Raw genomic sequence first — 54,650 nt, 5'->3', positions numbered from 1 at the left:
TCCGAGAGGGCGGGATGCCGTTCGAGATGAGGGTCAAGACGCCGGCGCCCGACGAGGAGACGGCGAGTTAGCCGGCAGGTCGGCATGTCAATCCTGGTCTAACAGAGCCTTTTTTAATCCCCGTCCCAGAAAAATCATTATGCATAAGAAGTCATAATTATCATTTTGTAAACAATTCTATGTAATTAACGCCATACGGCATACTTACGGTTAGAATACCACGAGGCCTAACTACACACCTTTAAGCCGGTCCCGAGAGACCGGGAAGGAGAACTATGGCGAACAACCATATTGCGGGCGCTGCCGCCCGCACCATCGCGCCCAGCGAACTGTGCCAGCGCATGCTGGCCAAAACTAGCAAGGGTGCTTGCGGTCCCTGCATCCTGTACCTTGAGGATGGGACCATTTTTTATGGCCGTGCATGTGGTGCCGAGGGCACCGCGACCGGCGAAGTCTGCTTCAATACCTCACTCGAGGGTTACTTTGAGGTTATGACCGACCCGAGCTATGCTGGCCAGATCGTTACCATGACCTATCCGCAGATTGGCAACTATGGCATCGACGAGACCGATGTCCAGTCCGCCTTCCCCGGCGATGACGTACGCCCTGCGAGTGCTCCCGCCATGCGCGGCATGATCGTGCGCGACATGTGTGCCACGCCTTCTAACTGGCGCTCGGCCGTCAGCGTGCCAGAGTACCTGCGCGCACACGGCATCGTCGCTATCGAGGGCGTCGACACCCGAGCCCTGGTGCGCCACCTGCGCGACAATGGCTCCAAGATGGGCATTATCTCGACCGAGGTCCTCGACATCGACGAGCTTGCCGAGCGCTTGGCCTCTGCTCCCACGCTGGTGGGGGAGAACCTGGTCAAGACCGTGAGCTGCCCTGCGCCCCATCCGTTCGCCGGAAGCGATCTGCCTGCCGAGCATGGCTTTGCGCTTGCGGCCCCCGCTCCCGCCCGCCACAACGTGGTCGCGTACGACTGCGGTGTCAAGCGTGGCATCCTGGAGGGTCTGGTCCGTGCTGGCTGCGCCCTCACCGTCGTGCCATGGGATACACCCGCGCGTCAGGTACTCGACATGAATCCCGATGGCGTCTTTTTGTCCAACGGTCCCGGCGACCCCGATGCCGTGGTAGAGACCTACGAGCAGGTGCAGCAGCTGATCGGCAAGGTGCCCGTCTTTGGCATTTGCTTAGGTCACCAGATGATCAGCTTGGCATGCGGTGCCCAGATGGAAAAGCTCAAATTCGGTCACCGTGGCGGTAACCAGCCGGTTATGAATCTGGTCAGCCGCCGCGTGGAAATTACCGCGCAAAACCATGGCTTTGGCCTGCTGTTCCCCAGCTTGGGCAAGCTTGTCCCCGAACTTTCGGGCGGCGAGACCGAGCATGCGGCCGACGGCGATCTGCGCGTCTGGGTGCGCCGTGGTATCGCGCCCGTCGTGATGAACGAGCGCTTTGGCCGCATTCGCCTGACGCACGTGAACCTCAACGACGGCACCGCCGAGGGCATTCAGCTGCTCGACGCCCCGTGCTTCTCGGTCCAGTACCACCCCGAGGCCTCGCCCGGCCCCACCGATGCCCACTATCTCTTTACCGCCTTTACGCGACTCATGGACGGCGAGGAGAACTACCTGGACATCGACACCGCGAAGGACCGCCTGCAGGGCTGGAACTTTGCCGACAATGGTTCCGCCACGACCGAGACCGAGGAGAACTAACATGCCTAAGCGTACTGACATCAAGCGTATCCTCGTCATTGGTTCGGGTCCCATCGTCATTGGCCAGGCCTGCGAGTTCGATTACTCCGGCGCCCAGGCCTGCAAGGTGCTCAAGGAGGATGGCTTTGAGGTCATCCTGGTCAACTCCAACCCGGCGACCATCATGACCGACCCGGGCCTGGCCGACCGCACCTATGTCGAGCCCATCACCGCCGAATTTATCGAGCGCGTGATCAAGAAGGAGCGCCCGGACGCGCTGCTGCCCACGCTGGGCGGCCAGACCGGTCTGAACGCCGCCGTCGAGCTGGCAAAGGACGGCACGCTCGACCAGTACGGCGTCGAGATGATCGGCTGCGACCTTGCCGCCATCGAGCGCGGCGAGGACCGCAAGCTCTTTAACGAGGCCATGGCCGAGATCGGCCTGGAGGTCGCGCGCTCGGGCTATGCCTACAGCGTGGCCGACGCCGAGGCCATCGCCGAGCGCGTGGGATATCCCTGCGTGCTGCGCCCGAGCTTTACCCTGGGCGGCGCCGGCGGCGGCATCGCGCACACCCACGAGGAGCTCGTCTCCATCGTGAGCCAGGGCCTTGAGCTTTCGCCCGCCCACGAGGTACTGGTCGAGGAGTCCATCGAGGGTTGGAAAGAGTACGAGATGGAGGTCATGCGCGACCACGCCGGCAACGGCATCATCGTGTGCTCCATCGAGAACCTCGACCCCATGGGCGTGCATACCGGCGACTCCATCACCGTGGCGCCGGCGCAGACCCTCTCCGACCTTGAGTATCAGCGCATGCGTGTCGCCTCGCTCGCCATTCTGGAGAAGATCGGCGTCGAGACCGGTGGCTCCAACGTGCAGTTTGCCGTGAACCCGCAGACCGGTCGCCTGATCGTCATCGAGATGAACCCGCGCGTGAGCCGTTCGTCCGCACTGGCCTCCAAGGCCACGGGCTTCCCCATCGCCAAGGTCGCCGCTCGCCTGGCCGTGGGCTACACGCTCGACGAGATCGTCAACGACATCACCAAAGCCACGCCTGCCTGCTTTGAGCCCACGATCGACTACTGTGTGGTCAAGGTGCCGCGCTTTGCCTTTGAGAAGTTCAAGGGTACCGACCCCACGCTCACAACGCGCATGAAAGCCGTGGGCGAGATCATGGCGATCGGCCGCACCTTTGAGGAGGCCTTTGGCAAGGCCATGCGCTCGCTGGAGGACGGACATCAGGGCATTTGCGCTGGTGGCAAGGAAGGTGCCGATAAGCTGAGCGACGACGAGCTCGCTCAGGCCGTGGGCACCCCGACTGAGCACCGCATCTTCTTTGTGGTCGAGGCCCTGCGTCGTGGCTGGGATGTCGCGCGCATCCATGCCATCTGCGGCATCGATCCGTGGTATCTCAACCGTATCAACGATATGGTGCAGGTCCAGGAGAGCATTCGCGGCCTGCGCGTGGAGGACATCGACGCCGACGCGATGCGCCTGCTCAAGCAGTATGGCACGAGCGATGCCGAGATTGCCGCGCTGACCGGCTCGGACGAGCGCTTTGTTCGCGCTTACCGTAAGGGTCTGGGCGTGGTTCCCAGCATGAAGACGGTCGACACCTGCGCTGCTGAGTTCTCGAGTGCCACGGAGTATCACTACAAGACCTACGAAAACATCTACCGCACGAGCCCGGTCGCCAAGAAGTACGTTGCCCCCGACGAGACCACGCCGGCAGATAAGCCCAAGGCGATGATTCTGGGTGCCGGCCCCAACCGTATCGGCCAGGGTATCGAGTTTGACTACTGCTGCGTGCACGCAAGCTATGCGCTGGCGGCCCGTGGCTTCGAGACCATCATGGTCAACTGCAATCCCGAGACCGTCTCGACCGACTACGACACGTCCGATCGTCTGTACTTTGAGCCGCTCACCTACGAGGACGTCATGGACGTTATCGATGTTGAGCGCCCCGACGGCGTCGTGGTGACGCTCGGCGGCCAGACCCCGCTTAAGCTGGCGCGCATGCTCGAGGAGAGCGGCGTGAACATCATGGGTACTAAGCCCGATGCCATCGATTTTGCCGAGGACCGCGAGCGCTTTGCCGCCCTGCTCGACAAGCTGGGTATTATGTACCCGCCGGCGGGTCAGGCCACCTCGTTTGAGGAGGCCGAGGCCGTGGCCGCGCATATCGGCTACCCGCTGCTGGTTCGTCCGAGCTATGTGTTGGGCGGCCGCGGCATGATGATCGCCTACGATGCCAAGCATCTGCACGATTACATGGCCGAGGCTGCCCGCATTAGCCCCGACTACCCGGTGTACCTCGACCGCTTCCTGGAGGGCGCGATCGAGTCCGATGTCGATGCCCTGTGTGACGGCGAGGAGGTCTACATCGGCGGTATTCTGGAGCATATCGAGGAGGCCGGTATCCACTCCGGTGACTCCGCGACTTGCATTCCGCCGTTTAGCTTTAGCGAGAGTCTGCAGGCGAAGCTCCGCGAGACCACGCGCCGCATCGCGATGGCGCTGGGGGTTCGCGGCCTGGTCAATGTGCAGTATGCCATCAAGGGCGAGACCGTCTACGTGATCGAGGCCAACCCGCGTGCCAGCCGTACCGTGCCGTTTATCTCCAAGGCCACCGGCGTGCCGCTGGCCAAGTGCGCGGCGCGCATCATGGCGGGCGATTCCATCGCGAGCCTGGGCCTGCCGAGCGACGAGCGCCAGCTGGACTGCTTCTGCATGAAGGAAGCCGTTATGCCCTGGGGTCGTTTCCCGGGAGCCGACGTTATCCTGGGGCCCGAGATGAAGTCGACGGGCGAGGTCATGGGTGTAGCCAAGAGCTATCCCGAGGCATACGCCAAGACACAGCTGGCGATTGACTACAAACTGCCCGATCCGAGCGCTGGCAAGGTGTTCATTAGCGTGTGCGATCGCGACAAGCGCCATATCCTTTCGGTTGCCCGTATCCTGCGCTATCTGGGCTTTGACATCTGCTCTACCGAGGGTACGGCGCGCGTGCTGCGTGGAGGCAATGTGACGTGCGAGGTCGTGGAAAAGATCAGCGGCCCGCACGACGGCGAGCGCCCCAACATCGGTGACCTTATCGCCGATGGCAAGATCGCGGTGATCATCAATACGCCGTACGGCCCGGGCTCGCGCGGCGACGGCTATCTGTTGCGCACCGAGGCGGTGCGCCGCGGCGTGACCTGCGTGACGGCGATGTCTGCCGCCAACACCTACGTGAGTGCTATCGAGGCGGTGCGCGAGGACCAGCAGGGCCACGGCAGCGCCAACGACATGGGCATGGACGTCATCGCCCTGCAGGACCTGCCGCAGTACACGGTGTAATGTGACCTGGTCGGGGGGGGGGGGGGGGGGGGGGGGGGGGGGGGGGGGGGGGGGGGGGGGGGGGGGGGGGGGGGGGGGGGGGGGCGCGGGCCGCGCCGCCCCCCCCCCCCCCCCCCCCCCCCCCCCGGCCTGCGGTGACTTTGCTGCACCGTGTGCTGTCGAAGGGACTTTGCGCGATGACTAGGGCTAAATGAAAAGTGAGTGTGGGCGCCGCCGTTCATTCGAACGGCGGCGCCCACGTTAATATTTCAGCCAACGTACGTCATGGCAATCCCCGGTAGGTCCCCGGGTGCCCCGCGGCGGGCTGGGTTATTTAGCTGAGCGACTTTGCGTAGCAACCGGAGTGAAGATGAAAACACCGGGCCGCCGCAGAGCACCAACAGACCGCAGGGACGGGAGCAGCTATACTACTCTCAGTAGTTAAGGGTCGCGGATTGGCCGCGTCACCGCTCTCAACAGGAGGTCTTTGTTTATGGCAGATCAAAAGCCGGTTGTCGGGATCATCATGGGTTCCAAGTCCGATCTGGGCGTTATGGAAGGCTGCACCGCCGAGCTCGAGGCGCTCGGTGTGCCCTATGAGCTCGTGATTGCCAGCGCGCACCGTACGCCAGCGAAGGTCCACGAGTGGGCTTCGACTGCCGCCGACCGTGGCATCAAGGTGATTATCGCCGCAGCCGGCAAGGCCGCGCATCTGGGCGGTGTCGTGGCTGCCTTTACGCCGCTGCCGGTTATCGGCGTGCCTATGAAGACGAGTGATCTGGGTGGCATGGATTCGCTGCTGTCGATGGTGCAGATGCCTTCGGGCGTGCCTGTGGCATGCGTTGCCATCAACGGCGCCAAGAACGCCGCCATCTACGCCACGCAGATTCTGGGTGCTTGCGATCCCGAGTATCGCGCAATTATCGAGAAGATGAAGCAGGAGATGGCTGACGCTTAAGCGGCTTGCCGTTCCGTTGTAATCATAGGGAGAGTCATGTCCGACTATCAGGGAAAACGTTTCTCGGCTTCTCAGATCCCCGATCCATCCAAGTCGGGATCGGCCCGCTCCATGCAGCAGGGTCGGGCATCCTCTCCTCAACAGGCTCGTGCGCCGCGCCCCGTAACGCCGACGTCCCATCGCCGTCAGGATACGCCGGCTGCGTTTCGCCCCTCGTCATATGGCACGGCAAAGAAGCAGGCCCGGTCGACGAGGCAACCGAGCGGCGCTCCGTCCAGCTACACCGAGCCGCCGCGTAAGAAACGCCGCTCCATCATCCCCATTCTGCTCATCATCGTGGGCATCGGTCTGATCGTTGCCGCCGCCGCCATCTTTATCAATGCTCAGATTGGCTATAAGCAGGCAAGCGATTCGTACCAAAAGATCGAGAAGCAGTACGTGAGCGATAAGGATGCGAGCGGCGTGCCGATTGTCGATTTTGACGCTCTTGCTAAGGCAAATCCCGAGATCGTGGGATGGATTTATGTGCCGGATACCAACATCAACTATCCCGTGGTGCAGGCCAAGGACAACTCTAAATACCTCAACACGCTGTTTGACGGTACGTCCAATGCGTCGGGTGCGATTTTCTTGGACTTCGAAGATGTCGCGCCGGGCATGGTGGACCAGCAGACGACAATCTACGGCCACCATATGAACGACGGATCGATGTTTAATGTGATCTCGGACACCACCGACCAGGCGACGTTCGATAGCATCGAGTACGTGTACTACATCACGCGCGATGGCACGTATAAGCTGAGACCGCTGGCTACCAAGGTGGTTGAGGATACGTACTCCAAGGCGCGCGCGACCAACTTTGAGGGCGACGACGGGCTGACAAATTATCTGTCCGAGATGCTCGACGGTGCCTCTGCCGTGGCGAGCGATGCCACCGATCGTGCCGCTTCGGCAACCAAGGTCGTAACACTTGTGACCTGCCGCTCACTGTCATTTAGCAATACGCGCGCAGTCATGGTACTCACGCCGGTCGAGGAATAAGCGGTTCGAGAGTAGCTAATTTGGGACGGGGCTCTTTTAGCTACCCCAGTCACCTAACCCAGCAAAATCATTCTGCATACCCGGGGTAGCTAAAAGAGCCCCGTCCCAAATTAGCTACTCGACGACGGAAAAAAGGGGAAGCGATGCTTGAAAGCGGCAAATTGATGCCTTCGGTCGATGTCTGGCTGCGCGAGGCCAAGGCCGACGTCTCGGCACCGGCGTGCGGTATGTACCTGACGCATAACGGCGTGGTGCGCGCAACGCCCAAGTCTGAGGCCCGTGGTGTCAAGACCGATGGCGTGGCGCCGGGTCATAAAGTAAGCGGCATGGTGTTTGGCTACGACGCCGACAAGGTACGGTCTGCCATCGAAGCGACGCGTGCGATGCCCGGCATCGGCTATGTGCGCGTATGGCTGGCGAGCGGTGAGCTTGCCGTGGGCGATGACATCATGCTTGTACTTATTGGAGGGGATATCCGCCCGCATGTGGTCGATGCGCTGCAGTCGCTCGTCGGCACCATCAAGAACGAGTGCGTGAGCGAGGTCGAGCGCGAGGCGTAAGGCCTCGTCGGCAATCCGAGTCTGTCTATAGCGAAAGCCCGCCGGCAGTTCATGTAGATCTGCCAGCGGGCTTTGATGTGTTGGAGCTATTTTGCTCTGGCGTTTGCTACACGCGTGTGGCGTCCTTGGGGCTCATGGTCATACTCTGAAAACGGTTCTCCATATATTCGTTATCGAAATGCTTGTCATAGAACTGTGCGACGGGAATATTTCGAACGGTTCCGTTGACGCGCTGATACCAATAGTCGAGCGATTGCAACGTCATGACGCCGTCGATCAACATGACGGCGGTCAGGATGACGGTAGCAGAGTAGCGGCGTTTCCATGGAATCATATTGATGAGCTTAAGCAGGCGCGGCAGCAAGACCTTGATCCAGATGAGGCCACCCAGGCCCCACATGCAGGCAAACGGCGTGCATGTGCGTCCCCCGGTCAATACCGCGATGGGATCGGGCATGCCGAATAGCCTAATGTGTGAATAGCTCCACGACACCACGCCAAATGAGGTCTGCATAAACCAGCCTACAAATACCTCGAAAGCGCCGCCGATCAGGGCACTTACCAGGAAAATGATCAGAGGATTCTTTTTATAGAAGCGGTTGAGCGCCATGGTCATGAGCACCGCGCCAAATCCGTAGATGGGGCTAAAGGGGCCAAATAGCATACCGGCACGGTCCTGATAGACGCCGGGATCGACGACGACCATATGCCAGACTTCCTCGAGAATGAGACCTAACACGCTGCAGACGAAGAATACCCAGAACAGGTTGAAGTAGTTGAGCTTGATGTAGCCCTCGCCGGTTTCGTCGCGGCCGAGCATCCCCTCGGCGGCGGCATCGCGGTCGAGCATCTCTTGCAAACGGCGCTGCAGTTCGCGCTCCTGGCGTAGCGTGGGGTCGACGGTGGCCGACAGCGCAATGAGGATGACAAGCTGGACGGCGGGGCGCAGCAGGAAGGGTCCGATACCCTGGAGCATCACGTCAACTAAAAGCTCCACGACGGTAAATGCGATGAGGACGTAAGACAGGCGGGCGGCATTGCGCCGCTGGTCCTTGATGAGGTCCAGGCCAAAGACGATCAAGATGATCGCGCTTGCCGCCGAGAGCATAATGCCGGCGACGATAAGGCCAACCGCGACCAGGGTGTTATCACCGAGCTTAGCGGCGACGTTGCCGTTAATGAGTGCGGTGATGACCTGCCACATAAAGACGGCGACTGACGGGAGCGTGCCCACGCCAGATAGGGTGCACAGGACTGCGTAGACCTTGATGATAAGGGGGATCTTCTTGGCCTCCGTGGTGCTGGGGACACTGGGGTCGAGTTGATTTCGATCCATACGCTACCTTTCTCGTCTTGTAGTAGCCTACAAGGATACGCCGACGACCAGCTAAAAGACAGGACGAACGTCCCAATTGCAACAATGTAGCCCCTAGCGCGGGCGAGACACGGCGCACGGGAAGTCTTCGAGGCCGTTGCCCCTGAGAGTGGACTACCCAATAAAATGTTTGGCCGCAAAACGGATTATAAGCTCGGTGGGCTTTTAAAAACCGCTGTTCATGCGCGGGAGTGCTTGTCTTGCCGTGCGTATAATAGGGCAGGTAACGCCAAATAACGAGGCTCTGAGGGGATGCCATGTCTCAAGAAACCATCCGCGCGGCCGAGCGTGCTACGGGACGGCTGACGACCATGTCGACGTATGATCCGGACTCCGACCAGCTGCATGAGGAATGCGGCATCTTTGGTGTGTGGGCACCCGATCGCGACGTGGCTCGACTGACGTACTTTGGTCTGCGTGCGCTGCAGCATCGCGGCCAGGAATCGGCGGGAATCGCCGTGGGCGATGGCGGCACGGTTATGGTTCGCAAAGACCTGGGACTGCTCGATCGCGTGTTCTCCAACGCCGACCTGTCGACGCTCTCCGGCCAGTTGGCTGTGGGCCACGTGCGCTATGGCACCGCCGGCGCCAAGAGCTGGGAAGCCTCGCAGCCGCATCTTTCCACCATCAACAGCGTCATCATCGCGCTTGCGCACAACGGCACCCTGGTTAACACTGACGAGCTGCGCCGCCAGCTGATCGAGCTCGGCGTGCCGTTCCTCTCCAATTCGGATTCCGAGGTCGCGACCAAGCTCATTGGCTACTTTACCCAGTGTACGGGCCACCTGCGCGAGGGCATTCGCAAGACCATGGAGCTCGTGCGCGGCGGCTACGCCATGACGCTCATCAACGAGCAGGCACTCTACGCTTTCCGCGACCCGCATGGCATTCGTCCGCTGGTGCTGGGCAAGCTCGTGGACGAGGGCCTGGACCAGGCCGACGCCGCATCTGTTTCGCAGCTACCGTCGCAAGACGACGCCGCGAGGGTCGACGCTGCCGCTCATGTCACGCGCGCTGGCGGCTGGGTCGTTGCCTCCGAGACATGTGCACTCGATATCGTGGGCGCCGAGTATGTCCGTGATGTCCGTCCCGGCGAGATCTTGCGCATCAGTGCCGAGGGCCTGGTATCCGAGCAGGGTGTGCCCGCTGCCAAAGAGCCCGCTAACTGCATCTTTGAGCAGGTCTACTTTGCCCGCCCCGACTCCATCATGAATGGCAAGAGCGTCTACGCCTGCCGTTACGACATGGGTCGTCAGCTGGCACACGAGGAGCCCGTCGATGCCGACCTGGTCATCGGCGTGCCCGACTCCGGTCTGCCGCCTGCGGAGGGTTATTCGCGCGAGAGCGGCATTCCCTTTGGCGAGGGCCTCATCAAGAATCGCTATGTGGGCCGTACGTTTATCGAGCCCACGCAGGAGCTGCGTGCCATGGGCGTGCGCATGAAGCTCAATCCACTGCGCGACAATATCGAGGGCAAGCGCCTGGTCGTCATCGACGACTCCATCGTTCGCGGCACCACCATGGTGCAACTCGTCAAGATGCTGCGCAACGCCGGCGCCAAGGAGATTCACATCCGCATCAACTCGCCCGAGGTCATCTGGCCGTGCTTCTACGGCATCGATACCGACGTGCAGTCGCAGCTCATCAGCGCTAACAAGACGGTCGATGAGATCTGCGAGTACATTGGCGCCGATTCGCTGGCCTTCCTTTCGGTCGAGGGCCTGCTGAAGGTCATGCCCAAGGGCGGCTACTGCGATGCGTGCTTTACCGGCCGTTATCCCGTGGCGATTCCCGAGAGCTTTGGCCGCGACAAGTTTATGGAGGGCTTTAAGCCCCGCAACCTGGATAAGCCGCTGCACTTTGGCGACGACGCCGTGGTCGAGAAATACGATGACCGCAGCTGGGAAGAGAAGCACGGCGAGGCCTAGAACCTGCCATTTAGGGACAGGTTTATTTTGGTAGGTTTTACCTGCTGTTTTGTTGATTTGGCGGCGCGCACCGCTGCGGTGTGCGCCTATATGAACGCAACTATGAGCACTGTTTGGCGTCTGTGTGTCAAACGGTAGTGGGAGAGGAAGGCTCAGATGAGCGACAGCAAGCATGTGACGTATGAGGATGCCGGCGTCGATACCGCCGAGGGCGGCCGCGCCGTCGACGCTATTAAGCAAATGGTTAAGGATACCAACCGTCCCGAGGTTATCGGCGGCATCGGTGGCTTTGGCGGTCTGTTCTCGGCCGCCGCGCTTAAGGATATGGAAGACCCGATCCTGATCAGCGGTACCGACGGCGTGGGCACCAAGCTCGTCCTCGCCCAGATCATGGACCGTCACGAGACGGTGGGCCAGGACCTGGTCGCCATGTGCGTCAACGACATTTTGGCTTCGGGCGCCGAGCCGCTGTTCTTCCTGGACTATGTTGCCATCGGCCACATCGAGGCCGAGCACATGGCAAAGATCATCAAGGGCGTGGCAGACGGCTGCAAGCTCGCGGGCTGCGCGCTCGTGGGCGGCGAGATGGCCGAGCACCCGGGCGTCATGGCTCCCGCCGACTACGACCTCGCCGGCTTTACCGTGGGTGTCGTCGACCGTCCCAAGATGCTCGACCCCGCCAACGTCCGCCCCGGCGACGTGATTCTGGGCCTTCCCTCCACCGGCGTGCACTCCAACGGCTACTCGCTCGTGCGTAAAGTCATCGGCGTTGACGGCATCAAGCCGGGTACGCCCGAGGCCGCCGCTAAGGCCGAGGAGCTGAGCCGTCCGCTCGAGGAGCTCGGCGGCGCATCACTGGCAGACGCTCTGCTGGCCCCCACGCGCATCTACGTCAAGCCGATTCTTGAGCTGCTCCGCGGCGGCGCTCCGGTGCACGCCATCGCCCATATCACCGGCGGTGGCATCACCGAGAACCTTAACCGTGCGTTGGCCGAGAACGTCGACGCCGTGGTCACCCGCAATGGCGCCGAGATGGGCTGGGACATTCCGCCCGTCATCACCTATGTTTCGCACCAGGCCGAGCTTACGCCCAACGAGGCATGCAAGACCTTCAACATGGGCGTCGGCCTGTGCCTGATTGTCGCTCCCGAAGATGAGGCCGCGGTAACCGATGCCCTGGTCGCGCTGGGCGAGAAGCCGTTCCGCGTGGGCGAATGCGTCGAGGGCTCCGGTAAGGTCGTGTACTCCGATGAGCGCTAACGAGCAGACGGCTGCCGCCGAGGGCCTGGGTTTTGCGCCCTATACCCGTCCGACCGGCACCGATACCACCGAGCCGCTCAAGATCGGCGTGCTCATCAGCGGTTCGGGCACCAACCTACAGGCGTTGATCGACCTGATCGCCGCCGGCAAGCTCAATGCTTCGATCGAGCTCGTGGTGTCGAGCCGTCCTTCGGCCAAGGGCCTGCAGCGTGCAGAGCGTGCGGGTATCCAGACGCTGACGCTCTCCAAGGGTGTCTACGCCGACCCTATCGCCGCCGACGAGATTATTGCGCACGAGCTTCTCGAGCGCGGCTGCGAGTATGTGGTCATGGCTGGCTACATGCGAATGGTGCATACGCCGCTGCTGGCGGCGTTCCCCAACCGCGTTGTCAATCTGCATCCGGCGCTGCTGCCGAGCTTTACCGGTGCGCATGCGATCGACGATGCCTTTACGCGCGGCGTCAAGGTGACCGGTGTGACTGTGCATTTTGCCAACGAGATCTACGACAACGGTCCCATCATCGCCCAGCGCGCGCTGGCCGTTGAGGAAGGCTGGGACGTCGACACGCTCGAGGAGCACATCCATGCGATCGAGCACGTGCTGTATCCCGAGGTCGTGCAGATGCTCGCTGACGGCCGCGTCCACGTGTTGGAGAGCGGCAAGGTGGCAATTGATCCGGCGCGCCATCGTGCGTAAAAGGATTCGCTTGGTTTTCCTTGCAATGTAAACTATCAAAAAGCTGATTGGGGCATATGGAATCACATGTGCCCCAATCAGCTTAATACCTCTTTGATTTTGGGCTCTGGATAACGTGACGGGCACCATTCCCATTCCAAGAAATCCGATAGGGCCTCGTCCGTGTGTGGGCGGGGCCCTTTTGCGTGGCCTTTTATGTTTGCTATACTGCTAGCAAGTAGAGAGGAGCCGCTATGGGTGCAGCAACGGTGCAGCTCAACACACGAATCGATCCTATGCTCAAGGCTGGTGGCGATGCGGTCCTGACACGCAATGGATTGGGACCGAGCGATGCCGTTCGTGCGCTTTGGGCCTATCTTGTCGAGCATCAAGCGTTGCCGGGATTTATGGTGACGGATAAGCGCGAGGCACCCCGCGCGGAGAGCCTGGCTGAGCAGGGGTGTGGCCTAGCTTTTTCATCGCTGGGGCTAAGTGCTTCGGATTTTGCGCCAGTTGGATCATCTGCGGAAGACTGGGACGCCGTACGAGATGATATGTATGACACGATGATTGCCGATATTGAGGCGAATTGTCGATGATCGAGGCAAAGCGTCTCTTGGTAGATACGAACGTTTGGCTCGATTATTACCTGCAAGAGGGGGCGTTCGACGAAGCGAAGAGATTAGTTGAACTGGCCGAGGCGGGAAAGATTGACCTTCTGTACACGCCCACGACGGCAAAGGATGTGTTCTATATCCTGCCTCGGCGTCTGGCCCGGCGGAATGCGAATGGGATTAACGTGCCGTTTACCTCGGCGTCATGGGCCTGCATCGAGCACATGATGCAGGTGGCAACTGCCTCTCCGCTTTCGTTGGCAGAGTGCGAGATGGCGCGCATGCTTGGCAAGCGCATGCCGGATCTCGAAGACAACCTCATCATCGCTTCGGGCGAGACGGCAGATGTTGACTACGTGGTCACGAGCGACCGGCGCATGCTGGAGGCGATGCCCGAGGTGTGCTTGACGCCTGCCCGCGCACTCGAGATGATTGGGATCCTCGGCTAACCTTGCCTGTCTGGTTTCGCTATCATATGGGGCATTGTGAACCTCATGCAACTTTGGAGGATGGTATGGCGGATAACGCCGAGATGCTATTCGCGCCTGAGCTGGTGTTTTTTGATTGGGAGTGCGCGACGCCGGATGAGGTGTTTGCGCGGCTCGAGGGCGAGCTCGCTCCGCGCGGCTACATTGCGTCCGGTTGGCTCGATGCCGTCCGTACGCGCGAGGACATCTATCCCACAGGCCTCGCCATGCCGGCGGCCAATATTGCCATTCCGCATACCGATCCGGGGTTTGTGGCTAAGCCCTATATCGCGGTGGTGAAGCCCTCCGCGCCCGTGACGTTCAATGCTATGGCGGGCATGGGTGCCCCCGTGCCGGCGCAGATCATCATCAATCTGGGTATTGCCGAGCCGGGCGGCCAGGTCGAGGCCCTGCAAGCGCTTATGAATATCTTTATGGATGCCGACGCCGCAGCCGACGTGCTCGGTCAGACTTCGTCCCAGGGCATGGTCGACGCCATCCGCCGCCACTTCTAAGACTGGCATTTGGGGGCTGTCCCTAACTGCCGGCAGAAAAGGAGCGTCCCCAGCTGTCGGAGCTGTCCCCTTTGCACCAAAATGGTGCAGATTGACCTGTCTCCCATGCACCAGGCGTGCCGCGGGGCTGCGTTGTGACACAATGACGTTTGTTCGATTCGTGATGCGAAAGGCCAACTATGGCAAACAAGAAAAAGAACCCAGAGGCCGCACCGACGCCCGAGCAACGGTCCCGCGCTGCCTCCAGCTCTCGCAAGAAGCAGCGCAAGACCTATGTGTCCAAGACCGTCAAGATCGTTCTGGTGGTTATCGGCGTGCTGGCAATGCTGCTTTCCGTCTCGGCCATGGCGTGCTCCGGTTTGATGTCGCAGACCGAGAACAATAACTCGGGTTACAAACTGACCGGCGGCGTGGCTGCTACCGTCAACGGAACCAACCTCACCGAGGACACCGTAACCAAGCAGATCATGAGCATGCGCACGTCCTACGGATATACCAAGGACAAGGATTGGGCGCAGTATCTGGTCAATAACGACCTGACGCCCAAGAAGTACCGCAAACAGCTCATCGATTCCTATACGCAGCAGATTCTGCTCCAGCAGGCGCAGAAGGAGAACGGCGTGACGGTTTCGGACGAGGAAGTAGAGAAGGCTTGGAAGGACGCCTGCAAGAGCGCGGGGGGCGCCAAGACCTTTAAGGAGACCCTTAAGACCTACGGCTATACCGAGGACACCTACAAGGACTCGCTCAAGGAGAGCCTGGCGCAGCAGAAGCTTAAGGATGCCGTTGCTCCCACCAGCAAGCCCAAGGACAGCGAGATTGTCGATTACATTAACGAGAACCTGTCTAACTACAACGATGCCCGCCGCTCGTCGAACATCCTGATCAAGGTTGATTCCGACGCTTCCGACGAGGACAAGGCCGCCGCCAAGGCCAAGGCGCAGGAGTGCCTGGATAAGATCAACTCCGGCGAGCTGAGCTTTGAGGATGCCGTGAAGCAGTATTCCGACGACACCGGTTCCAAGGAGAAGAAGGGTGACGTGGGCTGGGATAAGCTCACCACCTTTGTCGACAGCTACCAGACGGCGCTCGAGGGCCTTAACAAGGGCGATGTGAGCGACGTGGTCGAGTCGACGTATGGCTACCACATCATCAAGTGCACCGACTACTTCCATGTCGATGGCCAGGTCGATGACATCAATCAGGTGCCCAAGGCTATTAAGAAGTACGTTTCCAATGTGGTGAAGACCCAGGCATCGGGCACGGCATACAACGAGTGGCTGGAGAAGTACACGAAGGATGCCGACATTACCGTCAACCCCATGCCCAAGGACGTGCCCTATAACGTGAGCCTGAAGGGCGTCACCAAGAGCTCGACCGACGATTCGTCGACGACTGAGTAATCAAGGGGCGGTGCTCGTGCGAGTGCCGCCCATGTTATTGAGGAGGATTTGCAGATGACCAACGAAGAGCTGCAGCAGGAAATGATTGCCGCCATGAAGGCCAAGGACAAGGTTCGCCTGTCTATCATTCGCCAGGTCAAGGCCGAGGTTAAGAACATCGAGGTCAACGAGCGCCGCGACGTGACCGAGGAAGACGTCAACAGCATGATCAAGCGTCTGATTAAGCAGACAAGCGAGACGTTGGAGATGTCCATCAAGGCCGGTACCGATCAAGATCGTACCGACAACCTGACCGAGCAGGTCAAGATTCTGGAGAGCCTGCTGCCCGCCCAGGTTTCGGGCGAGGAGCTCGAGGCTCTGATTGAGCAGGTCATCGCCGAGCTGGGCGCCACGTCCAAGAAGCAGATGGGCCAGGTTATGGGGGCGCTCGGCAAGGCCACCGGCGGCAACTTCGATAAGCCGGCCGCGGCAAAGATCGTCGGCGGCAAACTCGCGTAATTTGTTACGCGGTTTTACCAAACCGCGTAACGGCTCGACGCTGCAAACCCGTACACGCGGCAATCTGACGTTCAATTTCAAGGGCGCGACCATGAGGTCTGCGCCCTTTCATTTCACGTCACCTTGCTCGCGTGTACGGGTTTTCGCTGACTTATGCTCAACAAGGCGGTTGTATTATTTTCGGGTCTTGAGGGGTGTGGCCGTCATGGTCGCGCCCCTTTTTGGTGGGCTGGGTACTCATTTAAGTCTGTCCCCAATGAGTGGGTTAAAGGTTGCGGGTTCTTTACGGGAATGCAGTGTGGGCTGCGGAAACGTGGTTCTTTCCGTAAAATAGAGCAATTCGTGTAAGCGCAGGGAAGGGATATTCATGGCAGACATGATCGAGATCAAGCATCTCAACAAGTACTTTGGCGACCTGCATGTGCTCAAAGATATCAACCTCACCGTCAAGCGCGGCGAGAAGCTCGTAATGATCGGGCCTTCCGGCTCGGGCAAGTCCACGCTCATCCGTTGCGTCGATTATCTGGAGGAGCCCACGTCGGGCGAGGTCATCATCGACGGTACGCCGCTCACCAAGAAGAATCATCTGGAGATGGCTCGTAAGTACAGCTCCATGGTGTTTCAGCAGTTCAACCTATATCCCAACATGACGGTGCTGGGCAACCTGACACTCGCGCCCATCAAGCTGCAAAAGAAGAGTAAGGAGGAGGCGACCGAGATCGCCATCGCCGCGCTCAAGCGCGTCGGCATGGCGCATAAGGCCGGCGAGTACCCGCAGAACCTCTCGGGCGGTCAGCAGCAGCGCATCGCCATTGCCCGTGCCCTGTGCACCAAGCAGCCCATCATCCTGTTTGACGAGCCGACCTCGGCACTCGACCCCGAGATGGTCCAGGAAGTCCTGGACGTTATGATCGAGCTCGCGCAGGAGGATATCACCATGATCTGCGTGACGCACGAGATGGGCTTTGCGCGCCAGGTGGCCGACCGCGTCATCTTTATGGAGGACGGCCGCATCCTGGAGGAGGGCACACCCGAGCACTTCTTCGATAACCCCGAGAACCCGCGCTGCCGCGAGTTTCTGTCCAAGATTCTGCACTAGGCGCGGTGATGGACATGACGGATATGACGAGGGCGGCCGTGTCGCGCCGCCACTTTTTGCAGCTGGCGGGCGCCGGTATGCTCGCGCTGACGGGGACCGCGCTTACCGGTTGCGGCAACTCCACCGGCGGTGAGGACTCCGACAAGGGGTCTAAGCTTGCGGCCATCAAGTCGCGTGGCCATCTGAATGCCGGCGTTAAGAAGGACGTTCCTGGCTACGGCTATTACGACACCGCCAAGGGCCGCTTTGAGGGCATGGAGGTCGATTTGTGCTACCAGATCGCCGCTGCCGTCTTTGGCGTGAGCTACAAGGAGGCCCGTGCCCAGGAGCTTGTCGAGTTTACTGACGTAACGCCCAAGACGCGCGGCCCGCTGATCGATAACGGCCAGCTCGACGTGGTCGCGGCGACCTACACCATCACCGACGAGCGCAAGAAGAGCTGGGATTTCTCGACGCCGTACCGTACCGACTACGTGGGACTCATGGTCAAGAAGCGTTCGGGCTTTACCTCGATTGAGGACCTGGACGGCAAGGTCATTGGCGTGAGCCAGGGTGCCACCACGCAGGGCCTGATCGAGCAGATGATCAAGGACAACGGCTTTAGCTGCGAGCCCGAGTTTAGGGCCTTTAGCGGCTACCCCATTATCAAGAGTTCGCTCGATGCCGGCAATATCGACGTCTTTGCCATGGACCGCTCCACGCTGGCCGGTTACATGAACGAGACCGTTGAGCTGCTGCAACCCGAGGTCAAGTTTGGCGAGCAGGGCTACGGCGTGGCGACCAAGAAGGGCTGTGATCTTTCGGCCGTGGTCGATCAGGTGATATGCGATCGCCTGGCCGACGGCTGGCTCGACCAAGAGGTTAAGACCTGGGGTCTTGTATAGGCGCATCGTCCAAGGAAGGAATCAAATGCTCGAAGGATTGTTTGACGCCGACCGCTGGTCGACGACATTCCAAAACATGGGGCCCTTCTGGGAGGGCTTTGGCGTGACGCTGCAGGTGGTCGTTGCCGGTCTGCTGCTGTCGCTGGTGCTGGGCACGCTGCTGGGCGTGTTCTCTACCACTCGTTCTCGCGTTCTGCGCGCCATAAGCCGCGTGTACGTGGAGTTTTACCAGAACACCCCGCTGCCCGTGCAGGTGCTCTTTATGTACATGGCCGGTCCGCAGTTTTTGCAGGCCATAACCGGTGCCGACCAGCCGGTGCGTATCGCGCCGTTTGTGCTGGGCTTCTTGGGCGTGGGCCTGTATCACGCTGCCTACATTTCGGAGGTCATCCGCACCGGTATCGAGGCCGTTCCGCGTGGCCAGATGGAGGCGGCCCAGAGCCAGGGCTTCACCCGTGCGCAGGCATACTGCTACATCGTGCTGCCCCAGACGTTCAAGATCATTCTGCCGCCGTTGTGTAACCAGGCACTCAACCTGGTCAAAAACACGTCGGTGCTGGCGCTTGTGGCCGGCGGCGACCTTATGTACCGTTCCGACAACTTTGTGAGTCTGTACGGTTACCTGCAGGGATACATCGTCTGCTGCCTTATGTATTTCATCATCTGCTTTCCGCTCGCCATGCTGGTGCAGTGGCTCGAGCGCCGCTCCAAGGAGCGCCCGCGCGGCATGAGCCTGGCCGAGCTGGGGCTCGACAACGTAGAGGAGGCCTAGCGCATGGAAATCTTCAACGCGACCAACCTGCTCTACATTTGGGGCGGCTTTGTTAAGACGATCGAGATCTCGGCGCTGTCGATCTTTTTCTCGCTCATCTTTGGCACGGTGCTGGCGCTCGTTAAAAGCTACGCGCCCCGTCCATTCCGTATTTTGGTGAGCGCCTATATCGAGCTGTTCCGTTGCACGCCAAACTTGCTGTGGATCCTGTTTATCTACTTTACGGTGCAGGGTTTGGACATTGTGATTTCGACCATCGCCTTTACGCTGTTTACCAGCGCTGTTATGGCCGAGATTGTGCGCGGCGGCCTCAACTCGATTCCGCGCGGCCAGTTTGAGGCGGCGCAGAGCCAGGGCTTTGGCTTCTTTGCCACCATGCGCTACATCATTCTGCCGCAGACGTTTAAGACGATCATTCCGGCGCTGTTTAGCCAGTGCACGACCGTCATCAAGGACAGCTCGTATCTTTCGGGCATTAACGTGGCCGAGCTCATGTACACGGCAAACGTCGTGATGGCCCACGCGATCGACTTGTCGCAGGTGCTTATGCTCTACGGCCTGGTGTTTGCGATGTACTTTGTGCTCAACTTTGGTATCTCGCTGCTGGTGAGGGCATATCAGCGTCGCATTGTGGCCGCATAGTCCTGCTTCCCCAAGCACGGCACCTTGCCCCTCAATCGTCGCTTGCGTACATTTAGTACGCGGCGCTCCTCTTTCGGGGCAATCTGCCGCACTCGGGAAACCAGGACGAAGGTGGGGCAAAATGAATGTGACAAAGGGACTGTCCCTTTGTCACATAGAGAAAGGAATCGCGATGAGCGATCTGGAGAACAAGAAGAATCCTGTGGTCATTACCATCGCGCGCGACTTTGGCGCCGAGGGCCACGAGATTGGCCGAATGCTTGCCAACGAGTTGGGAATTCCGCTGTACGACAACGAGCTGCTGGTGCGTGCGTCGATGCGCGCGGGTGAGTCGCTCGATAAGATGGCCGCCTATGACGAGCGTCTGGCCGTGGAGAACATGGCGTTTCTGCCCGACCGCTACGATGCGCGTTCGTACTCGGACAAGTTGTTCCAAAAGATGAGCCAGGTGATTTTGGACCTGGGCGAGACCGAGAGTTGCATTATCGAGGGTCGCCTGTCCGATTACCTGCTGCGTAACAACCCTAATCACATTGCCGTGTTGGTGACCGCACCCTTTGAGGACCGCGTCGAGATCGTGCGCAAGAAGCGTGGGCTCAACAAAAAGAAGGGCGCCAAGCTGGTCAAGCAGCAGCAGAAGGCACGCGAGGCGTTCTATAAGCGCTACAGCGCCGGAAAGTGGAAGATGACGAGCGGCAAGGATATCGTCGTCAACCGCGCCAAGCTGGGCCGCGAGGGCTGCAAAGACGTCATAGCCGCTGCCTACCGCTACAAGATGGCTCAGCTCGAAGGCTAGCCGACCAAAAGCCATCACAAAGGGGACAGGCACCTTTGTGATGGCTTTTGTTTTAGGCGGAGGGGAAGGCCTTGGTGAGACCGGCGCGCGTCTGCGTGTCGGTCTTTTGGTAGATAGAGCTCAGGTGGCGCTGTACCATGCGCATCGAGATACCGAGCTCCTCGGCGACCTGCTTGAGCGGGCGTTCGTCTTGGGTTACAGCCATGAGCACGTCGACTTCGCGCGGGGTGAGAGCGTGGTTGGTGATGAAGGCCTGACGCTGCTCCTCGATGGTGGGGGCGGCGAGTGCTTCTTCTGCCAGCTGCTCGCGCTCGCGCTCCTGCCCGGTTTGGGGTAGACGGAACAGGCCGGCTGCCACGAATGCCGCGCAGGCGGCGACGAGCAAGACGAGTGCACCGATCATGATGAGGGCAACGTTGCCCGAGGTCACGAGGGCAAGCGAGATGCTCGATGTAGTGAACGCGCATACGTTGTTGGCCGCGCGACCCATGCCGGCCCATAAGGCGGGCGCGTGCATGCGCGGCGCTAGCTGTGTAAACGTGGCGGTGAAGAACGTGACGAAAAAGCCTGAACTCAGGTAAAAGACGATGAGGCCCAAGTTGGGGTCGGCGCCGGCTTCCACGGCCAAGATCGAAATGCTGGAAAGCACCGTGACGCCGAGCATGACGAGTCCCATATAGCGACGCTCGGCAAGGTCAAAGATGATGCCGGCAAGCAGACCGCTCGCTGCCAAAAAGAGGCGTGGCCAGGTTTGCACGGCAATGGTGCCGTGGGCGTTTGAGAACGTGACGACGTTGTCGAGGGTGGAGAACAAGCAGGCGAGAATCATGACGAGTGCGATGCTCCAGCACGCCTGTTTGGCGAGGGCGTGTGAGGGCTCGGCTAAGGGATTGATGGTGCGACTGGAGCCCTTGTCTGTCGCTTGGGGAGCGGCGCTGAGGGCGGAGATGACGATCGTCGCCGTGCCAAGAACGATGAGCTCCGCGATGCCGCCGCAGTCGAGCAGGTTGATCGCGAACTGCATCAGGATGCCTGCGGCATAGGCCGCTCCGGCACCGGTGGCGAGTTTTGGGTCATCTTGGAACGCCATCGAGAATGCGTGGTGCGCCGCGGCGCCCAGTAGGCCGAGTCCGAGGAATGCGAGACATCCCAGAATCTCGAGCGCAAGCGGGCTTGTGGGGGACTGGACCTGGGTCAATCCCAGGATGGCGATGGGAACAGCGGCGTTGGCGGCTGCCAGTGAGTGGCCTTTGCGCTGTGCGAGCCCGAGCAGCGGCGCGTACCCGATAAAGCCGAGCACGCTCGCACCCAGAATAAAGCCCTGTGCGATTACAACGCGTTCGGCATCGGCGAGCAGCCCGACGTTGACGTCGAAGCGAAACTCGGCGGCAAGGAAGGCGAAGGTGAAGAGCGCGAGTGCCAGAAGCGCGTTGATTTTAGGCTTGCTCAGGTTCAAGGACGGTCCTTTGGGTGGATGAATAATCGTGCCCTCGATTGTAGCGTTCCCGGGACGAGTGCGGCGATGGCGAAGTCATATTGAATTAAATCGCAGGTAGAGGCCTAGGTTCGCATCTACGAACCTAGGTATACGGAGTCATTTGACACATCTTGGTGCTACAGGACCACCACAAAGGGGACGGGCACCTTTGTGGCGGTATGTCCCTACGACCAAGGAGGGCGTTATGTGCGGAAGCCACTTTGATAAGCAAACCCAACGCGAGCGTACCTGCTCGCTGGTTCACGGTACCTGGCGTTGTGTGGGTGTGAGGATTGCGAGCGTCGGTGCGTGTGCGCTTATGGTTGGTCAGCTGCTGCTGCCGAGCGTGGCGCTGGCGACGGAATGTGCCGATCCTGTCGCTGCGGCGGACGAGGTGGCCGCAGCTCCGGTGACGCCGACGGTTACGGAGGATACGGCGGCTCCGGCGCTGGTACCGGTGGCCCCGGCTGCGCCGATGACTGACGCGGCTCCGGTGGCGCAATCCACGGCAGAACCTCAGCAGGCTCAGCAGGACGCATCAGCGGCAACGGCGAACGATGCGACACCCGCTGAACAAAACACTCCCAGCGACAACGCCGCCACTCCGGCAAGCGACGCCATCATGCCCTGTGGCGTGACCGATGTGACAGGCGAGGGCGGCGTTAGGGTCAATACGACCGTGGTTCCCCACTACACGGACTGCGTGCTTCCGAGCAATGTCACACTCGAAAAGGGCCAGTCGTATACTTATGATTTTCCCGATGTTGAGGGCGGCATGCCGGATGAGCCGCTCTGCGAACTTGTCGAAACCAAGTACTACCGGGCCGATGCTGTTTCGGGCACTCTGGCTGAAGTCCAGGACACATCTATGTCCGATGTGACGGCTCACTTTGAGCCTGTTGGCGATCACATGAGGCTGACGCTGACCTTTACGGGTGGCGCGGCAGGCGGCTCGTATCGACTCACGCGCAATGAGGTTCTTTATATTGGCGCGGCACTGACGTATACCGGAACTGACTATGGCACCGACTATGAAGGTGACAACAGCTACGCGGGCAGCTCGATTACCCTCAACGAAACCAGGGACGACTATTGCCTCCGCTACGCCATCAATAGCGAAATTACGCTTGATGCATCGGAAAACGAAGCCCTCGAGAATCTGAACGTCAACGACGTGAAGACCGACTACGCGCCCGGCGAGGCACCGCGCGCGACCGCGACGATTCCCGCTGCCGATGCCGACAAGTACGAGATTGCGTATGAGTGCTGGGAGGAGATGGAGCTCAATATGGAATCCAGGGAGTCGGTACCCGTCGCCTTCTGGTATTCCGATCCCGCGCAGTACAAGCCGGGCATGAAGAAGATTGACCACTTCGAAGAGGGCAAGTTCTACATGTACTCCGTTGAGCTGAGGCTCAAGGGCGACAATACCGTGGCCGATGACTGCGAAATGAACGTCAACGGCCGTTGGGTGCCCCACATCAAGACCGACAACGGTGTCTTCGCGCCAAACGCTGACAATATGCTGTGCGAGGCTCCGATTGATGAGTGGCGGGCAATCGACCTTATCGAGATTAGCGGTGCCATGACCACCTTTAAGGCGGGCGACAGGCCGGTCTTTACGGCGGGTACTCCGGCGGGTTCCGACTCTATTCTCCAGTGCGAGTTCTGGACGGGCAGCGATGGCAGCGAAGTGAACTCTCAGAAGTTCTGGGATCAGAACATCACGAATCACATCGACGTCTTTAAGCCCGGCGTGACCTATCGCTACGGTATCTACCTCAAGTCCGCGCGCGGCTTCTACTTTACGCCCGACACCAAGCTGGTGATCAACGGCCAGGAGTGCGGCTACCAGATGGACGAAGCGAGTGTGGTTGATCCCGAGAGCGGTTGGATCTACACCCTGTGGCTCAACACCGATCTGACCTTTACGCCTGAAGCCACGCCGACTCCCGATCCGCAGCCTACGCCGGATCCCAAGCCGACACCGCAGCCTGTGGTGAAGCCCGCGACAAAGCCGGTCGCGACAACTACCCCGACCAAGACGGTTGAGAAAGCCGCACCGACCAAGAAGGGCGACGCTGTCCTGGCTACCACGGGGGATACCACCGCGATGACGGTCGCTGCCCTGGGCATCGCCGGTGCAACCGTTGCCGCGGCCGGCATCGCCGCGACCAAGCGCCGCAAGCGCTAGGTTTTTGGTGGCAGCGCCCATCCTCGGCTTTTGCAAGATCTCAATCTGTAACACCAAACTGCCCAAAATGGCTCTAGATGTTACAGATTGAGATGAACCGAATGGCCGCCAATCTAACGTCTTGACCTGTAACACCAAGCGGGGAATTTGACCTCTAACTGTTACAGATTGAGACAAACTGGCCGGCCAAGTCCAGAACCACCACAAAGGTGCCTTTCCCCTTTTTGGTGGTTTGCGCAGGTAGAACGGTAGGTTCGTATATATGAACCTACCGTTCGCTTTGTTTTTGGACAACGATTACGCTGGATGACTTTTGGTTTCAGGAAAGGAACGACCATGAGGTGGACTACTGCTCGAGCGCTTTGCCGCCGGCTGACGGTTGCCACGGTGACCCTCGCGATGGTGACAGGTTCGTTTCCCGCGGGCGCGTTTGCCGAGGCCCTCAACACCGATAGCACTTTTGTGCAGACGGATAACGGCCAAGCGGACGACGCCGCCCCTGCCGATTCGGCTGACGCCCAAACGTCAGACTCTGCTTCCGCCGACCCCGCGCCCGATGCCGGCGCTGCCGACCCCGCAGCGCTCGAGGCCGGTGACACCCCTACGCCCCCGGCCTCCGAGATTGCATCGGCGGCGGGCCTGACGGGCGCCGGACAGACCGAGAGCACACCTGCGGGTACGCTTGCCACCGATCTTGTCGAGGGCAAGGAACTCGCCGAGCAGCAGAAGCAGGAGGAGACCGCCGAAGCCGAAGCAACCTGGAATGAGGATCTTGGGCTCTGGATGACCTCGAAGGGCGCTACGGGCGTAAAAGGCGAATACGATGATGGCTACGTGGCCGGCGAGCAGACTCCCGCGCAGTACTACTTCTCGATCGATAGCCTCACCAACGAAATTTCTATCAAGTATGGCGACGCGGGCATTACCACGTTGGAGGTGCCCTCGACCATCGACGGCAAAAATGTCGTGAGTCTTAAGGGCATGGGAAACGTTGCGCTCACATCAATTACGTTTGCCCCCGATTCGCATATCCGCTCTGTGGGCGGTTTGGGCGGCAGCAGCATCAAAGAGATCGCACTGCCCGATTCGGTTGAGGAACTGGGCTGGAATGCGTTTACCGGAAGCAAGACACTTCACACGGTGACCTGGCCCAACAACGCGGCCTTTACCACGATTCCCGAGCAGGCCTTTGAGGGCTGCGAACAACTTGACGACAATGTGGTGGCAACGCTGCCGCCTTCGGTTAAGACTATCGACTATCGCGCCTTCGCCAATTGCGGCGTGCCGCAGTTCCATGTCTCGGACACAACGGTACTCACCTTTACGCAGATCAACGTGCCGGGCACGGTGGAGCGGATTGAGCGCTATGCCTTTGACGGGTGCTCGCATGTGTCGTCGGTGACGATCGGCGATGGCGTCAAATATATCGGAGCACACGCGTTTACTTACCTCGATCCCGCGCTGGCCGGTAAGGAAATTGTTGTGCCCAAGAGCGTGCAGTCGATTGATCTGGAGCCGTTCGACAACACGCGTAATACCAGCAGCGCCGGCACCTCGACCACCAACCACAATGCGGTGACCCTGCGCGTCATGAATCCCGACATCAAGCTCGAAGAGGCGGGCCTGTACACCAACAACGTGACGATCGATGGCGTCGATTACCTGATGCCTTTTAGCGAGGGCCAGACCATCTATGCCTATGCGACGGACTCGGCGGGCAACCCCTCGATGATCAAGAAGATTGCCGATGCCGTCGCCGATCGCATGGACTCGGCCGACCCAACGCGTCCCGCCTATACCTTTGAGTGGATGGGCGAGGACGCCCAAATCACGGGCAAACTTCCCCAGGGCGCGGCGGCCGTGCTCGTGCAGGCGGGGCAGTCCACGCCGTTGACGGTTGGCGACGACGGCTCCGTTGCTGCCGACGTCCTCTCCAAGACGGCAGCAACGCTGCGCATTTCGCTCAGTGGTTACTATGACATGGTGCTGGCGCGCCCGGGCGACCAGATGACGGGCACATGGAATATCGGGGAGATTAAGGCGGAGGACTTTACCAAGATTCCGGCTTCGCGCGCGATTGAGCTCAACGTGGGCTATCTCGAACCGATTGTGGGCCAGGATAAGACCGAACGCATTGAGCTCGATAGTCTCGATAACATCGATCTGACGGTGAAGAGCGGCGGCAAGACGCTCAAGCCTGCCAAGGGCGACAAGGAAAACGACTACCGCATCCAGGGCACAGTGCTCGTGGTGTCGCAGGCCATTGCCGACGCGGACCAGGATCTGGAGATAACGCTCGAGCCCAAAGACAGCCTCAAGCTGGGTGGGGCGACGGCGACGGTGAAGCCTTCGGTCGGCAAGGTCGATATCGACTTGAAGCCCTGGGGCACGGCGACGGTCACGACCAAGGGCGACTACCAGGGCGCCAACCGCGTGCTGGTGTTCCGTACGTCCGACGGCAGGCTAGTCGCCGACGGCGTCACCTATCTGATGGGTTACGAAGACGATGGCACCACGCCTATCATGAAGGCCGAGACGCCGCGCCTTAAGGCCGGTTCGTACACCATCGTCGCCTTTAACAAGACGAGCTACGACATCCAAGCGACGAGCTATTCCACGTTTAGCCGCCTGGGACTGACCGTGGGTAAGCATATCGCGCAAAAACAGGTGAAGATCGAGGACGGCAAGCAGCTCAACGTGACGCTCGACGTGCCGACGTTTGACGTGGAGACGTATCGTGCCGAGCGCGGGCTGACGGCGGGCTCGGTTATCGCTGATTCGTCCGCGGTCGTTGGCGTGGAGACCGAGCTGCGCATTCATTACGAGCTCAAGGACAGCCAGGCTGCCAAGATTGAGATTCCGCTGGCCAAGGATGCCGTCGAGGATGTGTCCGCAGGCGCTCGCGAAGCCGGCGCAAGCTCCGATGCCATGTGGGCTGACACAACTTGGGAGGGCGACAACCTCGTTCTCGATATGAAGAAGAGCGCGGGCGCCGATGTTTTTGTGCGCTTTAAGCCTAAGTCCTCGGGCACCTATGCCATCTCGCCGCTCATTACGCTGGGCGAGGTGACATTGCCGCTGGGAAGTACCACACTCGAGGTTAGCGGATCGCGCATCGAGGTCGACAACACCGACGTTCACAGCCTGCTGGGCAATGTGGCCTACGTTTATGCAGCGCCGGGCAAGAGCGTGCAGCTCACCGTGGGGACGGGCTCGTCGGCTGCAAAGTACACCGGCAAGACCAATAAACTCGGCCGTGCCAAGATTGAATACGACCTGCCGCAGGATACGCTTGCCGCCGAGCGTGTGACGCTCGAGGCGCGCGTGGGCTCGACCGATGTTGCCGCCGCTGCCGCAGAGGTGACGGCTCGCAACTACGTGCGCTATGTTCCGAGCGCTTCGGTCTGGAGCTTTGATGTGACGTATCGTGGCGGTACGCAAAACTTGGTCAAGGACGGCAAGGACACCGGCAAGAGCCTGTGGACCTTCCATCATCTGCCACAAAAGAAGAACGCCTACTGGACCTTTGACATCACGCTCGAGGTGGGAAACGAAGAGGCCGCCGACACGCTCGACCTGTACGTGGACTGCGTGGATGGCAAGACGGTGACGATTCCTCTGACTCAAAAGTCGCGCGAGGGCACCCGTGTGCGCTATGTGGCGGAGTATGTGGACGAGGGCTACCTTAAGCTGCTCGACGAGTTTAACAAGGCGAATGACTCGACCTATGTGAACTGCGGCAACTTTGAGCAGATCTTTATGCCGAAGACCTACCGCATCTCCAATGCCCAGCTTATGACCATGCTGAGTTTTGACGCCAAAGCTTCGGCCAAAAAGCATTCCGCCGCGGCCGAGGAGCGCCAGCAGGAGTTCTCGAATGCCGTGCAGCAGTGGCACGAGTATATGATGGATAACTCGTTTAATGATGTCGACGAGGCCTTTAACGACGCGATTGACAAGATGGTCGCCGATGCGTTTGCCGAGGAGGACGAGAACGGTAAAGAGGACGAAGCCCAAGGTGGAGCTGCCCGCAAGGCTCGTCGCGCCCCTGCCGCCAGCGACGGCGAGGGCGATGATGCTGGCAACGAGGAGGCCGCGCAGTTTGCGGCTGAGCTCAAGGCCGCGGTCGGCGGGTCGGCGGCGCTGCTGACCCAGCAGGGCGACAGCTATGGCGTCAATGTGGACAAGATGATCTTTGAGGATGCTTACGGCACCAGCGAGGATTGGTATCAGGAACTCGCGGCGGCCCAGGGTGCGAACCCTGCGGATGCGGCCGCCATCAAGGAGCTCGTCGACCATGCATCGCGAGCGGAGTTTATCGCCCAGCAGGCCGAGGATCTGGTGGGCCAGTCGATGGGTATCGGCCGGCTCAACCAATACGGAAGCTGGAATGACGCAACCGCTGCGGCGCTCAACAAGTGTGCGGGCATTAAGGCCAGCGAATACAACGGCCAGTCGACGAGCGGGTTTAACGATTTGGGCCAGGCGCTCGGCAGCTCGCTGAGCTACAAGGCGGCTGACGACGATATCATCAAGGGCTTTAAGGTCGCCGCGCCCGATGGCGAGCAGACGGCCTATATAGAGTCGGAATTTATCGAGAACTCCAATAACAACAAGAACCAGGCGCTTCTGTTTAATTCGATCGCCATGCAGTGCGATATTCTGGACAACCTGTACGACAACTGGAATGTGGTCCATAGCCTCAACAACTCCAAGGTGCGCGGATGGCTCATGGCCTGGAAACGCAACGGCGACGTGAGCGCCCATATGAAGCTCATCCGCACGATCCGTTCGCTCAAGAGCTATAAGATCGAGTGCGAGATGTTCGGACAGGTCTTTAAGACCGATGCGTGGAAGGCGGCCGGACAGGCGTTTCCCGCGGCGACCCAGGGTATCGGCGTCTTTACCGGCATTTACGGCGTGAACGATGCCAGCAAGAACTGGGAGAACGTGAACGTCCGTATGCAGAAGGTGAAGGGCGAGCGCGAGGGCTATGAGCTTCAGCATATGCGCTTGCTTGCCAAGCCCGAGAAGACCGAGGACGACTGGAAGTGCATTTACGCGCTGCGTGACGCCATGGAGAAGGCGCGTGCGTTTGAGGATCTGCTGTATCGCCAGCTCTGCCACGATAGTACCGATGTGGCGGTGGGCTCCATTATGACGATCGCCGGCGTGCTAACGGCTGGCTCGGCGGGTACCGTGGTGGGCGCCGCCTATGATGCGGCCTCGACGAGCGTGGGCTCGGAGCGCGCGGTTAAGTTGACCAATGCCGAATGCGCCTACGATGTTGCCTGCGAGCAGGTGGAGCGCGCGTGTCAGAATCGTATTACGGTCAACTGGGGCGAGCTGACCGATGCCGAGGTCTACAAGGCCAACAAGGATGGCTTGATCTCGGACGAGAAGATGCAGTCGATCTTCGAGGCTCGTTATCGCAATGTGGCTGCCAAGGCAGCACCCGACCCTGCGGGCGTGGTGTACGAGGGTCTGCTGTCCAATACGGTTGAAGGCGCAACGGTTGAGCTGTGGAGCGCCGACGATGCGGCCGGTACCAATGAAGTGCGTTGGGATGCCGAGGAGTATGAGCAGGACAATCCGCTTGCAACGGGTGCGGACGGTGCATACAACTGGAATACGCCGACCGGCTGGTATCAGGTGCGCGTGACCAAGGGCGGGTATGAGGAAGCGCGTTCGGCTTGGCTGCGCGTGCCGCCGATTCAGACTGAGGTGAACATTGGCTTGGTGTCGACGGCGGCGCCCGAGGTGGTTTCGGCCCATGCCTATACCGATTGCATCGAGGTTGAGTTTGCGCAGTATATGGATGCGAGCGACGATGCCCTGGCCGCATTGTGCGCGCAGGGCTTGGGCGACGTGACGTATACGTGGCTCGACAAGCAGGACGATCCCAATGGCAAGCCGCTGTCGCGCGTGCTGCGTATTCGCTATGCCGATGCGTGTGAGGCGGGCTCGACGGTGGCGCTTGAGCTCGACGGTGCTCGCAACTACGCCGGCACGGCCATGGAGCGCTGGGCAAGTGGAGAGCTTGTCGTGGGCGCTCGTGCCGACAAGCTCAAGCTCAACGTGGAGCAGGCCGTGACCATGCTTGATGGCAGTGACTTTGAGCTGGTGGCGCACGTGACCGATAAGGCGGGCAAGCCGTTTGCGGGCGCCAAGGTTAGTGTTGGGCTGGAGTCCTCGGCTATCTGCTCTGTCGATGCCACCCAGGCCGTGACGGGCGAGGACGGCGCGGCGACGTTTGTGCTGCATGGCGCTCTGCCTGGTTTGACGACGTTGACGGCGGCGGTTGACGGCACGGCGCTGTCCAAGCAGGTCGACGTTCGCGTGTCTGCCGAGGCGGTGCGACCGGCGCGACCGGTGGCGACGATTGGTGCGACGACGTTTGGTGCATGGTCGCCCAAGGAGAACTACATTACAGTGCCCAAGGGCACGAAGCTAGAGCTTTCGGCCGAGGATGGCACGACGATTTGGTACACCACCAACGACACCTGCCCCTGCCGTGACGAAGGCCGCGTAAAGTACACCGAGCCTATTGCGCTCGATAGCAACATGTATGTGCGCATTGCGGCACAGCGCCCTGGCATGTCGTACAGCGAGTATTCCGAGCGTCTGAACATTACGATTACGGTGACCGATGAGGCGGCGCCTGAGCCGACGCCCGAGCCCGAGCCGACGCCCGAGCCGACGCCCGAGCCGACGCCTGACGGCGGCGGGCAGGGCGGCGGTACGGATGGCTCTGGTGGGGCCGGGGTCCCTGCGGGCAGTTCGACTTCGACGACGACCACGGTGACGACGGACAAGTCCAAGGGTAAGGGCAAGAACGGCAAGAAGTCCGGCGGCACGGAGCTTGCCAGCACGGGTGACTCCGCCGTGATGACGGTCGCCGCCCTAGGCATCGCCGGCGCAACCGTAGCTACCGCCGGCATCGCCGCGACCAAGCGCCGCAAGCGCTAGGTTTTGGCGGCGGCGCCCATCCTCGGCTTTAGAAAAATCTCAATCTGTAACACCGAGCCAGATATTTGGACTCCAAGTGTTACAGATTGAGATGAACTGTTCGGCCGCCAACCTAACGTCTCGATCTGTAACACGTAGCGAGGAATTTGGTCTCTAACTGTTACAGATTGAGACAAACGTCGGAATCGGTTCGCCGGCCAGGCCCTCAACCACCGCAAAGGTGCCCGTTCCCTTTATGGTGATCGGGCGGCCGGCATAGAAAAAGTCCCCGCCGGGCGTGTGCCCGACGGGGACTTTGCCGTTTGGTGGTTAGCGCTGCAGGTGATTACTCACCCAGCAGGCTCTTGGCGATCGAAGCGGCGGCCTTCTTGCCGGCGCCCATCGCCAGAATGACCGTAGCGGCACCGGTGACGATGTCGCCGCCGGCCCAGATGCGGGGATCGGTGGTCTGGCCGGTCTCCTCGTCGGCGACGATGTAGCCCCACTTGTTGAGCTCCATTTTGCCGCCGATCTTGGCAGCGAAGGGGTTGGCGTTGGTACCGATAGCCGAGATCGCGACGTCGCAGGGGATCTCCTCGATGGCGCCCTCGATGGGCACCGGGCGACGACGGCCGGACTCGTCGGGCTCGCCGAGCTCCATCTTCTGGACCTTGACGGCGCACACGGAGCCGTCCTCGCCAGCGATAAACTCGAGCGGGGAGACGAGCGGCAGAACCTCGACGCCCTCGGCCTTAGCATGGTGCAGCTCAGCGCGACGGCAGGGCATCTCGTCCTCGGTACGACGGTAGGCGATGATGGCGTGCTCGGCGCCCAGACGCTTGGCGGTACGGACAGCGTCCATAGCCACGTTGCCGCCGCCAAAGACGACGACGTTCTTGCCGTGCTTGGTGGGGGTGTCGTACTCGGGGAACTTGTTGGCCTTCATCAGGTTCACGCGGGTGAGGTACTCGTTAGCGAAGAAGACGTTGGGCAGGTTCTCGCCGGGGACGTTGAGGAACTTGGGCAGGCCAGCGCCGGTCGCCACGTAGATGGCGTCGAAGCCCTGCTCGAACAGCTCATCGGCCGTGGCCATGTTGCCCACGACGGAGTTGTACTCAAACTTGACGCCCATGTCCTCAAGGCCGTCAATCTCGCGCTTGACGACCGCCTTGGGCAGACGGAACTCGGGGATGCCGTAGACCAGCACGCCGCCGCCGGTGAAGAAGGCCTCAAAGACGGTAACGTCAAAGCCGTTGCGGGCGAGCTCGCCGGCGCAGGTGATGCCGGACGGGCCGGAGCCGACGACGGCGACCTTCTTGCCGTTCTTGGGAGCCATCTTGGGCGTGGAGGCGAGCTCGGGGCGGTCACCCAGGAAGCGCTCGAGCTGGCCGATGGCCACAGGCTCGGACTTCTTACCACGGATGCACTTGCCCTCGCACTGGTTCTCCTGCGGGCAGACGCGACCGCAGATGGCGGGAAGCATGGAGTCCTCGCGGATGGTATCGAGGGCGCCGCCAAAGTCCTTCTCGCGGATCTGCTCGATAAAGCGGGGGATGTTGATGTTGACGGGGCAGCCCTCAACACAGAACGGCTTCTTGCAGTTGAGGCAGCGCTCGGCCTCGGCCAGAGCCATCTCCTCGGTGAAGCCCTTGTCGACGGGGCGGAAGTCGCAGGCGCGCTCGGCGGCCGGCTCCTCGTTATCGGGGGTGCGGGGCGACTTCATATCGGCAACGAAACGACCGTTAACTAGTGGCATGCGCAGCTCTTTTCCTCATAGGCCTTGAGGGACTCGCCCTCTTCGGAACGGTAAGCGGCCTGGCGGGCACGAAGGTCATCCCAGTCGACCAGGGTGGCATCGAAGTCGGGGCCGTCGACGCAAGCAAACTTGGTCACGCCACCCACCTCGACGCGGCAGCAGCCGCACATACCGGTGCCGTCAACCATGATGGGGTTGAGCGACGCGGTGATGGGGGTGTCGTACTTCTGGGCGGTGAGGGTCGAGAACTTCATCATCGGAACGGGGCCGACGCAGAAGACCTGGCTCACGGCCTTGTCCTGCAGCAGGCGCTCCAGCGGAGCGGTGACAACGCCCTGCTCGCCGTAGGAACCGTCGTCGGTGGTGATGTGGATGTGGTCCTCGTCGAGGAGCTCGCGGAACTGGTCCTCCATGAGCAGGAGGTCCTTGGTGCGAGCGCCCATGATGGCGTGCACCTCGTGGCCGGTCTCGACCAGGTGCTTGGCGACCGGGAAGGCAATTGCCAGGCCGACGCCGCCGCCAATGACGGCGCAGGGGCCCTCGGCCATCTCGGTGGGAACGCCCAGCGGGCCCACGACGTCGCGCAGCGACTCGCCGGTCTCGTAGGTGGAAAGCATCTCGGTGGTCTTGCCGATCACCATGAAGATGAACTCGACCCAGCCCTCGTCACCGTTCCAGCCGGCCAGAGTAAACGGGACACGCTCGCCCGTCTCGTTGGCGCGAACCATGAGGAACTGTCCAGCGTGCGCATGCTTGGCGATTGCAGGCGCCTCGATGCGGAACTTGAACACCTTCTCCGAGAACTGCGTCTTCTCCAGGATCTTATACATAGAACCCCTCTCTTGTTAGGGCAACCGAACCGTGCCTCCACGGAAATGGACGGCAGCCCGAATAAAACCGTACGCGCACAGGCGTTGTGCAGACATACGGTGTAAATTATACCCTCATGGACATGTTGCTTGCGTGTATCTTTGGCAGGCGGGAAAAGTGATCTAACACAAAGAGACAGGTTTATTTTGGCGGGTTTTATCAGATAAAACGACAAAAGGGGCCGGCCTTGCACATCGGTGAGGCCGGCCCCTTTTAGGGCGTTGGGTATGTATGGCGGCACAGGGTTTATTGCGATGCGGCCGCTGCGGCGTTTTCGCATATAAAACCTGCCAAAATAAACATCCCTTTTTGGTAGGTTTTAGTGCTTGCCGTTGGCAGAGGCGGAGCCGTTGACGTGGTCGCGGGCATAGATTACGCCGTGCACAATCGCCAGGCCGGCGGCGTCGGCGGCGCGGGCGCAGGTGTCCTGGAAGTCCTCGGCCTCGCGGGCGCGCAGCTGCTTGAGCACGTAGTCGGCGACAGCCATCTTGCCGGGAGGGTTGCCGATGCCGGTGCGGATGCGGCTAAAGTCGCGGCTGCCCATCTTGTCGATGATGGAACGCAGGCCGTTGTGGCCGGCGTGGCCGCCGCCCACCTTGACGCGCACGTCGCCGGCGGGAATGTCGAGCTCATCGTGGATTACGAGCAGCTCTTCGGCCTTGATTTTGTACTCGCGGCAAAGCTTGGAGATGGGGCCGCCCGAGGTGTTCATGTACGACTGCGGCTTGACCAGCACAATCTGGCGCTTGCCGCCCTCTTCCTCTGGATCGTTGATGTTGATGAGCGCGACCTCGGCGCCGGCCTGGTTTTTCCAGTACGTGACGCCGGCCTGACGCGCCAGCTCGTCGATCGCCTTAAAGCCTGCGTTGTGGCGGGTCTCGGCATACTCATCGCCAGGGTTGCCAAGTCCGGCAACCATGCGAATCTTAAGCGGCTGTGCAGCTGCCATGTGCTTCCTTTCATCGATTTGTCGCCTGCTATGGTGAGCGACCCCGTTGCTGCTGTCAAATGGAGGGTGATTGAGGCTGCATGAGGGCGTTTGGACAGTCGTCGGAAGCCGGGATGGACAGTTAGTTCAGATTTGTATAAACCAAGAGATCTTTGACTGCCAAAATCGGGGCCACGGAACTGTCACGGCGCTTTGGGGAGCACAATTTGTGCTATTTCAGATCTTTTGAGTCTTCAAATGAGGTGATTGGCGCCGGGATGGCGGCAAACCACCTCGACATTAGCCGTCTGTTTATACAAATCTGAACTAACTGTCCAGCCATGCTCGGTAACACTGGGTAAAAGTCTTTTAGACCGGCGCGAGGCCGATTCCGGCCCGCAGGGTGTTGAGCCAGGCGGCCTGACGCTTGCGATAACCCTTGATGCGGTAGCGGAATCGAACTCCCGCAAGTCGATGCATCGTCTGGGCGAAGGCTTCGAGTGCAACAAGGTCCTTCATTTGGTCACGATTGATAACCAGGACGTGGATACCCATGGCCTTAAGGCCATTGTTGCGATTGCCATCGTGGATGCGAGCGTTTTGAAGCTCATGTCCAATTCCGTTGTATTCGTTGTCGACTCCGGCTGCTGGGCAATATAAGTCGCAGATGGCGTAGGGGATGCCCGAGGACATGTTGACCGCAAGGGTGTCGAAATCGATTCGATAGTTGAGCAGCAGGCCTCCCATGGGCAGGCTGCAACACCCGAATCCGCCAAAGCGCATGGGTGCGCCCAGGACAGCGAACATCAATGATTCCGCTGGGGATGCGGATCCGGCCCGGGCAAGTTTGATAGCTGTGCGAAACGAGGCGTAGGAACTACTTTTGGCAAACCGTGCGACTGCCTCGAGCTCTTCGATGGTTGTGGCGGGCTCGCATTTGTAGTGTGCCTGTTCGTAGCGGGTTTCGGCTTGCTTTTCGGGTGTCGGTTGGTCGCCCTGGCAATCGAGATCGTCCATCGTTTCGAAGCTGTTGGCCTCGGGCCACGTGTCGTCGTAGGCGATGGGGTAAGTTGCTTCGGGCGGAAGTGAGTAGGTTCCGAGCAGTTCCATGAGAAGCATCAAGGTTTTGGCAACCGATTCATTTTTGGAACAAAGCATGGCCGTCATGGCGGGAGACGTTGCGTAGATGTCGGCTTCGATGTGCATGATCGCGCCCTGGGGGAGAGGGGCGGTGATGGTGTGCTGGAGGAGCCGTCCGTCGGGTCGTCTGTTGCTGCCGCTCGCAACAAAGAGGTCTAGACGCTCGGAGTCGTCTTCGCTCCAGGCGTCAAGTATTGCAAGGGCCGCAAAGTCTATGGCGTCCTTGTTGGGAACGCAACCTACGAGGGCTTGTGTCTGTTGCTCGTCATCGATGGCGTCCCAGGGAAGGGCGGAGTACGCCCGTCGAGCGCGGCGAATTGCGCGGAGGGCGGAGAGGTGTGAAATTACGGTTGTCATAGCTATAAGGTACTAAGCCGTTGGCGAAATGATATGGCCGTGCCGTTCTTTTCGCTCAAAGGGGCGTCGCGCGCCGCGGGCGGTAACGACATCATACGGAATGCCTTGGAAAAGTGGAGAATGGAGTGATGGGTTGGCCTTGGAGGCATCTACTGAGATGGGTGCTGGACAGTTAGTTCAGATTTGTACTAGGCGGCCGGCGTGTATTGCCATTGTTGAAGGACTCGGTGGGCAAAATGGGGCCAATGGCATGGTGAAGAGATCCGTAGGTGGAGGAATCGAGCGGAATTATGCCGGCAAGAGAGCTTTCGACGCATTAAATGGCCCAAAAGAATACCAAAATTAATACAAATCTGAACTAACTGTCCAAGGCGGGTTGTCGAGGGGCAAAAAAAGGTCGGAAGCGAGCCTCCGACCCTTCAAAAACACCAAAGATGATGCGATGCGCGCTGGATTACAGCGCGAAGTCGCCGCCGACGAGCGTGGAGACGGGCTCCTCGTGGTAAACGGCAGAGATGGCCTCGGCGAACTCCTCGGCGACCGAGATGGTCTTGATCTTGCCGCCGACCTCGACGGGAATGGCGTCGGTGACGAGGCACTCGATGATGGGGGCGTCGTTCAGGCGCTCGATGGCCGGGCCCGAGAAGATGCCGTGGGTGGCGCACACGTAGATGTCGCCGGCACCCATAGCCTTGAGCTCCTTGACGTTGGCGCACAGGGTGCCAGCGGTGTCGATCATGTCGTCATTGATGATGCAGGTCTTGCCCTTGATGTCACCGATGATGCCCATGACCTCGGCGGCGTTGTGGCGCGGACGGCCCTTGTGGGCGATGGCGAGGCTGCAGCCGAGCATGTCGGAGAGCTTCTTGGCAGCTTTGGCGCGACCCACGTCGGGGGAGACGACAACCAGGTTGTCGGTGTCGAAGTGCATGTCGTTGTAGTACTGGCCAAACAGCGGCAGTGCAGACAGGTGGTTAACCGGGATATCGAAGAAACCCTGAATCTGGCCCTGATGCAGGTCGAGGGTGATGATGCGGTTGACGCCAGCGCGCTCGAGCAGGTTGGCGACGAGGCGGGCGGTGATGGGCTCGCGCGGGCCGGCCTTGCGGTCCTGGCGGGCATAGCCGTAGTGGGTGATGACGGCGGTGATGGAGCGGGCGGATGCGCGCTTGGCAGCGTCGGTGGCGATGAGCAGCTCCATGAGCATGTCGTTGACGTTGCCGCCGGCCACGGACTGAATCAGGAAGACGTCGGCGCCGCGGACGGTCTCGTCGTAGCGGGCGTAAATCTCACCGTTGGCGAACTGCTTTAGCGTAAGGCCCGAAAGCTCGACCCCAAGGTACTCAGCGATCTTCTGAGCGAGGGGACGGTTGGAGGAACCGGAATACACGCGGATGGACTTGCGCATATTCTCCGACTTCTCGGGATCATTAATCGGCATTACCCTTCTCCTTTATATATCGAATGCCATATAGATGCCTTGTTGCATTGTAACCGCGTGGCGGGGTTTATCGGGTCTTGATAACGTCTTTACCGTCAACGGACACGAACCGACCACTCATCCGGTCGCGCAGGTCAGCATAGAAAAAGGAGCCATCCCCATGGGAACAGCTCCTTAGATGCTTGGTAAAACGTTATACCTCGTCGTCCTCGTGCAGACGGCGGCGATAATCGGCGGCCCAGCCCTCAATATTTACCTGACGGGCGCGGCCCAGGCCGAGTGCGTCAGCCGGGACCGGCTCGGTGATGACGGAGCCGGCGGCCACGAGCGCGCCGTCGCCGATCTGGGCGGGCGCGACCATCATGGTGTCGGAACCGATGAAGGCATCCTTGCCGATGACGGTCTTGTGCTTGTGCACGCCGTCGTAGTTGCAGGTGATGGAGCCCGCTCCCACGTTGACGCCGGAACCCATGGTGGTGTCGCCGATGTAGGACAGGTGCGGCACCTTGGAGCCCTCGCCGATCGTGGACTTCTTGATCTCCACGTGTGTGCCGGCCTTGGAGCCATCGAGCATGTGGGTGCCCGGGCGCAGGTAGGCGCGCGGGCCGCAGTCGACGCCGTTCTCGATGACAGCCTCGATGGCGATAGTCTCATCGATGGTGCAGCCGCTGCCAACGGTGGTGTCGGTGAGGCGGCTGTTGGGGCCGAGCTGGCACTCCTCGCCCACGGTGACGTGGCCGATCAGGTGCGTCTGCGGCCACACGACGGTGTCGCGGCCGATGACGGCGTCGGGGCCGATCCAGGCCTGCGTGGGGTCGATGAAGGTAACGCCCTCGGCCATCCAGTGCTCGTTGATGCGGTCGCGCGCGATAGCGGTGAGTTGCGCGAGCTGGATCCGGCTGTTGACGCCCAGGCCGTCGCGGTAGTCGTCGCAGTGGAAGATGGAGACTGCCTGGCCGTGGCCCTTGAGAATCTCGAGCATGTCGGGCAGGTAGTACTCGGACTGCGCGTTGTCGTTGCCGATCTCGCTGATGTGGGCGGCGAGCTGCGCGCCGTCGAAGGCGTAGCAGCCGGCGTTGCACTCGAGCAACGTGGCGGCCTGCTCGGGCGTGCAGTCCTTCTGCTCGATGATGCGCTCGATCTGACCGTCGGCGCCCAGCTTGATGCGGCCGTAGCCAAAGGGATCGGGCGGGGTCATGGTCATGACGGTGCAGGCGAGCTCGCCGCCGGCGACGGTCTGCGCGAACTTGGCGACGGTGTCGGCGGTGATGAGCGGCAGGTCGCCGTTGAGCACGACGACGGGGCCTTGCATGATGCCGCATGCCTCGAGCGCGACCTTTACGGCGTGGCCGGTGCCCAGGCGCTCGGTCTGTTCGACGCACTCGACCTTGGTGGTGCTGTTGGCGTAGGCGCCGTCGATAAGGGCGCGCATCTCGTCGGCGTGGCTGCCGATGACGACCACGACGCGGCTGCAGCCGGCCTTGATGGTGGCGTCGACGATCCACTGGACCATGGGCTTGCCCAGGATCTTGTGCGAAACCTTGCAGTGGTTCGACTTCATGCGGGTGCCCTCGCCGGCGGCGAGGATAATTGCGGTTGCGTCCATGTGATCTCCTGTTACGTTATAGAGACGTGCGTTTGGAAACGATACACGGCGCAATATGATACCGCAGGCATATGATGAGCGCGTAACGATTGGCGCATGGCGGCCGATGTCGGTGCCGCCGGCGTGACGTTTGCGCTGGTTGTGCATGGCAGCGGCACTGCGGCGTTGGCGTTTGAGCGAGGGGATGGGGGTGTCCGTGGATATCATGCGAGAGGAATCGGGCAACGAACCCGTCGCGGCATTCTCGATGTCGCATCCGGCGGTGCCGGCGCTCTACATGGTGCTGACGCTGGGGCTCACCATGTTCTCGATGCAACCGGTACTGCTTGCGCTGTCGCTTGCGGGCGGGCTGGCGTATGGGTTTGCGACGCGCGGCGTCGCACGCACGTTGGGGGCGCTTCGCTGGCAGCTGCCGGTGATTTTGATTATCGCGGTGTTCAACCCGTTATTTAGCGCTTCGGGCTCGACGGAACTGTTCCGTATTGGCATGCGTGCGGTGTATCTGGAGAGCATGGTATACGGCCTGTGCATGGGCGGGCTGTTTGTGGCGAGCGTGCTGTGGTTTGAGGCCGCGGCGTCCATGCTTAGCTACGACAGGGTGCTTGCACTTTTGGGTAACACCGCGCCGGTGATCGCGCTCATGATCTCGATGTGTATGCGGCTTATCCCGCAGTTTTTGCGTCGCGGTCGCACGGTGCTGGCGGTGCAGGATGCGATTGATGTGCCGGGCCGCGCGCCGGCCGACCCCGTGCGTTCGCGCCTACGGGCATCGAGCGTGTTGATGGGCTGGGGCATGGAAGATTCGCTGGAGCGTGCGGACGCCATGCGCTCCCGTGGGTGGGGCGCCGCGGCGCGTCGCACGACGTACGCGCGGTATCGGCTGGCGCGCGGCGACGTTGCCGCGCTGGTTGGGCTTGCGCTGTTTGGCGTGGCCACGGCGGCAGTGGCGTGGACCGCGACGATGCAGTATTCGTTTTACCCGCAGCTTTCGGTGCCAGCGCCGTGGCCTGGCTATGTTGTATACGCGACCTGGATGGCGCTGCCCTGCGTGGTGCATGCGATTGACGAGAAGAGGTTTGGCTGATGGCTCGGTTGGACGGGAGCATCATGGCGGACGCGGTGTGCGGCTCGGATATGCCGGCGATTGAAGTGCGGGGCCTGCGCTTTGCCTACCCCGGGGCCGAAGTGCCGGTGTTCGAGGGGCTCGATTGGCGTGTTCCCCAAGGGACGTTTGCGTTGCTTGTCGGTGGTACCGGGTCGGGCAAGTCGACATTACTCTCGTTGCTCAAGCCCGAGATTTCGCCGGCGGGCGAATGCTCCGGCGAGCTGCGCATGCTGGGCGAAAGCGTTGCCGACATGGACGTTCGCGCGTCCGCGGAGCGCGTGGGCTATGTGTTTCAGGACCCCGAGAACCAGATTGTGTGCGAAACCGTGTGGCACGAGATGGCGTTTGGCCTGGAAAACTTAGGCATGTCGCGCGACGAGATGCGCCGTCGCGTGGCCGAGACCAGTTATTTCTTTGGTGTGGAGGATTGGCTCCACCGCGATACCGATACGCTTTCGGGCGGACGCAAGCAGCTGCTGTCGCTGGCAGCCGTGCTGGCGTTGCGCCCTCGCGTGCTGCTGCTCGACGAGCCCACGTCCCAACTGGATCCCGTTGCCGAGAAAAATTTTCTGCATGCGCTGTTTCGCGTGAATCGCGAGCTGGGCTGCACGGTTGTTGTGGCAACGCACCAGCCGCGCCCGATGCTTGAATACGCGACGTGCGCGTATCGGATTGAGGGCGGGCGCGTATGCGAGGTCGCTGACATCGCCTCCTTGGGGCATCGCGAAGAGCTGTTTTCTGGCGAGGTGCCAGGGTGGGGTGGCTCGTGGCGTGCAAAAAACGGAGTTTTCAGCAGCGCCAGTGGCCGGCCGGGCTATTTGGACCCGCGCGTGGGCGCTCCGGGCGCAAAAAAAAGACCGAAATCGGACAAATCGGCTGAATTTGAGGCGCAAATCCTGTCGCAAGACGACTCGGGGGCGCCGTCGTGCGCCGGTGGATGCCGAATACTCCCAAAAATGCACGCTGGGTCGGCTACCACCCTGGCAGGGGGCTGGTTTCGCTACGATCGAGCGTCCGGCTGGGTGCTGCGCGGGCTCGATGCGTCGTTTTCGGCAGGCGCGGTGCATGCTGTTGTGGGCGGTAACGGCTGCGGTAAGTCGACAATGCTTTCGGTGCTGGCCAAGACGGTCAAGTTGCAGCGTGGGCATATGGAGCGCGGGGCGGCCTCGGCGGCACTGCTGCCTCAGAATCCCAAGGCGCTGCTGGTTGCCGAGACGGTGCGCGAGGAGCTGATGGAATGGGCTTCGACCTGCGGATATGACGAGGCTATGGCGCGAGAGCGCGCGACGAGTCTGGGATTGTCCGGCTTGGATGGGCGCCATCCGTACGATCTTTCGGGCGGGCAGCGCCAGCTGCTTGCGTTGGCAAAGCTGCTGTTGATCGGCCCCGAGCTGCTATTGCTCGATGAGCCCACCAAGGGTCTGGACTTGGCCAGCCGTCGCATCATCGCCCGCGCCCTGCGCGACCATGCGGAGGCCGGCGGTACCGTCATCATGGCAACGCACGATCTGGATTTTGCCGAGCAGGTTGCCGATGACATTGCCATGATGTTCGACGGCGAGATTGCCTGCATGGAGCCGCCCGCCGACTTTTTTGCCGACAATGTGTTTTATAGGGCGTGATGGGATGGCGGATTATCGCGTCTTGCGCATACTCGCAAAACTGGAGATCCCGCTGCTGCTGGCGGTGCCGGCGGTAATGGCCGCAGCATTGTTGGCGGGCATTGAGCGGGCGGCGCTTGCCATGCTTATCGTGGTGGCGCTGGTGCTCGCGCTGTTCTTTGCGGGCTACGAGGCGTCGCGACCGGGCCTACGCCAGATTATGCCCACGCTGGTTCTGGCGGCGTTGGCCGCGGCGGGGCGTATCTTGTTTGGGCCCATTCCCGACTTTAAACCGGTGAGCGCCATCGCCATTATCGCGGGGGCGACGCTTGGTCGCCGCAATGGTTTTATGGTTGGTGCGCTGGCGACGCTGACCAGTAATTTCTTTTTTGGGCAGGGCATGTGGACACCGTGGCAGATGTATGCCTGGGGGCTCGTGGGATACGTTGGCGGTGCGCTGGCGCATGCGGGTGCGTTCGACCGTGCCGATGGAACCGTGCGCATGCCGGCGCTGATGGCGTACGGCTTTGCGTCGGGCCTGCTCTATGGCGCCGTGATTAACGCCTACGACATCATCGGTTTTGTGCAACCGCTCACGTGGGCGGGCGCCGTGGCGCGTCTTGCCACGGCGGTACCGTTCGATATCACACACGGCCTTGCGACCTGCGTGTTCTTGGCCGCTCTCTACAAACCTTGGTGTCGTCGCATTAACCGTGTCGTCGTGAAATACGGGCTGTAGTGGCGGTTGCGCCGGGGCGAGAATCAATACTGTTGAAGTGCCATTTTAAAACTATGCCGGTTTACGGGGCTAGATTGGCACAGGCAGACCATACCGGCTTTTTTCGAAAATAGACGAGCCGTCTACCTGAGGTTTTATTTTGCTTGAATTGCGTTTGGTTGGGGATTTGCGATTCAGCCCCGTAAACCGGCATAGTTTTAAAATGGCCGGCTGATATGAGGGGCGTCGTGGCCCTCAGAGAGCCAAGTCGATCCGTTTTCTTCCGCCCCAGACGTCCCCAGGGAATCAGTTGACGGCGCTTGCCACGAAACTAGCCCATCTACTACGTTTAGCTTGATACCCTCGACCATGACCGCGTTTTATGAAAACCGCAGGCTTTCTACCTGCGGTTTTCTTTTTGCGTTGTTCGCCGTGGTTGAGGGTAGTGGCTTAAACGTAGTAGATGGGGCAGTTTCGTGGCGGGTGTGCCGCGTGGATTCCCTCGCGAGGTGAAAATGATCCGTTTTGCTTCGTCCCCGAGGGGTCGGCTGGGGCTAGAGCTCTAGGGTGAGGGTGACGGGGCAGTGGTCGCTGCCAAAGATGTCGCCGCGGATGCCGGTGTCGCGCACGTTGCCGGCGATGGCGTCGCTCACCAGGAAGTAATCGATGCGCCAGCCCGCGTTGTTCTTGCGGGCATTAAAGCGGTAGCTCCACCAGCTGTAGACGCCCTCGACGTCGGGATTTGCCGCGCGCCAGGTATCGGTAAACCCGGCGTCGAGCAGCTCGGTAAACTTACCGCGCTCCTCGTCCGAAAAGCCTGCGTTGCCGCGGTTGGACTTGGGGTTCTTAAGGTCGATCTCCTCGTGCGCGACGTTAAAGTCGCCGCAGGTCACCACGGGCTTGCCGGTCTCGCGCTCGAGTCCCGCCAAAAAGCCGCGATAGGCATCGTCCCAGGCCATGCGCACATCGATGCGCGCGAGCTCATTTTGGGCGTTGGGCGTATAGACGTCCACAAACCAAAACTTGTCGAACTCGAGCGCGCAGACGCGGCCCTCGGTCGCGGCCTGCGCCACGAGCTCGGCTGCCGCGCCCTCGCCGGCGTAAGGCAGCAGCGCATCGGCGCGCAGCACGCGCAGCGGTTCCTGGCGGCTAAAGACCGCAGTGCCCGAATAGCCTTTACGTTCGGCGTAGCTCCAGGTTTGGTGATAACCGGGCAGGTCGATATCGGCCTGGCCCTCCTGCAGCTTGGTCTCTTGCAGCGCCAGGATATCGACATTGAGCTCCTGTGCGATCTGGATAAAGCTCGGGTCCTTTTTGAGCACGGCGCGCAGACCGTTGACGTTCCACGAGGCGAAAGTGTAAGTCTGAGGCATGGTGTCCTTTCGACGGGGTTTGCAGGCTTAAGATTAGCGTAAAAGGGGCGGTGGTGGGCTCCGCGCGTGCTGACTCAAAGGCCGCATGCTGGGATGTCGCCCGACGCTGCCCGACCAACAAGGACGGAGGACTCATATGACGCAGGCGATATCGGATCCCAAGCGGGCCTCCGCCGCACTGGCGGAGCTGTTTGGTACCCACAAGCGTGTGGTCTTCTTTGGCGGCGCCGGTGTTTCCACGGCGAGTGGCATTCCCGATTTCCGCAGCGTGGACGGCCTATATCACCAACAGTTTGCCTACCCGCCCGAGACCATGCTCTCGCATAGCTTTTACGAGGCGCATCCGGCCGAGTTCTTCGACTTCTACCGCACCAAGATGATCACGCTTGGCACCAAGCCCAACCGCTGCCACACCAAGCTGGCCGAGCTGGAGCGTGCCGGTAAACTAAATGCCGTGGTGACGCAAAACATCGACGGTCTGCACCAGGCGGCCGGCTCGCAGCGCGTGTTTGAGTTGCACGGCTCGGTCCACCGCAATATCTGCCAGTCGTGCGGCGCGGTCTATAGCGCCGAGTGGATTTGCGCCCGCGGGCACGAGGATGCCTCGGGCGTGCCCGTGTGCCCCGCGTGCGGCGGTCGCATCAAGCCCGATGTGGTGCTCTACGAGGAGCCGCTCGATGAGCGTGTTCTTACCGGCGCTGTTGCTGCCATAACCGCGGCCGATGCCCTCATTGTGGGCGGGACCTCGCTCGTGGTGTACCCAGCGGCGGGCCTCACGCGCTACTTTACCGGTGATACGCTGGCCATTTGCAATCTGGCGTCTACCGATCAGGATGCAAATGCCGACCTGCTGATTTCTTGCGACATCGCGGCCGCGTTTGCGTTCTAGCCCGCGCGCGCGGATACAATAGAAAGACTGATTGCAAAGCGACCCCGCCGCCAGCGCCCGACCGCGGCGGCGGGGGCATTTTAGGAGGATGTTCATGGCGAACGACAGCAAGACATGGCGGTGCGGAAAGTACGAGCTCAGCTTTGACCGTCCGCGCATCATGGGCGTCCTCAACGTGACGCCCGATTCTTTTAGCGACGGCGGTGAGCACTTTGACCAGGATGCCGCTATCGAGTACGGCCTGGCGATGCTCGATGCCGGCGCCGACATCATCGACGTGGGCGGCGAGTCCACGTCGACGTGGCGCCCCGGCTTTACCCCGGTCAATCCCGATGAGGAAGCGCGTCGCGTGCTGCCCGTGGTGCGTGCGCTTGCCAAAGAGGGCGCCATCGTCTCGATCGACACGCGTCATGTGGCGGTTGCCAAGGCAGCCGTGCGCTGCGGTGCCTCGATCGTCAACGACGTGACCGGCTTCACCGACCCCAAGATGGTCGAGTTTGTCGCGACGAGCACCTGCGGCGTCATCGTGATGCACGCCGGCGAGGTCGCCGCGCCCGCTCGCACGCATGCAACGGTTCAGCTCGATACCTCTGCCGCGGCGTTTGTTGCCGAGAAGGCGCGCGAGGCGGCTGCCGAGGCCGCGCGCGAGGCCGAGAAGCCCGCCCGCCGTCGTCGTGGCAAGCTGCTGGGCGAGCCCAAGACGGAGGCCAAACTGCCGGGTGGCGTGGTGCAGCCCTCGCTGCCGTTTGGCGATCCGGAGCCAGCGCCCGAGCTAACGGGCGAGCAGAAGCAGGAGACGCCGGCCGCCGAGCAGGTTGCCCCTGCCGCCGAGGCCGCCGCGACCCCTGAGCCCGCGCCGGAGCCCAGCGATCACTTGGCCGCCATGATGCGCCGCAGCGCCCGCCGCGAGGAGGCTTATGTGCCCACCTCGCAGCTCCGCCGCTTTACCCTGCCCGATTCGGCGCCCATCATGCGCCGCGTCATGGGCTTTCTGTCCGATCAGGCCCGCGCGCTCATCCACGCCGGTGTGTCACGCGACCGTATCTGCATCGATCCGGGTCCGGGTTTTGGCAAGACGGCCAACGAAGACATCGTCATCCAGCGCGAGACCGCCAAGATGGCGTCGCTGGGCTATCCGCTCATGTGCGCCGTGTCGCGCAAGCGCTTTGTGGGCGCCGTCTCGGGCGTGACCGAGGCCGCCGAGCGCGATGCCGCCACCTTTGGCGTGTGCCTGGGCGCTATCCAGGCCGGTGCCAACATCGTGCGCGTGCACGATGTCACCGGCTTTGCGCAGTTCCTGAACGGCTACTGGGCTGTTGCCAAGCCGCAGCCGCGTCGCGCGTTTGTGGCCGTGGGCTCCAACCTGGGGCATCGTTGCGACAACATCCGCGCCGCGCGCGACATGATCGCCGAGATTCCGCTCACCTGTGTGTCCAACTGCTCGCGCATCTACGAGAGCGAGCCGGCCTACGAGACACGCCAGGACGCGTTTGCCAACGCTGTCATCGAGATCAAGAGCGAGCTGGCGCCGCTGGTGCTGCTCGACGAGCTTATGAAGATCGAGGCCGATCTGGGGCGCGACCGATCCAAGAAGGCCAAGGTCAACGGCCCACGCACTATCGATCTGGACCTGCTGTGGATGGACGGCGAGATCCACGGCGGCAAGAAGCTGCGCCTGCCGCATCCGCTCATTGGCGAGCGCGACTTTGTGCTGGTGCCGCTCGAGGACCTGATGCACGACCCGGCGCGGTTCTTCCGCTACAACGGCGTCGAGGTTAAGGAGCCCGAGGATCGCGTGGGCCATATCGTGGGCGAATTGGGGCGTATGTAGATGATCGAGATGAATGCTGTTGCCGCCGGTACCGAGCTCGACGCGGCACGTGACGCGGGTCGCGAGGGTGTGTCCGCGGGCTGGTGCGCTTGGAGCGTGGGCGAGGCGTCGTTGACGTTTTCGCTGGTCGTGCGCCCGGATGTGAATATGCACGCCTTCCATGGCCTGCCGTTTGTGGCGGCGATGGGCATGATGGACGCGCTCGCGGGAACGGCATCGACGCCGGGGCTGGGTCTTGCCGGTAAGGTGGGCATTCAGTGGCCGAGCGATATCGTGTACGGCGCGCCCGCGTTTGAGACGTCGTTTGCACGCGTCGCCGTCAACGGTGGCGCCGGTGCCGCGGGTATGTTCGGTGCCGTGACGGTGGATATTGAGCGCGCGGCGCTGGGCGAGCTCGGTGTGGACGTGGCTGACGAAGCGCTGGTCGAAGCGCTGACTACCGCCGTGCTGGCCCGCGTGGACGCCTGGGCGGTTGTCGCCAACACGCCGCAGGGCGCCGCCGGCCCGCTGGCTCCCGTGCTGGGCGAGTACTTCGACATGGTGCCGCTGCTGGGCCGCCAGGTTGCGGCGGTGTCGCCCAACGGCTTGCCGCTTGCGGTTGGTGTGTTTGCGGGCCTGGACATCTGGGGTCGCGCGACCATCAAGACCGATGCCGGCGAGCAGGAGTTTCCGCCCGAGGCCGTACGGATTCGCGGGCTGTAACGCGAGATGCCCGCGCTCAAAGACAACGATGACTACAAGACCCTCCCCGGCAGAGCGAACTGCCTCTGCCGGGGAGGGTCTTTGCGCGACTACAGGGTGGCATCGCGGCCCTATTCCTCAAAACTGAAAATTTTTCGTTTTTGAGGAATAGGATTAAGGCAGCTCGGCCTTTCGCGAGGTATATTCGCTATAGAGCCTATTCCTCAAAACTGAAAATTTTCGTTTTTGAGGAATAGAGATAAAAGACCGCGAGGAGGCCCCGATGAAACTCATCAATAGAGCGTCATATATGGACACGTTGACGAGTCTTATTGGCGTGCCGGATATCAAGGTCATCACGGGCATCCGCCGCAGCGGTAAATCAAAATTGCTCGAGGCCCTCCGCGATTACGTGGAGGCAAATCTGCCTAATTCGAATGTCATCCATATCAACTACAACCTCGATGAGTTCGAGAACCTGCTCGAGTATCACGCGTTGCTCGCTTATGTAAAAGATCATCGGGTGCCCGGCAAACAAAACTTTCTGTTTATCGATGAGGTTCAGATGTGCGAAGGTTTTGAGCGTGCAATCAACAGCCTTCACGCATCCGAGCATTATGACATCTTCATTACCGGATCGAATGCCTTTTTGCTGTCGAGCGATCTGTCGACGCTCTTTACGGGGCGCACGTTCGAGATCGAGGTTTTCCCATTCTCGTTTGAGGAGTATCGTCTCTATGGCGACGAGGGCGAGGTCGACCGTGGCTTCGATGAGTACGCGAGAACCGGCGGTATGTCTGGCTCTTACCCTTATCCACTGCAGGAGCAGCGCTATCAATATCTCTCCAACGTCTTTAAGACGCTCATTGTGAGAGATATCGTGCAACGGCATAACGTGAGAAACGAATCGGCGCTGCTGCGCATTGCCGATTACATGATGGACAACGTTTCCAACATTACGTCGGCACGCAACATTACCGATGCATTAAATGCGGATGGACTAAAGATTACGAACAAGACGGTCGGTGCGTACATGGGGTACCTGTGCGATGCGTTTGCCTTCTATAAAGTTCGCCGATACGACATTCGCGGCAAGAAATACCTTAAGAGCGGCGAGAAGTATTACCTGGCGGACCACGCGTTCAAATACGCGCTGCTCGGTACACGTGATATGGATTGGGGGCGCGTATACGAGAACATAGTGGCAATCGAGCTGCTGCGCCGCGGATACGAGGTATACGTCGGCGTGCTCTATAAAAAGGAAATAGACTTTGTAGCAATCAAGCGAAGCGAGAAGCTCTACATTCAGGTGAGCGACGACATCAGCTCGGATAAGACATTTGAACGCGAGATTTCGCCACTGCTGAGCATTGGCGATGCGTATCCCAAGATGATTCTCGCCCGCACGCATCACGAGGCCACGGATCGCGACGGAGTGCAGATCGTGGACCTGGCGAGGTGGCTGTGCGGCGAGGCTTAGCGTGCATCGAGCCTATTCCTCAAAACTGAAAAATTTTCGTTTTTGAGGAATAGAAAGGCTTTGAGCCTCTTAGAAAGCCATTGGGCTGCCTTTTAGGTGCGAGATTTGTGTCCGCGCCGTGCGAAATAATAGTTTATGTCCTAACGATGGGAGCAGACTATGACTGACAAAGCAAATTCGGCGTGTCCACAGGCATGGAGGGTTGCAAAATCCCTATCCGAGAAAATACTCGCTCAAGGCAAGAACGGGGTTTGGTCGCCTGCGTGCGTCGCGAGCTTGTTGACGATTGTACGAAAGGGTGCCTCGGGCGCCACATGTCGGGAGCTCGACATGCTCCTAGGCGATGGCGACATGTTTAGCGAGCGTGATCCCTTCGGCATCGAGCTGGAGCGGAACTGGGGCTATGACGGTTATGATGCGAGCACGGCAACGGCAGCTTGGCTTTCCAGGTCCGCGAGCCCATCGGAGGCGTTTCTGCACGAGTGCGACAAATGCAGCGTGCATGTGTCAATCGATGACTTGGCCGATCCGCGCGTTAGCCAACGGGTGACCGATTGGATAGCCGAACAAACTCACGGCCTACTGTCGCCAAGCATCGAGTTATCACCAGTGGCTCTTGCCTGTCTTGTGAGCGCGCTTTACATGAAGGATGCATGGGCGGATCCGTTTGACGGCGAATCGACCAAAGTTGAGACCTTCCATGCAAAGAACGGCGATGTTCAAGCAGCGTTTATGCGTGGCAAGCGCGATTGTGCGGTGATCGTCGAGAACGGCAGGGTTGCCTTCTTGTTGCCGCTCAGCTCCGATGCCGGCATGTGTTTTGTTCTTCCGAGCGGCGAGGATGATCATGTTGATGACGCGCTTGGGCTATTCGAGCGTCTGTCCCAAGGCGAGGGAGAATGGGAGCCCGTCGACCTGGGGATTCCTCGCTTTGAATGCGAGTCGACGCTCTCGGACGTCTGCTCGCTGCTAAAGGCCGCCGGCGTCTCTACGGCAACTGCGATGGAGCTTACACCTATGGTGGGGGTAGAGGGGACTCCAACGCAGATTGTCCATGGCGCGAAGTTCGCTGTCGATGAGAACGGCGTAGAGGCCGGCGCGTACACGGTGATGGTCGCTGTCGCGGGCCTTCCGCCGGAGAACCCGCCAGAGCCGCGCAAGATAACGCTTGACAGGCCTTTCTATGCAGCGCTCGTGTCTCGCACCGGCGTACCGCTCTTTGTGGCAAGCGTCGCGCTGCCGTCGGTGGACGTGCAAGAAAGGTGAGGTTGAGGTTTGCGAAGGGGGGCTGCTATGCCAAGGGTTGCCAACGTACTCTTTCCAGCTGACTATTCTGTTTTGATGAAACGTAGTCCCTTGATCTGGCTCACGGAGGGGTTGGAGAACTAGAGTCACCTAGTCCGTGCGTCAGAGAAACCGAGGGGTTAAGACAGTGCTCACGCTTGGCTCCGGTCCCTGTCTTGCCCCAGCTCCTGCATGCGGCGGTAGATTTCGCAGATACCCTTAATGGTGAGCTGTCCATCGACCACGTCGAAGGCATCGGTCGAATCGGCGACGATGCCGGCGAGGCCTCCCGTGGCGATAACGTTGGCATCCTCGCGGCCCAGCTCGCGCTTCATGCGCGCGACCAGGCCTTCGGCCATAGCGGCGGTGCCCACCACGGCGCCGACCTTGATGCACTCCTCGGTATCGCGGCCGATGGCGTGCTCGGGCGCCTCGAGCGGCACGCTGGCGAGCTTGGCGGCGCGGGCGGCAAGTGCATCCATGGAGATGCGGATGCCCGGCGCGATCGCTCCGCCAATGTAATAGCCGTCCTCATCGATGACGTCGATATTGGTTGCGGTGCCAAAGTCCACCACGATTGCCGGCGCGCCGTAGAAAGTCTCAGCCGCAACGGCGTTGGCGACGCGATCGGCACCTACGGCCCGGGGACGCGCCGCGCGCAGCTTGGTTACGGCGGCCGTCTGCGGCCCAATGACGATGACGTCTGCGGCAATGCGGTCGGCCACGGCATGCCATTCGCGCGAGAGCTGCGGCACCACGCCCGCAAAGGCGATAGCGTCGACCGCGTCGAGCGAAAGGCCGTACATCTTAAAAAAACCCATCAGGCGCACATGGATCTCATCTGCGGTATAGGAGCGGTCGGTGGGCATGCGCCACGACTGCACCAGCTCGTCTCCGTCAAACAGGCCCATGGCCGTCTGCGTGTTTCCCATATCGATAGCGAGCAGCATGTCTACTCCCGGTTTCGGCATAAAAGGACGCGCACCATTGTATACGTGCTGTCGACGGCGCTCGGCTGCGATTCGTTTACGGTGATATGGGCTGAGGGGTTTTAAATATGAAGGAATTATGCTCTACGAGAGTTTCCTTGCCGTCCACCGAACTCCCGAGTAATATTCTTTCTTGCGCACATGAGGCGCCCAGACATTGCGGGGTGGAGCAGTCTGGTAGCTCGCCGGGCTCATAACCCGGAGGTCGTAGGTTCAAATCCTGCCCCCGCGACCAAGACTTTTAGCAGCTCAGAGGCCTTGTTCTCTGAGCTGTTTTTCTTTGGATAAATAGCACGGCGAGCTAGTTGCTGCGCGGGCATTTTGATCCCCCGTGTCAATCTCTGCGCCTTGGAGGTCGTTGGTTCGAATCCGGCCTCCGCGATCAAAACTCCGGGTCAGGCGCAGGAAAGCCTGGCAGTGCGAATAAACGAAAAATACCATCATGCCGAGATGATCGGCATGATGGTACATCTTGGAAGTGATCTCGAGCGTTATCTTTAGGGAGGGTTCGAGATCACTTCCGCTTTCTTTAAATGACGAGCTGAGCGTTACGCAAGATTATTGAATAATTACATTTTCAGTAGTATAAGATGCCTGTGCGTATCGCTGAGCATTGGCAAACTGCGAAGTAGCAAGGCCATACATAATCGCAGCCTGCTCCTTATCGCCTTTCGCATTGGCGCAATCAGCCATAGTGGTGTAATTGCATCCCGTGTGCACCGCCTCAGCAGCCTTATTGTAATACTCCATGGACTCGTCATCCACCGAGCCATTCTTATACAATTCAGCTCCTGCATTTCTTACCGCAATACGCGCGTCGATTTCTGCGCTCTTATTAGTGGCCTGCATGTTCTTTCCGAGGGTAAGCTTGTAGTAATTAGCTGTACCATAGGGAACGTCTGAACGGAATTTCTCGTCATGACCTCTCAAGACATACATTTCCTGATCAGTTGCATCAAAAATTGTCCTGAAAATTGTCTTGAATTCTATGTCATCGCCTTCTGGAGAGTGGAACTGATAGAAACCACCGAAGTCCCAATTTTCCTCACTCCATTTGCCCTCGTCATAGTAACGAATGCTTCCGAGTCCGTTCGCGAGCGTGAGTGGGGTAACGCTGCCGCTCTCGTCTTGCATAACCTTTTCTAGAGTATTGGCTCTTGGCACGCTATCCGGATATGCCTCATATGAATCATTCATCCAGAGCTCATCCCTGAAATGATTCGCTGCAATTAGATAGTCCGTCTCACCGTAGTCACCGGCTTTGCGTACTACATATGCATTATCTTTTTGCTCGATGAGATACGCATTTCCCTTGTTGTCGGAAACGTTGATGTTACCCGTGTGAATCCACTCAGTTTTCGTAAGCATTTTGACTGCTTCGTCTGCCGTATCGCACTTTGTGGCTGTGTACCAATAAGCAAACAAAGTATCGAGGAAGGTGCCTTCCCTATCGATTGTCTTAGCATCATCGCTTGGCGATGCCGTAGGCCCTCCGGCATAGGTAATAATAAGGCCCTTAGAGTTCATGAACGCATTTCCCTGCAATCCACCTGATGCAATGACTGCATTGCCATGTTTCGGATAAGAAACCATGCTCGAGAACATTGCGGCGGGTGTTGTGCTGACTGCATCAAGATTAGCGGCTCCAAGATGATGACCATCCTGAGTCATACTTCCCCAAGCAGATACATTCATACATGTTTTTGAACGCTCTGGATCATTTGAGCTCTCTGGATCAAAATGCATCATGAGGTCATAGTTAAGAACAGATGAACCCATAACTGCAACTACTGCATCTTCCTTTGAGACTCCTGCCCCCTCAGCTACTCCCGACAAGAAATCAAATACAGATGGATCATCCTCTTCATAATGTTTCAGAATCTTACCCATAGCTTCGTTATATGCGGCATCGTCTGCCTCTGCATAAATTGAAGCCATTACAGCTGTCCAGTTATTCTCTAACTGATCCTTTTGCTGTAAGCCATACTGCTTTCCCATGTCAAACCAAGAGCCATTTACATACACAACTTCTTGCGCATTTCCTGCGTTGACGGTTGCATCGAACTTCCCGTCAAACTCTTCGTTTTCAGAAGTTGATCCGGAATTTGCCAGCGTGCCGTCTGATGACCCACCTTGCGTATTATTTGCAGAACATCCTGGTCCTGCCACCATGCTTAAACATAGGCTGGCGCAACACAATACGCAGGCTATCTTTCTTCTCATAATCTTGTCACCTTCTCTTTCAGAGGTTCCGTGTTGCCGATAACTTGATGGCTAAAGCAGAGGCCCCTCGTTGCCGACAACCTAATGACAAAATTATGTAATTTTCCGATCCGCTTTCACATGAACTGGTCTCGATAAATATGTTCAATCTTAGCCTATACCCTGGTTTAGCGCTTTATGAACCAGGGTTCATAAAGCGCTAAGCTGTATAAACAAAAGGAAGTGGGATTCATATTGATTAGCCCAACGTAATCAACGTTATGAACATCTGATTTTCTGCAGCAACTGCATCCTGTTGCTAACATCGGCCTTCTGGTAAATGTTATGTGTATGAGATTTGACGGTGCCAGTCGAAATAAACAACAGTTCGGATATCTCCTGTGTGCTTTTCTCCTTGAGCAAGAATCCCAGAATCTCTCGCTCTCTGAGACTAAGGCCAATAGATGTCGCATAGGCGTCTATGATTTCTTCCGAAAGCTCTCCTGTCAAGGCTTCATAGCTGATCGGTTTCACTGTGATCTTGTCAACAAAAAAACGCGCCGCAACAACAATAAGATATGCGGCAACAACTATCTGGGAGACGCTTTCGCCAAAATTGCGGCTTCGAATCGCGCCGCTAGTTACTAGGCTTGCAACATCATTATTTAGCCCATAATGTAACCCCGTAAGAATATCCTCAAAGACAGTCATTAATCCAAGGATTCCAACCAGTCGCAAGAACATATCTAACCTTAAAAACATGCTCTTATGCACTGTTTTGCCAAAGGACCTGCTACCGATAAAGGCTAGTACGATAACCAGAAGTTGGAATGGCAATAAATAACAAATATACAAGAATCCTGTACGCACCTTTAACAAAGGGAACATGATGAGCCAGATGAACAATGGCGCTTCCACCAATGTCAATATCCACGTTTTTGACCCTCCAACAGCCCCCTTGAATAAATGACATATGAGAAAGGCGCAGGCGAAATATAATAGCGACTTGATTACTACGGGCACCGAAAAAAAATTATGGAAGTAATAATAAAGGGGCGAACTTATTTCGTATCCTCGAACTATTAGCTCAATCAAGTACTGGCTTAGCATAAACAGAGCGATATACAGATATTCCTTCTTTTGACCTCCGATATAGAGGATTAAATAAGGCTCTGTTAGACCAGGATTGACATACATGTGTCCCCACGGTGCCATATCGTTGACCCCGTAGACCGCGATGATGGGGGCAGCATGAACGCCGAAGACCTGGTCCTCA

Annotated in this window: 40 protein-coding genes and 1 tRNA gene; 29 read left to right on the top strand and 12 right to left on the bottom strand. The window is 59.8% G+C overall.

What is annotated here, in order from left to right; translation table 11 throughout:
• Positions 1-275 precede the first annotated feature (275 nt).
• The 5 genes from carA to ACTQ0H_RS07150 all read left to right on the top strand — a co-directional run bounded on the left by carA (position 276) and on the right by ACTQ0H_RS07150 (position 7,575).
• Positions 276-1,721, top strand: coding sequence for a glutamine-hydrolyzing carbamoyl-phosphate synthase small subunit (gene carA / locus ACTQ0H_RS07170; RefSeq protein WP_441538494.1), 1,446 nt, complete (start codon positions 276-278; stop codon positions 1,719-1,721).
• A 1-nt stretch (position 1,722) separates the two neighbouring features.
• Positions 1,723-5,037 (top strand): carbamoyl-phosphate synthase large subunit, encoded by a 3,315-nt coding sequence (gene carB, locus ACTQ0H_RS07165; RefSeq protein WP_441538492.1) that lies wholly within the window; start codon positions 1,723-1,725, stop codon positions 5,035-5,037.
• A gap of 472 nt (positions 5,038-5,509) precedes the next feature.
• Entirely contained in the window at positions 5,510-5,974 is a 465-nt protein-coding gene (gene purE / locus ACTQ0H_RS07160) for a 5-(carboxyamino)imidazole ribonucleotide mutase (RefSeq protein ID WP_154516732.1), read from the top strand.
• Between the two features lie 36 nt (positions 5,975-6,010).
• A complete protein-coding gene (locus ACTQ0H_RS07155) occupies positions 6,011-7,015 on the top strand; it encodes a class B sortase (protein ID WP_441538490.1) in 1,005 nt (334 codons plus the stop codon).
• A gap of 143 nt (positions 7,016-7,158) precedes the next feature.
• On the top strand, positions 7,159-7,575 hold the full coding sequence (locus tag ACTQ0H_RS07150) for a molybdenum cofactor biosynthesis protein MoaE (protein ID WP_441538488.1): 417 nt from the start codon (positions 7,159-7,161) through the stop codon (positions 7,573-7,575).
• 106 nt (positions 7,576-7,681) lie between these two features.
• On the opposite strand, the gene ACTQ0H_RS07145 is transcribed toward ACTQ0H_RS07150, so the two are convergent.
• Positions 7,682-8,911 carry a putative ABC transporter permease gene (locus tag ACTQ0H_RS07145; protein ID WP_148331752.1) on the bottom strand — a complete coding sequence of 410 codons (1,230 nt, stop codon included), beginning with the start codon at positions 8,909-8,911 and terminating at the stop codon, positions 7,682-7,684.
• Positions 8,912-9,207: 296 nt separating this feature from the next.
• On the opposite strand from ACTQ0H_RS07145, the gene ACTQ0H_RS07140 reads away from it, so the two are divergent.
• The 13 genes from ACTQ0H_RS07140 (at position 9,208) to ACTQ0H_RS07080 (ending at position 20,504) form a co-directional block, all read left to right on the top strand.
• Complete coding sequence (locus ACTQ0H_RS07140) at positions 9,208-10,878, top strand: amidophosphoribosyltransferase (RefSeq protein ID WP_441048755.1); 1,671 nt, start codon at positions 9,208-9,210, stop codon at positions 10,876-10,878.
• 156 nt (positions 10,879-11,034) lie between these two features.
• A complete protein-coding gene (gene purM / locus ACTQ0H_RS07135) occupies positions 11,035-12,138 on the top strand; it encodes a phosphoribosylformylglycinamidine cyclo-ligase (protein ID WP_441538486.1) in 1,104 nt (367 codons plus the stop codon).
• Positions 12,128-12,835, top strand: a complete 708-nt coding sequence (gene purN, locus ACTQ0H_RS07130; protein ID WP_441538484.1) for a phosphoribosylglycinamide formyltransferase — start codon at positions 12,128-12,130, stop codon at positions 12,833-12,835. The genes purM and purN overlap by 11 nt, the downstream gene beginning before the upstream one ends.
• Before the next feature lie 233 nt (positions 12,836-13,068).
• The gene (locus ACTQ0H_RS07125; protein ID WP_427795604.1) at positions 13,069-13,413 is read left to right on the top strand and encodes a type II toxin-antitoxin system RelB/DinJ family antitoxin; all 345 of its coding nucleotides are present in this window, start codon (positions 13,069-13,071) and stop codon (positions 13,411-13,413) included.
• Positions 13,410-13,877 carry a PIN domain-containing protein gene (locus ACTQ0H_RS07120; protein WP_441538482.1) on the top strand — a complete coding sequence of 156 codons (468 nt, stop codon included), beginning with the start codon at positions 13,410-13,412 and terminating at the stop codon, positions 13,875-13,877. Before ACTQ0H_RS07125 ends, ACTQ0H_RS07120 begins: the two co-directional genes overlap by 4 nt.
• 65 nt (positions 13,878-13,942) lie before the next feature.
• Positions 13,943-14,410, top strand: a complete 468-nt coding sequence (locus ACTQ0H_RS07115) for a PTS sugar transporter subunit IIA (protein WP_441538480.1) — start codon at positions 13,943-13,945, stop codon at positions 14,408-14,410.
• Between the two features lie 179 nt (positions 14,411-14,589).
• On the top strand, positions 14,590-15,813 hold the full coding sequence (locus tag ACTQ0H_RS07110) for a peptidylprolyl isomerase (RefSeq protein ID WP_441538478.1): 1,224 nt from the start codon (positions 14,590-14,592) through the stop codon (positions 15,811-15,813).
• Between the two features lie 54 nt (positions 15,814-15,867).
• Positions 15,868-16,311, top strand: a complete 444-nt coding sequence (locus ACTQ0H_RS07105) for a GatB/YqeY domain-containing protein (protein ID WP_427795123.1) — start codon at positions 15,868-15,870, stop codon at positions 16,309-16,311.
• A 367-nt stretch (positions 16,312-16,678) separates the two neighbouring features.
• A complete protein-coding gene (locus ACTQ0H_RS07100; RefSeq protein ID WP_055251548.1) occupies positions 16,679-17,410 on the top strand; it encodes an amino acid ABC transporter ATP-binding protein in 732 nt (243 codons plus the stop codon).
• Positions 17,411-17,418: 8 nt separating this feature from the next.
• Positions 17,419-18,294 carry a transporter substrate-binding domain-containing protein gene (locus tag ACTQ0H_RS07095; RefSeq protein ID WP_441538476.1) on the top strand — a complete coding sequence of 292 codons (876 nt, stop codon included), beginning with the start codon at positions 17,419-17,421 and terminating at the stop codon, positions 18,292-18,294.
• A 25-nt stretch (positions 18,295-18,319) separates the two neighbouring features.
• Positions 18,320-19,066: an amino acid ABC transporter permease gene (locus tag ACTQ0H_RS07090; protein ID WP_427728857.1), complete on the top strand. Its 747-nt coding sequence runs from the start codon at positions 18,320-18,322 to the stop codon at positions 19,064-19,066.
• A 3-nt stretch (positions 19,067-19,069) separates the two neighbouring features.
• Entirely contained in the window at positions 19,070-19,708 is a 639-nt protein-coding gene (locus ACTQ0H_RS07085; protein WP_055285379.1) for an amino acid ABC transporter permease, read from the top strand.
• 172 nt (positions 19,709-19,880) lie between these two features.
• Positions 19,881-20,504, top strand: a complete 624-nt coding sequence (locus tag ACTQ0H_RS07080; protein ID WP_154516696.1) for an AAA family ATPase — start codon at positions 19,881-19,883, stop codon at positions 20,502-20,504.
• Between the two features lie 52 nt (positions 20,505-20,556).
• Here ACTQ0H_RS07080 and ACTQ0H_RS07075 read toward each other — a convergent pair whose 3' ends face one another.
• Positions 20,557-21,960, bottom strand: a complete 1,404-nt coding sequence (locus ACTQ0H_RS07075; RefSeq protein WP_441538475.1) for a helix-turn-helix transcriptional regulator — start codon at positions 21,958-21,960, stop codon at positions 20,557-20,559.
• A gap of 226 nt (positions 21,961-22,186) precedes the next feature.
• On the opposite strand from ACTQ0H_RS07075, the gene ACTQ0H_RS07070 reads away from it, so the two are divergent.
• Entirely contained in the window at positions 22,187-24,175 is a 1,989-nt protein-coding gene (locus ACTQ0H_RS07070; protein ID WP_441538473.1) for an LPXTG cell wall anchor domain-containing protein, read from the top strand.
• A gap of 336 nt (positions 24,176-24,511) precedes the next feature.
• On the top strand, positions 24,512-31,144 hold the full coding sequence (locus tag ACTQ0H_RS07065; protein ID WP_441548015.1) for a leucine-rich repeat protein: 6,633 nt from the start codon (positions 24,512-24,514) through the stop codon (positions 31,142-31,144).
• A gap of 325 nt (positions 31,145-31,469) precedes the next feature.
• Here the strand turns inward: ACTQ0H_RS07065 and gltA are convergent, their stop codons facing one another.
• The 6 genes from gltA to glmU form a co-directional block, all read right to left on the bottom strand.
• Positions 31,470-32,879, bottom strand: a complete 1,410-nt coding sequence (gene gltA / locus ACTQ0H_RS07060) for an NADPH-dependent glutamate synthase (protein ID WP_441538469.1) — start codon at positions 32,877-32,879, stop codon at positions 31,470-31,472.
• Positions 32,870-33,709, bottom strand: coding sequence for a sulfide/dihydroorotate dehydrogenase-like FAD/NAD-binding protein (locus tag ACTQ0H_RS07055; protein WP_441538467.1), 840 nt, complete (start codon positions 33,707-33,709; stop codon positions 32,870-32,872). The genes gltA and ACTQ0H_RS07055 overlap by 10 nt, the downstream gene beginning before the upstream one ends.
• Positions 33,710-34,068: 359 nt before the next feature.
• Positions 34,069-34,698: an aminoacyl-tRNA hydrolase gene (pth, locus tag ACTQ0H_RS07050; protein WP_427717993.1), complete on the bottom strand. Its 630-nt coding sequence runs from the start codon at positions 34,696-34,698 to the stop codon at positions 34,069-34,071.
• Between the two features lie 348 nt (positions 34,699-35,046).
• Entirely contained in the window at positions 35,047-35,883 is an 837-nt protein-coding gene (locus ACTQ0H_RS07045) for a hypothetical protein (RefSeq protein WP_441546879.1), read from the bottom strand.
• Positions 35,884-36,628: 745 nt separating this feature from the next.
• On the bottom strand, positions 36,629-37,615 hold the full coding sequence (locus ACTQ0H_RS07040; RefSeq protein WP_441538463.1) for a ribose-phosphate diphosphokinase: 987 nt from the start codon (positions 37,613-37,615) through the stop codon (positions 36,629-36,631).
• Between the two features lie 193 nt (positions 37,616-37,808).
• On the bottom strand, positions 37,809-39,221 hold the full coding sequence (gene glmU, locus ACTQ0H_RS07035) for a bifunctional UDP-N-acetylglucosamine diphosphorylase/glucosamine-1-phosphate N-acetyltransferase GlmU (RefSeq protein ID WP_441538462.1): 1,413 nt from the start codon (positions 39,219-39,221) through the stop codon (positions 37,809-37,811).
• Between the two features lie 205 nt (positions 39,222-39,426).
• On the opposite strand from glmU, the gene ACTQ0H_RS07030 reads away from it, so the two are divergent.
• The 3 genes from ACTQ0H_RS07030 to ACTQ0H_RS07020 are packed head-to-tail and all read left to right on the top strand — an operon-like array spanning position 39,427 to position 42,666.
• Complete coding sequence (locus ACTQ0H_RS07030; RefSeq protein WP_441538496.1) at positions 39,427-40,305, top strand: energy-coupling factor transporter transmembrane component T family protein; 879 nt, start codon at positions 39,427-39,429, stop codon at positions 40,303-40,305.
• On the top strand, positions 40,305-41,948 hold the full coding sequence (locus tag ACTQ0H_RS07025; RefSeq protein WP_441548014.1) for an ABC transporter ATP-binding protein: 1,644 nt from the start codon (positions 40,305-40,307) through the stop codon (positions 41,946-41,948). The genes ACTQ0H_RS07030 and ACTQ0H_RS07025 overlap by 1 nt, the downstream gene beginning before the upstream one ends.
• 4 nt (positions 41,949-41,952) lie before the next feature.
• A complete protein-coding gene (locus ACTQ0H_RS07020) occupies positions 41,953-42,666 on the top strand; it encodes a DUF6580 family putative transport protein (protein ID WP_441538459.1) in 714 nt (237 codons plus the stop codon).
• A gap of 533 nt (positions 42,667-43,199) precedes the next feature.
• Here ACTQ0H_RS07020 and ACTQ0H_RS07015 read toward each other — a convergent pair.
• Positions 43,200-44,018, bottom strand: a complete 819-nt coding sequence (locus ACTQ0H_RS07015; protein WP_154516667.1) for an exodeoxyribonuclease III — start codon at positions 44,016-44,018, stop codon at positions 43,200-43,202.
• A 136-nt stretch (positions 44,019-44,154) separates the two neighbouring features.
• Here ACTQ0H_RS07015 and ACTQ0H_RS07010 point away from each other — a divergent pair, with 136 nt between their 5' ends.
• The 5 genes from ACTQ0H_RS07010 (at position 44,155) to ACTQ0H_RS06990 (ending at position 50,165) form a co-directional block, all read left to right on the top strand.
• Positions 44,155-44,907, top strand: a complete 753-nt coding sequence (locus ACTQ0H_RS07010) for an NAD-dependent protein deacylase (protein ID WP_441538457.1) — start codon at positions 44,155-44,157, stop codon at positions 44,905-44,907.
• 94 nt (positions 44,908-45,001) lie between these two features.
• A complete protein-coding gene (gene folK, locus ACTQ0H_RS07005; protein ID WP_441538455.1) occupies positions 45,002-46,738 on the top strand; it encodes a 2-amino-4-hydroxy-6-hydroxymethyldihydropteridine diphosphokinase in 1,737 nt (578 codons plus the stop codon).
• Positions 46,739-47,440, top strand: coding sequence for a hypothetical protein (locus ACTQ0H_RS07000; protein WP_441538453.1), 702 nt, complete (start codon positions 46,739-46,741; stop codon positions 47,438-47,440).
• Positions 47,441-47,729: 289 nt separating this feature from the next.
• Positions 47,730-48,899, top strand: coding sequence for an ATP-binding protein (locus tag ACTQ0H_RS06995; protein ID WP_441548013.1), 1,170 nt, complete (start codon positions 47,730-47,732; stop codon positions 48,897-48,899).
• Positions 48,900-49,058: 159 nt separating this feature from the next.
• On the top strand, positions 49,059-50,165 hold the full coding sequence (locus ACTQ0H_RS06990) for a serpin family protein (RefSeq protein ID WP_441538449.1): 1,107 nt from the start codon (positions 49,059-49,061) through the stop codon (positions 50,163-50,165).
• A gap of 170 nt (positions 50,166-50,335) precedes the next feature.
• On the opposite strand, the gene ACTQ0H_RS06985 is transcribed toward ACTQ0H_RS06990, so the two are convergent.
• Positions 50,336-51,133, bottom strand: a complete 798-nt coding sequence (locus ACTQ0H_RS06985; protein ID WP_441538447.1) for a type III pantothenate kinase — start codon at positions 51,131-51,133, stop codon at positions 50,336-50,338.
• Positions 51,134-51,330: 197 nt separating this feature from the next.
• Here ACTQ0H_RS06985 and ACTQ0H_RS06980 point away from each other — a divergent pair.
• Positions 51,331-51,407: transfer RNA gene (locus ACTQ0H_RS06980), tRNA-Met, on the top strand.
• A 323-nt stretch (positions 51,408-51,730) separates the two neighbouring features.
• On the opposite strand, the gene ACTQ0H_RS06975 is transcribed toward ACTQ0H_RS06980, so the two are convergent.
• Together ACTQ0H_RS06975 and ACTQ0H_RS06970 are read right to left on the bottom strand one after the other, a co-directional pair.
• Positions 51,731-53,395, bottom strand: a complete 1,665-nt coding sequence (locus ACTQ0H_RS06975; protein ID WP_441538445.1) for a C45 family autoproteolytic acyltransferase/hydolase — start codon at positions 53,393-53,395, stop codon at positions 51,731-51,733.
• Positions 53,396-53,653: 258 nt separating this feature from the next.
• Positions 53,654-54,650 (bottom strand): helix-turn-helix domain-containing protein (locus ACTQ0H_RS06970; protein ID WP_441538443.1); only part of this gene is annotated, 997 nt, incomplete at its 5' end.

Origin of the sequence: Collinsella sp. LCP21S3_A3 (assembly GCF_052118905.1) — a bacterium.
Taxonomy (GTDB): Bacteria; Actinomycetota; Coriobacteriia; order Coriobacteriales; family Coriobacteriaceae; genus Collinsella.
Note: the sequence above shows the minus strand (reverse complement) of the source record. Positions and strands in the feature narration are given on the sequence as shown.

Excerpts from the sequence above, each read along its gene's own strand:
- carA (WP_441538494.1), top strand. The coding sequence starts at position 276 with ATGGCGAACAACCATATTGCGGGCGCTGCCGCCCGCACCATCGCGCCC.
- carB (WP_441538492.1), top strand. The coding sequence starts at position 1,723 with ATGCCTAAGCGTACTGACATCAAGCGTATCCTCGTCATTGGTTCGGGT.
- purE (WP_154516732.1), top strand. The coding sequence starts at position 5,510 with ATGGCAGATCAAAAGCCGGTTGTCGGGATCATCATGGGTTCCAAGTCC.
- ACTQ0H_RS07155 (WP_441538490.1), top strand. The coding sequence starts at position 6,011 with ATGTCCGACTATCAGGGAAAACGTTTCTCGGCTTCTCAGATCCCCGAT.
- ACTQ0H_RS07150 (WP_441538488.1), top strand. The coding sequence starts at position 7,159 with ATGCTTGAAAGCGGCAAATTGATGCCTTCGGTCGATGTCTGGCTGCGC.
- ACTQ0H_RS07145 (WP_148331752.1), bottom strand. The coding sequence starts at position 8,911 with ATGGATCGAAATCAACTCGACCCCAGTGTCCCCAGCACCACGGAGGCC.
- ACTQ0H_RS07140 (WP_441048755.1), top strand. The coding sequence starts at position 9,208 with ATGTCTCAAGAAACCATCCGCGCGGCCGAGCGTGCTACGGGACGGCTG.
- purM (WP_441538486.1), top strand. The coding sequence starts at position 11,035 with ATGAGCGACAGCAAGCATGTGACGTATGAGGATGCCGGCGTCGATACC.
- purN (WP_441538484.1), top strand. The coding sequence starts at position 12,128 with ATGAGCGCTAACGAGCAGACGGCTGCCGCCGAGGGCCTGGGTTTTGCG.
- ACTQ0H_RS07125 (WP_427795604.1), top strand. The coding sequence starts at position 13,069 with ATGGGTGCAGCAACGGTGCAGCTCAACACACGAATCGATCCTATGCTC.
- ACTQ0H_RS07120 (WP_441538482.1), top strand. The coding sequence starts at position 13,410 with ATGATCGAGGCAAAGCGTCTCTTGGTAGATACGAACGTTTGGCTCGAT.
- ACTQ0H_RS07115 (WP_441538480.1), top strand. The coding sequence starts at position 13,943 with ATGGCGGATAACGCCGAGATGCTATTCGCGCCTGAGCTGGTGTTTTTT.
- ACTQ0H_RS07110 (WP_441538478.1), top strand. The coding sequence starts at position 14,590 with ATGGCAAACAAGAAAAAGAACCCAGAGGCCGCACCGACGCCCGAGCAA.
- ACTQ0H_RS07105 (WP_427795123.1), top strand. The coding sequence starts at position 15,868 with ATGACCAACGAAGAGCTGCAGCAGGAAATGATTGCCGCCATGAAGGCC.
- ACTQ0H_RS07100 (WP_055251548.1), top strand. The coding sequence starts at position 16,679 with ATGGCAGACATGATCGAGATCAAGCATCTCAACAAGTACTTTGGCGAC.
- ACTQ0H_RS07095 (WP_441538476.1), top strand. The coding sequence starts at position 17,419 with ATGGACATGACGGATATGACGAGGGCGGCCGTGTCGCGCCGCCACTTT.
- ACTQ0H_RS07090 (WP_427728857.1), top strand. The coding sequence starts at position 18,320 with ATGCTCGAAGGATTGTTTGACGCCGACCGCTGGTCGACGACATTCCAA.
- ACTQ0H_RS07085 (WP_055285379.1), top strand. The coding sequence starts at position 19,070 with ATGGAAATCTTCAACGCGACCAACCTGCTCTACATTTGGGGCGGCTTT.
- ACTQ0H_RS07080 (WP_154516696.1), top strand. The coding sequence starts at position 19,881 with ATGAGCGATCTGGAGAACAAGAAGAATCCTGTGGTCATTACCATCGCG.
- ACTQ0H_RS07070 (WP_441538473.1), top strand. The coding sequence starts at position 22,187 with ATGTGCGGAAGCCACTTTGATAAGCAAACCCAACGCGAGCGTACCTGC.
- ACTQ0H_RS07065 (WP_441548015.1), top strand. The coding sequence starts at position 24,512 with ATGAGGTGGACTACTGCTCGAGCGCTTTGCCGCCGGCTGACGGTTGCC.
- gltA (WP_441538469.1), bottom strand. The coding sequence starts at position 32,879 with ATGCCACTAGTTAACGGTCGTTTCGTTGCCGATATGAAGTCGCCCCGC.
- ACTQ0H_RS07055 (WP_441538467.1), bottom strand. The coding sequence starts at position 33,709 with ATGTATAAGATCCTGGAGAAGACGCAGTTCTCGGAGAAGGTGTTCAAG.
- pth (WP_427717993.1), bottom strand. The coding sequence starts at position 34,698 with ATGGCAGCTGCACAGCCGCTTAAGATTCGCATGGTTGCCGGACTTGGC.
- ACTQ0H_RS07045 (WP_441546879.1), bottom strand. The coding sequence starts at position 35,883 with ATGCACATCGAAGCCGACATCTACGCAACGTCTCCCGCCATGACGGCC.
- ACTQ0H_RS07040 (WP_441538463.1), bottom strand. The coding sequence starts at position 37,615 with ATGCCGATTAATGATCCCGAGAAGTCGGAGAATATGCGCAAGTCCATC.
- glmU (WP_441538462.1), bottom strand. The coding sequence starts at position 39,221 with ATGGACGCAACCGCAATTATCCTCGCCGCCGGCGAGGGCACCCGCATG.
- ACTQ0H_RS07030 (WP_441538496.1), top strand. The coding sequence starts at position 39,427 with ATGCGAGAGGAATCGGGCAACGAACCCGTCGCGGCATTCTCGATGTCG.
- ACTQ0H_RS07025 (WP_441548014.1), top strand. The coding sequence starts at position 40,305 with ATGGCTCGGTTGGACGGGAGCATCATGGCGGACGCGGTGTGCGGCTCG.
- ACTQ0H_RS07020 (WP_441538459.1), top strand. The coding sequence starts at position 41,953 with ATGGCGGATTATCGCGTCTTGCGCATACTCGCAAAACTGGAGATCCCG.
- ACTQ0H_RS07015 (WP_154516667.1), bottom strand. The coding sequence starts at position 44,018 with ATGCCTCAGACTTACACTTTCGCCTCGTGGAACGTCAACGGTCTGCGC.
- ACTQ0H_RS07010 (WP_441538457.1), top strand. The coding sequence starts at position 44,155 with ATGACGCAGGCGATATCGGATCCCAAGCGGGCCTCCGCCGCACTGGCG.
- folK (WP_441538455.1), top strand. The coding sequence starts at position 45,002 with ATGGCGAACGACAGCAAGACATGGCGGTGCGGAAAGTACGAGCTCAGC.
- ACTQ0H_RS07000 (WP_441538453.1), top strand. The coding sequence starts at position 46,739 with ATGATCGAGATGAATGCTGTTGCCGCCGGTACCGAGCTCGACGCGGCA.
- ACTQ0H_RS06995 (WP_441548013.1), top strand. The coding sequence starts at position 47,730 with ATGGACACGTTGACGAGTCTTATTGGCGTGCCGGATATCAAGGTCATC.
- ACTQ0H_RS06990 (WP_441538449.1), top strand. The coding sequence starts at position 49,059 with ATGACTGACAAAGCAAATTCGGCGTGTCCACAGGCATGGAGGGTTGCA.
- ACTQ0H_RS06985 (WP_441538447.1), bottom strand. The coding sequence starts at position 51,133 with ATGCTGCTCGCTATCGATATGGGAAACACGCAGACGGCCATGGGCCTG.
- ACTQ0H_RS06975 (WP_441538445.1), bottom strand. The coding sequence starts at position 53,395 with ATGAGAAGAAAGATAGCCTGCGTATTGTGTTGCGCCAGCCTATGTTTA.